64 protein-coding genes and 2 tRNA genes are annotated in these 56,178 nt (G+C 41.3%); 37 read left to right on the top strand and 29 right to left on the bottom strand.

What is annotated here, in order from left to right; translation table 11 throughout:
* Positions 1-12 precede the first annotated feature (12 nt).
* The 3 genes from mce to EOD41_RS11185 are packed head-to-tail and all read left to right on the top strand — an operon-like array spanning position 13 to position 1,472.
* Positions 13-429 (top strand): methylmalonyl-CoA epimerase, encoded by a 417-nt coding sequence (mce, locus tag EOD41_RS11195; RefSeq protein WP_127704904.1) that lies wholly within the window; start codon positions 13-15, stop codon positions 427-429.
* Positions 419-1,183 carry a DUF72 domain-containing protein gene (locus EOD41_RS11190; protein ID WP_127704903.1) on the top strand — a complete coding sequence of 255 codons (765 nt, stop codon included), beginning with the start codon at positions 419-421 and terminating at the stop codon, positions 1,181-1,183. Before mce ends, EOD41_RS11190 begins: the two co-directional genes overlap by 11 nt.
* 19 nt (positions 1,184-1,202) lie before the next feature.
* Entirely contained in the window at positions 1,203-1,472 is a 270-nt protein-coding gene (locus EOD41_RS11185; protein ID WP_127704902.1) for a barstar family protein, read from the top strand.
* 431 nt (positions 1,473-1,903) lie between these two features.
* Here the strand turns inward: EOD41_RS11185 and EOD41_RS11180 are convergent, their stop codons facing one another.
* Together EOD41_RS11180 and EOD41_RS11175 are read right to left on the bottom strand one after the other, a co-directional pair.
* Positions 1,904-2,641, bottom strand: coding sequence for a metallophosphoesterase family protein (locus tag EOD41_RS11180; protein ID WP_127704901.1), 738 nt, complete (start codon positions 2,639-2,641; stop codon positions 1,904-1,906).
* Positions 2,641-3,399, bottom strand: a complete 759-nt coding sequence (locus EOD41_RS11175) for a nucleotidyltransferase (protein ID WP_127704900.1) — start codon at positions 3,397-3,399, stop codon at positions 2,641-2,643. The genes EOD41_RS11180 and EOD41_RS11175 overlap by 1 nt, the downstream gene beginning before the upstream one ends.
* A 217-nt stretch (positions 3,400-3,616) precedes the next feature.
* Here EOD41_RS11175 and EOD41_RS11170 point away from each other — a divergent pair, with 217 nt between their 5' ends.
* The 7 genes from EOD41_RS11170 to EOD41_RS11140 all read left to right on the top strand — a co-directional run bounded on the left by EOD41_RS11170 (position 3,617) and on the right by EOD41_RS11140 (position 9,003).
* Positions 3,617-3,865 (top strand): type B 50S ribosomal protein L31, encoded by a 249-nt coding sequence (locus EOD41_RS11170; protein WP_022834046.1) that lies wholly within the window; start codon positions 3,617-3,619, stop codon positions 3,863-3,865.
* Between the two features lie 66 nt (positions 3,866-3,931).
* Positions 3,932-5,116 carry a GlmU family protein gene (locus EOD41_RS11165; RefSeq protein WP_127704899.1) on the top strand — a complete coding sequence of 395 codons (1,185 nt, stop codon included), beginning with the start codon at positions 3,932-3,934 and terminating at the stop codon, positions 5,114-5,116.
* 54 nt (positions 5,117-5,170) lie between these two features.
* Positions 5,171-5,932: a triose-phosphate isomerase gene (gene tpiA / locus EOD41_RS11160; RefSeq protein WP_127704898.1), complete on the top strand. Its 762-nt coding sequence runs from the start codon at positions 5,171-5,173 to the stop codon at positions 5,930-5,932.
* A gap of 87 nt (positions 5,933-6,019) precedes the next feature.
* Positions 6,020-6,310 carry a hypothetical protein gene (locus EOD41_RS11155; protein WP_127704897.1) on the top strand — a complete coding sequence of 97 codons (291 nt, stop codon included), beginning with the start codon at positions 6,020-6,022 and terminating at the stop codon, positions 6,308-6,310.
* 16 nt (positions 6,311-6,326) lie between these two features.
* Positions 6,327-7,169 carry a 50S ribosomal protein L11 methyltransferase gene (gene prmA / locus EOD41_RS11150; RefSeq protein WP_127704896.1) on the top strand — a complete coding sequence of 281 codons (843 nt, stop codon included), beginning with the start codon at positions 6,327-6,329 and terminating at the stop codon, positions 7,167-7,169.
* Between the two features lie 56 nt (positions 7,170-7,225).
* Entirely contained in the window at positions 7,226-8,584 is a 1,359-nt protein-coding gene (locus tag EOD41_RS11145) for a UDP-N-acetylmuramate--L-alanine ligase (protein WP_127704895.1), read from the top strand.
* 77 nt (positions 8,585-8,661) lie between these two features.
* Positions 8,662-9,003, top strand: coding sequence for a helix-turn-helix domain-containing protein (locus EOD41_RS11140; protein ID WP_127704894.1), 342 nt, complete (start codon positions 8,662-8,664; stop codon positions 9,001-9,003).
* Positions 9,004-9,010: 7 nt separating this feature from the next.
* On the opposite strand, the gene EOD41_RS11135 is transcribed toward EOD41_RS11140, so the two are convergent.
* The 3 genes from EOD41_RS11135 to scpB form a co-directional block, all read right to left on the bottom strand.
* Positions 9,011-10,144 (bottom strand): GNAT family N-acetyltransferase, encoded by a 1,134-nt coding sequence (locus tag EOD41_RS11135; protein WP_127704893.1) that lies wholly within the window; start codon positions 10,142-10,144, stop codon positions 9,011-9,013.
* A 58-nt stretch (positions 10,145-10,202) separates the two neighbouring features.
* A complete protein-coding gene (locus tag EOD41_RS11130; RefSeq protein ID WP_127704892.1) occupies positions 10,203-10,403 on the bottom strand; it encodes a hypothetical protein in 201 nt (66 codons plus the stop codon).
* A 116-nt stretch (positions 10,404-10,519) separates the two neighbouring features.
* Positions 10,520-11,080, bottom strand: coding sequence for an SMC-Scp complex subunit ScpB (gene scpB / locus EOD41_RS11125; protein WP_127704891.1), 561 nt, complete (start codon positions 11,078-11,080; stop codon positions 10,520-10,522).
* A gap of 121 nt (positions 11,081-11,201) precedes the next feature.
* Here scpB and EOD41_RS11120 point away from each other — a divergent pair, with 121 nt between their 5' ends.
* Together EOD41_RS11120 and EOD41_RS11115 are read left to right on the top strand one after the other, a co-directional pair.
* On the top strand, positions 11,202-11,903 hold the full coding sequence (locus EOD41_RS11120; protein ID WP_127704890.1) for a ferritin-like domain-containing protein: 702 nt from the start codon (positions 11,202-11,204) through the stop codon (positions 11,901-11,903).
* A gap of 18 nt (positions 11,904-11,921) precedes the next feature.
* Positions 11,922-12,809 carry a ferritin-like domain-containing protein gene (locus tag EOD41_RS11115; protein WP_127704889.1) on the top strand — a complete coding sequence of 296 codons (888 nt, stop codon included), beginning with the start codon at positions 11,922-11,924 and terminating at the stop codon, positions 12,807-12,809.
* 46 nt (positions 12,810-12,855) lie between these two features.
* Here the strand turns inward: EOD41_RS11115 and mqnC are convergent, their stop codons facing one another.
* Entirely contained in the window at positions 12,856-13,980 is a 1,125-nt protein-coding gene (mqnC, locus tag EOD41_RS11110; RefSeq protein WP_127704888.1) for a cyclic dehypoxanthinyl futalosine synthase, read from the bottom strand.
* 144 nt (positions 13,981-14,124) lie between these two features.
* On the opposite strand from mqnC, the gene EOD41_RS11105 reads away from it, so the two are divergent.
* Positions 14,125-14,616, top strand: coding sequence for a hypothetical protein (locus EOD41_RS11105; protein ID WP_127704887.1), 492 nt, complete (start codon positions 14,125-14,127; stop codon positions 14,614-14,616).
* Between the two features lie 5 nt (positions 14,617-14,621).
* Here the strand turns inward: EOD41_RS11105 and EOD41_RS11100 are convergent, their stop codons facing one another.
* The gene (locus EOD41_RS11100) at positions 14,622-16,127 is read right to left on the bottom strand and encodes an ATP-binding cassette domain-containing protein (RefSeq protein WP_127704886.1); all 1,506 of its coding nucleotides are present in this window, start codon (positions 16,125-16,127) and stop codon (positions 14,622-14,624) included.
* Positions 16,128-16,213: 86 nt separating this feature from the next.
* On the opposite strand from EOD41_RS11100, the gene EOD41_RS11095 reads away from it, so the two are divergent.
* Positions 16,214-16,375, top strand: a complete 162-nt coding sequence (locus tag EOD41_RS11095; RefSeq protein ID WP_127704885.1) for a phosphatidate cytidylyltransferase — start codon at positions 16,214-16,216, stop codon at positions 16,373-16,375.
* A 72-nt stretch (positions 16,376-16,447) separates the two neighbouring features.
* On the opposite strand, the gene EOD41_RS11090 is transcribed toward EOD41_RS11095, so the two are convergent.
* Both EOD41_RS11090 and EOD41_RS11085 read right to left on the bottom strand, forming a co-directional pair.
* A complete protein-coding gene (locus EOD41_RS11090; RefSeq protein WP_127704884.1) occupies positions 16,448-16,645 on the bottom strand; it encodes a hypothetical protein in 198 nt (65 codons plus the stop codon).
* 120 nt (positions 16,646-16,765) lie between these two features.
* Complete coding sequence (locus EOD41_RS11085; protein WP_127704883.1) at positions 16,766-16,987, bottom strand: hypothetical protein; 222 nt, start codon at positions 16,985-16,987, stop codon at positions 16,766-16,768.
* Positions 16,988-17,227: 240 nt separating this feature from the next.
* On the opposite strand from EOD41_RS11085, the gene EOD41_RS11080 reads away from it, so the two are divergent.
* The 3 genes from EOD41_RS11080 (at position 17,228) to EOD41_RS11070 (ending at position 19,682) form a co-directional block, all read left to right on the top strand.
* Entirely contained in the window at positions 17,228-17,803 is a 576-nt protein-coding gene (locus EOD41_RS11080) for an RNA polymerase sigma factor (RefSeq protein WP_127704882.1), read from the top strand.
* A gap of 7 nt (positions 17,804-17,810) precedes the next feature.
* Complete coding sequence (locus tag EOD41_RS11075) at positions 17,811-18,923, top strand: S1C family serine protease (RefSeq protein WP_127704881.1); 1,113 nt, start codon at positions 17,811-17,813, stop codon at positions 18,921-18,923.
* A 102-nt stretch (positions 18,924-19,025) separates the two neighbouring features.
* Complete coding sequence (locus EOD41_RS11070) at positions 19,026-19,682, top strand: YceH family protein (protein ID WP_127704880.1); 657 nt, start codon at positions 19,026-19,028, stop codon at positions 19,680-19,682.
* Here the strand turns inward: EOD41_RS11070 and EOD41_RS11065 are convergent.
* From EOD41_RS11065 to EOD41_RS11055, 3 genes are all read right to left on the bottom strand, one after another.
* Positions 19,679-19,903 carry a hypothetical protein gene (locus tag EOD41_RS11065; RefSeq protein WP_127704879.1) on the bottom strand — a complete coding sequence of 75 codons (225 nt, stop codon included), beginning with the start codon at positions 19,901-19,903 and terminating at the stop codon, positions 19,679-19,681. The genes EOD41_RS11070 and EOD41_RS11065 overlap by 4 nt on opposite strands.
* A 9-nt stretch (positions 19,904-19,912) precedes the next feature.
* Positions 19,913-21,055, bottom strand: a complete 1,143-nt coding sequence (locus EOD41_RS11060; RefSeq protein ID WP_127704878.1) for a putative sensor domain DACNV-containing protein — start codon at positions 21,053-21,055, stop codon at positions 19,913-19,915.
* Positions 21,056-21,151: 96 nt separating this feature from the next.
* Entirely contained in the window at positions 21,152-21,787 is a 636-nt protein-coding gene (locus EOD41_RS11055) for an MgtC/SapB family protein (protein WP_127704877.1), read from the bottom strand.
* Positions 21,788-21,980: 193 nt separating this feature from the next.
* Between EOD41_RS11055 and EOD41_RS11050 the strand changes: the two genes are divergently transcribed.
* From EOD41_RS11050 to EOD41_RS11015, 8 genes are all read left to right on the top strand, one after another.
* Positions 21,981-22,826 (top strand): aldo/keto reductase, encoded by an 846-nt coding sequence (locus tag EOD41_RS11050; protein WP_127704876.1) that lies wholly within the window; start codon positions 21,981-21,983, stop codon positions 22,824-22,826.
* Positions 22,827-22,895: 69 nt separating this feature from the next.
* Positions 22,896-23,642 (top strand): DUF481 domain-containing protein, encoded by a 747-nt coding sequence (locus tag EOD41_RS11045; protein WP_240663357.1) that lies wholly within the window; start codon positions 22,896-22,898, stop codon positions 23,640-23,642.
* Between the two features lie 279 nt (positions 23,643-23,921).
* Positions 23,922-25,283, top strand: a complete 1,362-nt coding sequence (locus EOD41_RS11040) for an acetylxylan esterase (protein ID WP_127704874.1) — start codon at positions 23,922-23,924, stop codon at positions 25,281-25,283.
* Between the two features lie 11 nt (positions 25,284-25,294).
* Positions 25,295-26,146 carry a hypothetical protein gene (locus EOD41_RS11035; RefSeq protein ID WP_127704873.1) on the top strand — a complete coding sequence of 284 codons (852 nt, stop codon included), beginning with the start codon at positions 25,295-25,297 and terminating at the stop codon, positions 26,144-26,146.
* A gap of 15 nt (positions 26,147-26,161) precedes the next feature.
* On the top strand, positions 26,162-26,989 hold the full coding sequence (locus EOD41_RS11030; RefSeq protein ID WP_127704872.1) for a hypothetical protein: 828 nt from the start codon (positions 26,162-26,164) through the stop codon (positions 26,987-26,989).
* 23 nt (positions 26,990-27,012) lie between these two features.
* Positions 27,013-28,338 (top strand): acetylxylan esterase, encoded by a 1,326-nt coding sequence (locus EOD41_RS11025; RefSeq protein WP_127704871.1) that lies wholly within the window; start codon positions 27,013-27,015, stop codon positions 28,336-28,338.
* A gap of 32 nt (positions 28,339-28,370) precedes the next feature.
* Positions 28,371-30,701: a tetratricopeptide repeat protein gene (locus EOD41_RS11020; protein WP_164849925.1), complete on the top strand. Its 2,331-nt coding sequence runs from the start codon at positions 28,371-28,373 to the stop codon at positions 30,699-30,701.
* Positions 30,702-31,020: 319 nt separating this feature from the next.
* Positions 31,021-32,127 carry a glycoside hydrolase family 26 protein gene (locus tag EOD41_RS11015; RefSeq protein WP_164849924.1) on the top strand — a complete coding sequence of 369 codons (1,107 nt, stop codon included), beginning with the start codon at positions 31,021-31,023 and terminating at the stop codon, positions 32,125-32,127.
* A gap of 67 nt (positions 32,128-32,194) precedes the next feature.
* On the opposite strand, the gene EOD41_RS11010 is transcribed toward EOD41_RS11015, so the two are convergent.
* The 7 genes from EOD41_RS11010 to EOD41_RS10985 all read right to left on the bottom strand — a co-directional run bounded on the left by EOD41_RS11010 (position 32,195) and on the right by EOD41_RS10985 (position 35,842).
* A complete protein-coding gene (locus tag EOD41_RS11010) occupies positions 32,195-32,698 on the bottom strand; it encodes a hypothetical protein (RefSeq protein ID WP_127704868.1) in 504 nt (167 codons plus the stop codon).
* A 304-nt stretch (positions 32,699-33,002) separates the two neighbouring features.
* Positions 33,003-33,581: a hypothetical protein gene (locus EOD41_RS11005; protein ID WP_127704867.1), complete on the bottom strand. Its 579-nt coding sequence runs from the start codon at positions 33,579-33,581 to the stop codon at positions 33,003-33,005.
* Between the two features lie 89 nt (positions 33,582-33,670).
* On the bottom strand, positions 33,671-34,105 hold the full coding sequence (locus tag EOD41_RS11000) for a VOC family protein (protein WP_127704866.1): 435 nt from the start codon (positions 34,103-34,105) through the stop codon (positions 33,671-33,673).
* A 35-nt stretch (positions 34,106-34,140) separates the two neighbouring features.
* A complete protein-coding gene (locus EOD41_RS10995; protein WP_127704865.1) occupies positions 34,141-34,641 on the bottom strand; it encodes an SRPBCC family protein in 501 nt (166 codons plus the stop codon).
* The gene (locus EOD41_RS10990; protein WP_127704864.1) at positions 34,641-34,958 is read right to left on the bottom strand and encodes an ArsR/SmtB family transcription factor; all 318 of its coding nucleotides are present in this window, start codon (positions 34,956-34,958) and stop codon (positions 34,641-34,643) included. Before EOD41_RS10990 ends, EOD41_RS10995 begins: the two co-directional genes overlap by 1 nt.
* A 229-nt stretch (positions 34,959-35,187) precedes the next feature.
* A tRNA-Ser gene (locus tag EOD41_RS20740) sits at positions 35,188-35,274 on the bottom strand.
* A 439-nt stretch (positions 35,275-35,713) separates the two neighbouring features.
* Positions 35,714-35,842 (bottom strand): chloride channel protein, encoded by a 129-nt coding sequence (locus EOD41_RS10985; RefSeq protein ID WP_240663374.1) that lies wholly within the window; start codon positions 35,840-35,842, stop codon positions 35,714-35,716.
* On the opposite strand from EOD41_RS10985, the gene EOD41_RS20735 reads away from it, so the two are divergent.
* Positions 35,818-36,039, top strand: a complete 222-nt coding sequence (locus EOD41_RS20735) for a hypothetical protein (RefSeq protein ID WP_164849922.1) — start codon at positions 35,818-35,820, stop codon at positions 36,037-36,039. The genes EOD41_RS10985 and EOD41_RS20735 overlap by 25 nt on opposite strands.
* A gap of 90 nt (positions 36,040-36,129) precedes the next feature.
* On the opposite strand, the gene EOD41_RS10980 is transcribed toward EOD41_RS20735, so the two are convergent.
* The gene (locus EOD41_RS10980) at positions 36,130-36,723 is read right to left on the bottom strand and encodes a dihydrofolate reductase family protein (RefSeq protein WP_127704863.1); all 594 of its coding nucleotides are present in this window, start codon (positions 36,721-36,723) and stop codon (positions 36,130-36,132) included.
* 256 nt (positions 36,724-36,979) lie between these two features.
* On the opposite strand from EOD41_RS10980, the gene EOD41_RS10975 reads away from it, so the two are divergent.
* Both EOD41_RS10975 and EOD41_RS10970 read left to right on the top strand, forming a co-directional pair.
* Positions 36,980-38,086: an acyltransferase family protein gene (locus tag EOD41_RS10975; protein WP_127704862.1), complete on the top strand. Its 1,107-nt coding sequence runs from the start codon at positions 36,980-36,982 to the stop codon at positions 38,084-38,086.
* 155 nt (positions 38,087-38,241) lie between these two features.
* Complete coding sequence (locus tag EOD41_RS10970; protein WP_164849923.1) at positions 38,242-38,889, top strand: SMI1/KNR4 family protein; 648 nt, start codon at positions 38,242-38,244, stop codon at positions 38,887-38,889.
* Between the two features lie 32 nt (positions 38,890-38,921).
* On the opposite strand, the gene EOD41_RS10965 is transcribed toward EOD41_RS10970, so the two are convergent.
* The 6 genes from EOD41_RS10965 to EOD41_RS10940 form a co-directional block, all read right to left on the bottom strand.
* Positions 38,922-39,009: transfer RNA gene (locus tag EOD41_RS10965), tRNA-Ser, on the bottom strand.
* Positions 39,010-39,207: 198 nt separating this feature from the next.
* Positions 39,208-40,203 (bottom strand): YihY/virulence factor BrkB family protein, encoded by a 996-nt coding sequence (locus tag EOD41_RS10960; protein WP_127704860.1) that lies wholly within the window; start codon positions 40,201-40,203, stop codon positions 39,208-39,210.
* An 11-nt stretch (positions 40,204-40,214) separates the two neighbouring features.
* Positions 40,215-40,622, bottom strand: coding sequence for an acyl-CoA thioesterase (locus EOD41_RS10955; RefSeq protein ID WP_127704859.1), 408 nt, complete (start codon positions 40,620-40,622; stop codon positions 40,215-40,217).
* The gene (mltG, locus tag EOD41_RS10950) at positions 40,622-41,677 is read right to left on the bottom strand and encodes an endolytic transglycosylase MltG (protein ID WP_127704858.1); all 1,056 of its coding nucleotides are present in this window, start codon (positions 41,675-41,677) and stop codon (positions 40,622-40,624) included. The genes EOD41_RS10955 and mltG overlap by 1 nt, the downstream gene beginning before the upstream one ends.
* 7 nt (positions 41,678-41,684) lie before the next feature.
* On the bottom strand, positions 41,685-41,996 hold the full coding sequence (locus EOD41_RS10945) for a rhodanese-like domain-containing protein (RefSeq protein WP_127704857.1): 312 nt from the start codon (positions 41,994-41,996) through the stop codon (positions 41,685-41,687).
* Positions 41,983-42,792, bottom strand: coding sequence for a PASTA domain-containing protein (locus EOD41_RS10940; RefSeq protein ID WP_127704856.1), 810 nt, complete (start codon positions 42,790-42,792; stop codon positions 41,983-41,985). The genes EOD41_RS10945 and EOD41_RS10940 overlap by 14 nt, the downstream gene beginning before the upstream one ends.
* A gap of 238 nt (positions 42,793-43,030) precedes the next feature.
* Between EOD41_RS10940 and EOD41_RS10935 the strand changes: the two genes are divergently transcribed.
* Complete coding sequence (locus EOD41_RS10935) at positions 43,031-44,008, top strand: D-alanine--D-alanine ligase (RefSeq protein ID WP_127704855.1); 978 nt, start codon at positions 43,031-43,033, stop codon at positions 44,006-44,008.
* Positions 44,005-44,262, top strand: coding sequence for a CPCC family cysteine-rich protein (locus EOD41_RS10930; RefSeq protein ID WP_127704854.1), 258 nt, complete (start codon positions 44,005-44,007; stop codon positions 44,260-44,262). The genes EOD41_RS10935 and EOD41_RS10930 overlap by 4 nt, the downstream gene beginning before the upstream one ends.
* A gap of 198 nt (positions 44,263-44,460) precedes the next feature.
* Here the strand turns inward: EOD41_RS10930 and EOD41_RS10925 are convergent, their stop codons facing one another.
* Positions 44,461-45,531 carry a fatty acid desaturase family protein gene (locus EOD41_RS10925; RefSeq protein WP_127704853.1) on the bottom strand — a complete coding sequence of 357 codons (1,071 nt, stop codon included), beginning with the start codon at positions 45,529-45,531 and terminating at the stop codon, positions 44,461-44,463.
* A gap of 115 nt (positions 45,532-45,646) precedes the next feature.
* Positions 45,647-46,069: an acyl-CoA thioesterase gene (locus EOD41_RS10920; RefSeq protein WP_127704852.1), complete on the bottom strand. Its 423-nt coding sequence runs from the start codon at positions 46,067-46,069 to the stop codon at positions 45,647-45,649.
* A 683-nt stretch (positions 46,070-46,752) separates the two neighbouring features.
* Here EOD41_RS10920 and rpsO point away from each other — a divergent pair.
* The 3 genes from rpsO (at position 46,753) to EOD41_RS10905 (ending at position 49,740) form a co-directional block, all read left to right on the top strand.
* Positions 46,753-47,031, top strand: a complete 279-nt coding sequence (gene rpsO / locus EOD41_RS10915; RefSeq protein ID WP_127704851.1) for a 30S ribosomal protein S15 — start codon at positions 46,753-46,755, stop codon at positions 47,029-47,031.
* Positions 47,032-47,160: 129 nt separating this feature from the next.
* Positions 47,161-49,299 (top strand): polyribonucleotide nucleotidyltransferase, encoded by a 2,139-nt coding sequence (gene pnp / locus EOD41_RS10910; RefSeq protein WP_127704850.1) that lies wholly within the window; start codon positions 47,161-47,163, stop codon positions 49,297-49,299.
* A gap of 171 nt (positions 49,300-49,470) precedes the next feature.
* On the top strand, positions 49,471-49,740 hold the full coding sequence (locus EOD41_RS10905) for a hypothetical protein (RefSeq protein WP_127704849.1): 270 nt from the start codon (positions 49,471-49,473) through the stop codon (positions 49,738-49,740).
* A gap of 74 nt (positions 49,741-49,814) precedes the next feature.
* Here EOD41_RS10905 and EOD41_RS10900 read toward each other — a convergent pair whose 3' ends face one another.
* Complete coding sequence (locus tag EOD41_RS10900; protein ID WP_127704848.1) at positions 49,815-52,238, bottom strand: TonB-dependent receptor; 2,424 nt, start codon at positions 52,236-52,238, stop codon at positions 49,815-49,817.
* Between the two features lie 207 nt (positions 52,239-52,445).
* On the opposite strand from EOD41_RS10900, the gene rpe reads away from it, so the two are divergent.
* From rpe to EOD41_RS10880, 4 genes are all read left to right on the top strand, one after another.
* Positions 52,446-53,114, top strand: coding sequence for a ribulose-phosphate 3-epimerase (gene rpe, locus EOD41_RS10895; protein ID WP_127704847.1), 669 nt, complete (start codon positions 52,446-52,448; stop codon positions 53,112-53,114).
* A 156-nt stretch (positions 53,115-53,270) separates the two neighbouring features.
* Complete coding sequence (serC, locus tag EOD41_RS10890; RefSeq protein WP_127704846.1) at positions 53,271-54,338, top strand: 3-phosphoserine/phosphohydroxythreonine transaminase; 1,068 nt, start codon at positions 53,271-53,273, stop codon at positions 54,336-54,338.
* Between the two features lie 88 nt (positions 54,339-54,426).
* Positions 54,427-55,377, top strand: coding sequence for a D-2-hydroxyacid dehydrogenase (locus EOD41_RS10885; RefSeq protein ID WP_205780545.1), 951 nt, complete (start codon positions 54,427-54,429; stop codon positions 55,375-55,377).
* Between the two features lie 614 nt (positions 55,378-55,991).
* The coding region (locus tag EOD41_RS10880) for a hypothetical protein (protein ID WP_164849921.1) at positions 55,992-56,178 on the top strand (187 nt) is incomplete at its 3' end.

The raw sequence follows: 56,178 nt of genomic DNA, 5'->3' as shown, positions 1-56,178 counted from the left end.
ATAAAAACAACCATGAACAAAATAGAACATATCGGCATTGCCGTAAGTAACCTTGAAGCAGCAAGCAGCATATACCAAAAGCTGCTTAATACTAACGTTTATAAGGTGGAACAGGTTGCCTCTGAGTTTGTAAAAACTGCTTTTTTACAGTCGGGGCCGAACAAGGTAGAACTGCTTGAGGGCACATCGCCTGATAGTGCCATAAGCAAGTTTATTGATAAGAAAGGAGAGGGAGTACATCACATAGCCTTTGAGGTAGATGACATTAAAGCCGAAATGGAACGGTTAAAAGGCGAGGGGTTTATCTTGCTGAACGATAAACCTAAGCCGGGTGCTGATAACAAACTGGTTTGTTTTTTGCATCCTAAAACCGCTAATGGTGTGCTGATAGAGTTATGCCAGGAGAGAGACAATAATTATGACCAATGACAATCCTTCATTTTACAGCGGCACAAGCGGACTGGCTTTGCCTGTGCCCAATAAACAATTCTATCCACCTCAATTTAAAGACAAAAGCAGGCTTGAGTACTACGCGTACTTGTTTAACAGTATAGAAATAAACAGTTCATTTTACAAAGTTCCGCAGGCGGCGACCATCAGAAAGTGGGCGGAAAGCGTATCTTCTAATTTCAAATTCACCTTCAAGCTGTGGAAAGAGATCACCCATGTCAAAGAACTAAACTTTCGCACAGAGGATATAGATCGGTTTATGCAGGTACTTGATGCAGCCGGCGATAAAAAGGGCTGTCTACTGATCCAATTCCCGCCAAAATTAGCTTATGATAGGCGGTTAAACGTGGAGACGCTTATACAAGCAGTGCACGAGGTTGATCCTGGAAATTCATGGAAAATAGCGGTTGAATTCAGGCACCGCAGCTGGTACAGGGATGAGACATACGAAATGCTGGAAAATTATAACTGCAGTATGGTACTGCATGATCTGCCTGCATCTGCCGCGCCAATGGTAGTAACTTCAAGCGATGTTATTTACCTGCGTTTCCATGGTCCTCAGGGTGGTTACAGGGGCAGCTATGCAGATGATTTCTTGGCAGAGTATGCAAGTTATATAACCGACTGGCTGGCCGAAGGTAAAACCGTTTATGCATATTTTAACAATACCATGGGCGATGCTGTGCACAATTTAGCTGCACTTAATAATTTCGTATTAAGTAATTTGGCGTAATCTTATATTTATCAGGGATATGGAAATATCAATTGACGGGAATAGTATTGCTAATGAAGCTGAATTTCACAAAATTTTAAAGCAAGAGTTGGAACTCCCGCATTATTATGGTGAAAATTTAGATGCGCTTTGGGATTGTTTAACAGGTTGGGTTGATTTGCCCTTAAAAGTTATTTGGCTTAATTATAAGATTGATCAAAAAAAGCTTGGAGACTTTTCAGTGAGAATTGAGAGCTTTTTTAATGATGTATGCATTAATATTAATGAATTCGAGATAGAATACAGATAAATTAAATTATGCAAAAAATACTGTTATTTATTTATTTATTTATTTATTTATTTATGTAGTATTATTAATCGCCTGTAATAATAACTCAAAACCAAAACAACAGATCACAATTAAACAATCAAAAAGAGACGTTGAATTAGCTTCGGTACACACCAACAAGCAATTAAATGCTAATGCCGAAATAAGTAAGAACCTGATAGGTATTTGGGCTGACGGTCCCGATCAAAATTCAGTATTTAAAATTGATGAGAATACATTTTACTATACTGATCATTTCACTAATTATCCTTACAAAGTAACCGGCGATTCTGTAAAGATCACTTATGAAGATACTGAAGACTCTTATCAAATAAGATTTAAAGGTCGCGATACGCTTATCATGAGTAGTAACCAATACGGTGAGACCACTTTTTTCAGGATGAAAAACTGATCTACACCTCCACCTCAAATAAAAAGAACGGCAGATCATATCCTACCTGCTTTAATATAGGCTTGGCTACATTATAAACCTTTATACCGTGTGTTTCGCCTTCAAGGGTGCCAATATGTGCGTGACCGTGAAATGCGGCCTTAACATTACGGCGTATCAGCGGCTCAGCCAGACGCGACGAGCCCAGAAATGGAAATATCTCCAAAGGTTCGCCAACAACGGTAGCCTTTAACGGTGAATAGTGCAAAACGGCAATTTTGGGAATGTCGCCATGCTCCTGGTCAATGCGGGCAAGGGCTCTGTCAAGATTAAGGGCTTCGTTAACCGCTTCTTGTACAAAGGCTTTCATGGCTTCCTCTCCAAACATGGATAGCAGGTGATTGTCAAAGCCGCCGCCAAAACCTTTCACCCCGGCAAAGCCGATACCATCAATCACTATGGCTTCACCATCAAGCATGTGCACACCGGCCTGCTGCATAACCTGGCGGATCAGTTTATGGCGGCCTTTTTCATAGTCGTGGTTACCTAATACGGCAACAACCGGTATCGAACAGGCTTTCAATTCATCAGCCAGAATATGTGCTTCGCTTTCATCGCCGGTATCGGTAAGGTCGCCGGTAATGATCAGTATATCCGCTTTACGGGAGAGTTCTTTAAAGCAGTCTACCCATTTACCTTTATCCGTATCTCGTATGTGTATGTCTCCAACAGCGGCTATAATTTTCTTAGATTCCATCATCAAACGGTTTTTATGGTTGAAACCTTATAGTTCCATTCTTTAATGTCAATACTATACTGTGTTTGGTCAATAACCGGGCCACGGCTTACTTTTTCAACAGCAGGCGGCAGGTCATATTGTTCATTCGCGCGGCGCATCAGCTCGTCAAAAAGCCATTTTGGTATAATGTCGTGGTAATCGGCCGGGTAAACAAACTGGAAGATAATCAGTTGCGCCAGCAGCAGGTGCCAGTGCTGGTCGAGCCGGTACAGTATGCGTTCCCAATTCAGGTTTTTGCCTTGTTTCAGTATAATATGATTCACATCGGCGCCATCAAAGCGTTCGCGGTTCTGTACATAAATTTTACACCATATCAATTCTTCGGCCGGCAGAAATTTCACATTAGCGCCTGCAAACTCCCCTTCGGTAGCATGTTCATACCACGAGTCGTCAACCGTGCAAATGTTGTTTACGGTATCAAAAATTATGTCGATAAAATAATCTCCTTTAAAGGCCTTTGCCAGCCAGCGCACGTCGGTAAGTTCAATGCGGTAGCCTTTTTCGGCGAAGCATTTTAATATTTTCGGATACTCGCTTGCCTTGCAAAAAACATCAAGGTCTTTGGTGTCACGGTAAATCCCGGTGTACTTAAACATGGCAAAGGCGCCGCCCAGCATAAAGCGGGTGTTAGTGGCATTTAATGTATCTAATGCCTCTTTGTAAAACGCGTAGGCTTCTTCCCGTTGTTCTTTTATATTTTCAGTGGTAGTATTGCTCATATGAAGATGTTGCGGTATAATATGTATGGGGCCGCAAGGGATATTAACTAACGGTTTATAATTTCTGTTTTTAAGGAAGTGATATTCCTTAACATTAAATTTGCTTTGGCTTTAATTTTCAGTGAAATAGTGTGGTAAACTTTTTTGCATTGCTGTTTTTACTTTCTAAAATAAACACTATATTTGCGCCTCTTTTATAAAGAAAGAAGCTAAAGCAATGAAAAAAGATCTGCATCCGTCAAATTATAGGTTAGTGGTTTTCAAGGATATGTCAAACGATTATTCTTTCATCACTAAATCATGCATCGATACCCGTGAAACTGTAAAATGGGAAGATGGTAACGAGTATCCACTGGTTAAATTAGAGATTTCGCATACTTCACACCCGTTTTATACCGGTAAGATGAAATTGGTTGATACCGCTGGTCGTATCGACAAATTCCGTAGCCGTTACGCTAAAAAGTAATTGCTTCAATCATAAAATATTTACAGGTCCCGGCTTTCCAGTCGGGACTTTTTTTATTTTTGCGCCATGGCGATCATACTGTTCGACGACAATGCCCGGCAAACCCTCTTGCCGCTTACTTACACCCGCCCGGTTGCCGATTTGCGCATAGGTATATTAACAATTGCCGAAAAATGGGCCAAATATTTAAACACTGATTTTTCATATCATACCAGCGAATACCTCCAGGCCAAGTTTCCTTTTATAGCTTCTGAAGAAAACCTGTTTATTAATGGATCAGTTTGCCCGGATGATGGTTTACATGAAGCTGTTGACAAACTGCAAACCGGCGAAGCTTTAAAGGCAGGCGACTTGCTGATTGCTATTAAAGTGAACAGAAGCGATATTGAAAGTTTCAGCGCTGATGCATCATTCAGCAGAGTGATTGATTATACCGACACGTTTGTTTCTGTTCATTATCCTGAGGATATATTCAAACTGAATGCTGTTGAGCTGAAAAAGGATTTTGCCTTACTTACCAAAGGCCGCACAAGTGCGTCAGTAAGCAATACCAATGTTATTATTGGTGAGGATTTTTTTGCTGAGGAAGGCGCTGTTGCCGAATGCTCAACATTTAATACTAAAAACGGCCCTATCTATCTTGCCGCTAATACCGAGGTTTGGGAAGGTACACACATCCGCGGCGGATTTGCCTTGTGTAATGATTCGCAGGTAAAAATGGGCGCTAAAATATATGGCGCTACCACCATAGGGCCGTTCAGCCGGGTAGGGGGCGAGATCAATAACGCGGTTATTTGGGGATATTCGTCAAAAGGCCACGAAGGTTACCTGGGTAACTCGGTACTGGGTGAGTGGTGCAATATAGGCGCCGATTCAAATAATTCGAACCTTAAAAATAATTATGCCGAAGTACGCCTGTGGGATTATCCTACACAGCGTTTCCGTAAAACAGGCTTACAGTTTTGCGGACTAATTATGGCCGATCATGCAAAGTGTGGCATTAATACCATGTTTAACACAGGTACCGTTGTTGGTGTAAGCGCTAATGTGTTTGGTTCAGGATATCCGCGTAACTTTATACCGGATTTTGCCTGGGGCGGCGCACATGGCTTTGAAACCTACGGATTAAAAAAAGTATTTGAAACCACCGAAAGGGTTTTTGAAAGACGCGAGCACCGTAGCTTTGGCAAGGCTGAACAAGACATACTCGAAAAAGTATTTGAACTTACAAAACCATACAGGAATTTTTAACTGCGGCTTAAGCTGCTCATCAATTAATATAAGTAAATCACAAACAATAGTATCATGAGAAAAAAAATTGTTGCCGGTAACTGGAAAATGAACCTTGACTATAACGAAGGCCTGAGCCTGTTTTCGGAAGTAATTAACATTATAAATGATGAAGTAACAGGCCAGCAGGAAGTTATTGTGTGCAGCCCATTTATCCATTTGCATAGCCTTACGCAATTGGCAAAAGGTTATAAAGTTGCGGTAGGCGCTCAAAACGCTCACCAGGCCGAAAGCGGTGCTTATACCGGTGAAATTTCGGCAAAACAGATCAAGTCAACAGGTGCCCAATATGTAATCCTTGGCCACTCAGAGCGTCGTCAGTACTTTGGCGAAACCAACGAGTTGTTAGCTAAAAAAGCTGACACCGTTTTGGCTAATGGCTTAACCCCTATATTTTGTATTGGTGAAACCCTGCAGGAGCGTGAAGCAGGTTCGCATTTCGGCATCATCAAATCACAGCTTGAAGAGGGCTTGTATCATTTAGATGAGGCTGCATTCAGCAAAATAGTTATTGCTTATGAGCCTGTTTGGGCTATTGGTACCGGTGTTACCGCTACATCAGAGCAGGCGCAGGAAATACACGCTTTCATACGTAGTGAAATTGCCGAAAAATACAGCCAGCAAGTTGCTGATAGCATCACCATCCTTTATGGGGGTAGCTGTAATCCTAAAAACGCGCCTGAGTTGTTTGCGCAAGCTGATATTGACGGCGGACTGATTGGCGGTGCATCGCTTAAATCAAGAGATTTTGCTGACATTGTAAAAGTTTTTAACTAAAGGCAACTTTTTTCATTGACGCTTCGTTTATATTGCATTAATATTTCGGTAACCTGCCGATTATAAACCAAGAAGAACTAAGCGTTAGTGAAGAATACTTTTTTATTATGGCTGCTGTTAACAGGAGGCTGTTTTCTGCTGGTCAATATTTTTTTTGATGATCTGTCTGATTTCGGGCAGGATATAGGTGTTGTGCTGATATGGCTGTTGCTGATGATAATGCTGATAGCATTTTTAGGTTACAGTCTTGTTAAAAAAGGTTATGGTAATTATTCCATTATCTGCATAATATTTCTATGTTTTTCATTTTATCATCTGAGTTTTAGCGACCTTGAAAACTTTTATGTCGTATTGATTGACGACCTGTTCTCAGTATAAGAAAACCAATTAAATAATGGATTATTACGAACTTCACTTCCGCTTACCGGATGCAGAAGATTACCAGCAAGACCTGCTTATAGATGAGCTGGCGGCTATTGGTTTTGATACCTTTGAAGAAAAAGCCGACGGCTTTACTGCATATATTCCCGTAAATCAGTTTAATAAAGTGCTGCTTGACGAGCAATTGCTACCCTATGCAGATATGTTTGCTTTTAACTACGACGTAAATATTATTCCGCAAAAAAACTGGAACCAGGAGTGGGAAAGCAATTTTGAGCCGATACAAATAAGCAACCAGATATATGTGCGTGCCACATTTCATCCGTCGCGTCCGGGCTTTCCGTATGAGATCATTATCGACCCTAAAATGGCATTTGGCACAGGGCATCATCAAACCACATCGATGATGCTTGAACTTATGCTTGAGAATGATTTTGAAGGGAAAAGTGTACTCGATATGGGCTGCGGTACCGGCATTTTAGCGATTATGGCAGCAAAGTTGGGCGCTCAAAAAGTTACGGCTATTGATTATGATGAGGTATGTTATGACAGCACTATAGAAAATGCTGCTTTAAACCGTGTTGCCAACATATTGCCTTTGTGTGGGTCGAAAGAAGTGATACCTGATACGCTTTTTGATATTATTTTGGCAAATATCAACCGTAATATACTTATCGATCAGATGGAGCGCTATGCGGAAGTTTTGAAGCAAGGTGGCGAAATATACTTCAGCGGCTTTTATGCTGAGCCTGATTTGGATATCATAAAAACTGAAGCGGCAAAATATGGGCTGAATTACAGCAATCATAAAACCAAACAGGATTGGGTTGCTGCTAAGTTTATAAAGGCTAATTAATTTAAACGGATATTTTTTACTTAATTTGTAAAGACAATCCCGGCAAGCACAAATACATGAGGGTTCATTTTATAGCTATAGGTGGCAGTGCTATGCACAATCTGGCCATCGCTTTACATAAAAAGGGGTTTAACGTTACCGGGTCAGACGATCATATCTTTGAACCGTCGGCGTCACGTTTAGCGAAATACGGCTTGCTACCACAGCAGGAAGGCTGGTATCCGGAAAAGATCACAGCCGATCTTGACGCGGTAATATTAGGCATGCACGCCCGTATTGATAATCCTGAACTTTTAAAAGCGCAGGATCTGGGTGTGAAAATATATTCATATCCCGATTATATATATGAGCAATCAAGAAATAAGCTGCGTGTAGTAATTGGGGGCAGCCATGGCAAAACCAGTATTACCTCAATGATACTGCATGTGCTGCAGCATAAAGGTAAGCAGTTTGATTATTTGGTAGGGGCACAGCTTGAAGGTTTTGAAACTATGGTGCAGCTTACCGATGCGCCGGTTATTGTAATTGAGGGTGATGAATATCTGGCTTCGCCGATAGATCTTCGACCCAAATTTCATATTTATAAAGCTGATATCGGCGTTATAAGTGGTATAGCGTGGGATCATATTAATGTTTTTCCAACGTTTGAAAGCTACGTTGAGCAGTTCAGGATATTTATAGAAACCATACAGCCTGGAGGTAAGCTTATTTATTGCAGTGCCGATGAGGAACTAAACAAGCTGGTTGCAGCTACAGAAACCAGTGTTGATAAGCTGCCATATTTATTGCCGCAATATGCAGTTGAGAACGGTATTACAAATATTATTTTTGATGATAATATTTATAAACTTAACGTTTTTGGCCAGCATAACCTGATGAATATTGAGGCAGCAAGGCTTGTTTGCGAACAGTTGGGTATTACAACCACTGATTTTTATAACGCGATCACATCTTTTAAAGGCGCCGCCCGCCGGCTTGAGTTGCTTGGTAAAAATGATACAGCAAGCATCTATAAAGATTTTGCGCATTCACCCTCAAAACTTAAAGCAACCATTGAGGCGGTGAAAAAACAATTTCCTGAAAGACAGTTGATTGGTTGTATAGAATTGCATACATTTAGCAGCCTGAACAAAGACTTTCTAAGTGAATACGCAGGTAGCATGCAACTGGCTGATGTGCCTGTAGTTTTTATTGACAAGAAAACTTTTGAGCAAAAAAGGCTGGAGCCTTACAGTGCCGAAGATGTGAAAGCTGCGTTTGCTGATAACAGGCTGATATTTTTTAGCGATCCGGCGGAACTGCTTAGATATCTCGAAAGCATTAAACTGGAAAACAGCAACTTGCTGATGATGAGCTCGGGTAACTTTGGTGGAATAGATTTAAACATGTTGAAAAATAAATTACTCTTTTTGTAAATAATATTTAGTACTTATAAAAGTAAAGTTGTAACTTTATTAACTATTGAGAAACCTACGTCCTTAATTAAATTAAAATGAAAACACTGGGAAAAAAAATCAGGTTGTTACGCCATCAAAAAGGCTGGAGCCAGGAAGATGTTGCAAAAAAGTTAGACATATCTATTCCCGCTTTTTCAAAGATCGAGACAGGTATTACAGATATTAACCTATCACGCCTTGAACAGATAGCTACTTTGTTTGAAATGTCGGTAGTGCAGCTGCTTACGTTCAACGATACTGAAGAAGAGCAAAAATTTGCTAACGAGCTTGAAACCATTCATAAAAGGTTAACCGAGCGCGAAACGGAAGTTATCGATCTGCAGAAAAAAGTTATCGAGCTTTTTGAAGAACTAAGGGTAAAAAAAGTTACCGCGTAATATCCGCTTAACTTCCTGATTTATCAAAAATATACCGCATAGTTAGGTGCCGCTTTCCAAAAGTGGCACCTACTGCTTGATGGATAGCCATCATTTTTTCGTTAAAGTCGCCTACCCATGATAGTTCAAGCTCTTCATATTGTTTTAGCGACAAAACGTATTCTTTCAATTTAATAATTATACCAGATTCAAGTCCGCGGTTTTGGAAGCGCTTTTTTGTGCCCATTACAATGGCCCGCATCCGGTTTACGCCTTTCCACTTGCGATACAAAAATGTTAGTTTCTCAATTATCCCCAACTTTCCGTTAAAGCCCTTTATAAGTTGGTTAGCATCAGGTACGATCACCATAAATGCGGCCGGTTCACCATTTACGTAAGCAAACCACACCAGCTTTTCATCCATAATAAGCTTCATTTTATTAAAGCTTTCCAGTACAGTTGAGTAGGTGAGCGGAGTAAAGTTTTCAAAATCTTGCCATGCGTCGTTATATATTTCAATAAAGTCGGCTGCAAACTGCTTAATTTGTGATGCGCGCAAGTGCCTGAACTCATTTGCCGGAGCGTTTATAACCCGTTGGGCAATCTTTGTAAATCTATCGGGGAAAGGCTTATTGGCATCTAAGTGATTAGTGATCTGCTCATACAATGTAGTAAAGCCATATCTCTCAAAAAAGCGCTTATAATACGGCGGATTATAATTCATACCATATGATGGCGGTGTAAATCCTTCAACCAGCAGCCCCCAAAAGCTGTCGTTTTCGCCAAAGTTTATAGGGCCATCCATAGCCTCCATGCCTTCGGCCTTCAGCCAGTTTTTTGCGGTATCAAACAACGTAAAGGCATACTCCTGGTTATCGATACACTCAAAAAAACCTACACCACCTGTATTCTGTTCGTAATTGTAAGCTTTTTGATAGTTTATAAAGGCGGCGATACGACCGGCGGGTTTTCCGTCATCATCAATAAGTATCCAGCGGATACATTTGCCATGTGTATGAAAGTTGTTTTTTTGCGGATCAAATACCGCTTCAATATCCTGGTTAAGTGGTGCTATCCAGTTATCATCATTTTGATAAACGCGGTGTGCAACCTTTAAAAATGCTTCGCGGGTAGCTTTGCTGTCAACTTGTTTAGTAGTCATTGTACAAAGCCAAATATAAAAAAAGCATCGGTTGGGTACCGATGCCTGTATGGCTTAATTAATATTTGTAATCGTCATCATCGTCGTCATAATCATCAAACGACTCATATCCATCCAAATCATCCAGTTGTTCTTCAAAGTCATCATCATCTTCAATGACCTTTTTTTGAGGTTTCGGACTATCGGCTAATCCCGGCTTCTTCGGGCCGGCGTTTTTTGGGTCGATCTTTTTGTTAGCTGGTTTTTTTGGCGCTCCCATATACTGCTATTATGGTAATACTGTTTATCAACTGTTTATTTGAATGTGTGCTGAAGGTCAGCTTCTGTTCAGTAAAAATAATTAAAATCCGTTTTTCTGTAAAGAAAACTAAAAATTTATTCGGCTATATTTCCTATGCTTGATGTGTCTGCCGCAAAATCTTTAATGTGAGGAAGTTCGGTAATAGAATTTATGCCGAAATAGTCCATAAACATAGGGCTGGTGCTGTATAAAATGGGTTTGCCAACTGCTTCAGACTTACCCGAAATAACAATCAGGTCTTTTTCTAAAAGCTTTTGAATCGAGTAATCGCAGTTAACGCCGCGTATCTGCTCAACATCGGTTTTTGTAACAGGCTGTTTATAGGCAATAATGGCCAGTGTTTCCATGGCAGCCTGGCTAAGCTTCTTTTTGGATCGTTGCGCCTGTAATAAGCTGATTACCGGATGAAAATCTTTTTTAGTTAGAAACTGGTAGCCGTTATTAACCCTTACCAGTTCGATGGCAAAATTATCACTGCTGTATTTTTCCTGGATGTTGGCAAGGTTTTTAGCCACTTCGTTTAACAGAAAGTCGCGCTCAAAAACGCTTTGAAGGCAGTAGGCTATTTCTTCCAACCGTATACTTTGTTCAGACGAAAATATCAGAGCCTCAATAAATAATTCCGCTTTATCCATTTAAAATCGCACTTTTTAGACTTTCAACCCCCAATAGTTGTAAGAAGTTTATGATAAAACAAAAACTGTATGGGTAAAAATACGGTATCTACCATTAAATAATAAACAATTATCAACAATCATGAAAACAGAAACACAAAACTTACAGCATGATGCAAAAATGGCAAGGCGGGCCTTTTTGCGTTATGCCGGCGCAGGTGTTGCGGTGGCAGGGCTTGCCACGGTACAATCCTGTAGTTCAAGAACCGAGTATGATAATGAAGATATGTCTGGCGGCGGCAGTTCAGACAAAACAGACGTAGGATCAGGCGATGTGGGCATATTGAATTTTGCTTATGCACTTGAACAGCTTGAAGCGGCTTTCTATGTGAAAGTTGCCGATTCGTGGTATAGCGGCATTACCGATATGGAAAAAATGTACCTGAGCGACATACGCGACCATGAGGTATCGCACCGCGAATTCTTTAAAAAAGCATTGGCAGGAAATGCCATAAAAGGATTAACTCCAAATTTCAGTAGTATAGATTTTAGCAGCCGTGCAAGTGTACTGGCTACAGCGAAGGCTTTTGAAGACCTTGGCGTAACCGCATATGATGGTGCGGGTTACATGCTGAAAAGCGCCGATTACCTCACAGTAGCCGGAAAGATCGCTTCGGTAGAAGCAAGGCATGCGGCAGTAATTGCCGAACTGCTTGAACCGGGCAGCTTTGTAACTAACGCACAGGTAAACGCAAGCGGATTGAACATTGTGCGTACGCCAAAAGAGGTGGTTAGCATCGCTAATGCGTTTTTAACAACCAAGATATCTGCTAAAAATTTGTAACCATTAATTTTTACTGAAATGAATTTATTCAACATAATTGAAGAAATAGAAAAGGTTGACCCGGAAATTGCTGACCGGATGAACCCACGCCGCTCGGCTATAAAAAACATAACCAGCTTTGGTTCAAAAGTAGCAGCAGCGGCATTACCTTTTGCCTTGGGCACCATGTTTAAAAAGGCCTACGCACAAACAGGCGGAACCGCTGCCGATGTGGCAAATGTTTTGAATTTTGCTCTTACGCTTGAATACCTGGAATCGTCTTTTTACAATATCGGGCTTGATAAAGGTGGTTTGATACCTACTGCCGATCGTAATAATTACATCAGCAAAATAAGCCGTGACGAAGATGCACACGTGTTGTTTTTGAAAAGTGTTATTAAGGATAGTTTGAAGCAACAGCCTGTCGACCGTGCGTCGCTGCAGTTTGATTTTACAGGTGGCAATGGCAGTAACGATGGTCCGTTTGCTACGGTGTTCAGCGATTATGCCACTTTTTTAAAGGTTGCAACTGCGTTTGAAGATACCGGTGTGCGTGCCTATAAAGGCCAGGCGCCGGCTTTGCTGGGTAATCAGGTTGTGCTAACTGCCGCGTTATCAATACATGCGGTTGAGGCACGTCACGCGGCAGCTTTACGTCATTTACTACATACTAAATTTAGCGCAGCGTTAAAGCCGTGGATTGAAAGCACCGCTACAGCGGGTAATGATACAGGTATTAGTCAGGTGAATGGTAACTACGATAAAGAGCAGAACGTTACCCATTTAGGTGTTGACGTTACTACCTTACCCGAAACAGGTAACAGTGCCGACGTTCGTTCGGCAACAGCAGCTTTCGATGAGCCGCTAACCCGTACTGAAGTAGAAGACCTGCTTATAGGATCATTTATTGTATCTAACGCTGATTAAGCAATAGCGTTACAATAGAAAGGCCCGGTGACGGGCCTTTTGTATTTTAATAGTTAATTACTTGCTCTTCTATTTGTGACGGCATTTCGCGCCACTCGTATTTCTGGTTACGCAACTGTGGTTCAAAACCCGCTTCCCGTATCGACTGCTGTATACCTGCCGCTGTAAACCTGTGAGGTGCACCCGCTGCCGACACCACGTTTTCTTCAATCATTATCGAGCCAAAATCATTTGCGCCTGCGTGCAAGCACAGCTGTGCTACCTGTTTACCAACCGTTAACCATGAGGCTTGTATATTTTTAATGTTTGGAAGCATTATGCGGCTAAGCGCTATCATACGCAAGTATTCATCGCCGGTAACATTGTTGGTAATGCCACGTACTTTGCGTAGTAATGTGCCATCGTCCTGAAAAGGCCACGGAATAAATGCGGTAAAACCATAAGCTCCTTCAGGCTTTTCGCTTTGCACTTCGCGGATCCATACCAAATGCTCAAAGCGCTCTTCAATGGTTTCCACATGGCCAAACATCATGGTAGCCGATGTTGGCAGGTTAAGCTTATGTGCCGCGCGCATAACATCCAGCCACTCTTTGCCACCGCATTTTCCTTTTGATATCAGTCGGCGTACACGGTCGTTTAGTATTTCAGCACCTGCTCCCGGTAGTGAATCAAGGCCGGCAGCTTGCAGCTCTTTCAGCACATCGTAATGACTCATGCTTTCCAGTTTGGCTACGTGCGCAATTTCCGGCGGACCTAATGAATGCAGTTTAAGCGTTGGGTAAAGTTCTTTTAGCTGACGGAACAGGTCGGCATAAAACTGAAGACCAAGATCGGGGTGGTGGCCGCCTTGTAATAAAAGCTGATCGCCACCATAACGAAAGGTTTCCTCAATTTTGCGTTTATAGGTTTCAATATCAGTAATGTAGCTATCCTCGTGCCCCGGGCGACGGAAAAAGTTACAGAACTTGCAGTTGGCTATGCAAACGTTGGTAGTGTTTACATTACGGTCTATCTGCCAGGTAACTTTACCATGTGGAACCTGTATTTTACGCAACTGGTTAGCCACATGCATAAGCGCCGCGGTAGGGGCGTTGTGATACAGGTGAACCCCTTCTTCCAAACTCAAAAAATCAAATTGCAGGGCGCGCTGCAGCAGGTCGGCCGTATTCATACAACAAATATAGTGGTTGTTGAAGTTATATTATATAATGGTTGTAAAGGGCGTGTAAATTTGGTGGATTGAAGTTCGCACATAAATAGTTATTTATATGATTTAATTATATTAAGCAGATATCTTACCTTATTTAATATAACAATGAAATATCTTAATCAACTTATTATATCATTAAGCTTTTGTATTGGTTGCTCATGTGGTGGCGAACAATATTCGGATGGTTACGAACGCAATTTTGAAACTTATGAACAGTTGTATGATACCACCAAAAATAATTTACGGATAACAGGAGCATTTCCTAAGGAGATAATTTCTACTGACGCTTACAATTTGCGCAATATATCATATATTAAATATTATGCTTCCGTAGGTACATTTAATTATTCCGAAAATAAATTTTATGACTCGGTATTTGCAAACACTGAAATACAAATTAAATTTTCTTTGTTTGAACGTAAAGCAAAGGAAAATAGAAATTTATTACCTAATTGGTTCTTGAACATGGATAGTTTGAATAAAAACAATTTCACTGCTATTAGAATTGGCAGTTTGTATGCAGCAAGAAATTTAAAAGAGAAAAAAATTTATTATGTAAGATCTTATATTGATGCCAGTACGAATAATACTTATTAAATCATTCAAACCACTTTTCCCTTTTCCAACCTCAAAACCTTATCCACACTATCCGGTATCTCATGCTGATAATGTGTTACGTATATCAGTGTTACATTACTTATGCGGCAAATGGTGTCAACCACCTGTTTAAAGTGTTCCTGCTGATGGCTGTCGAGGCCCTGGCAGGGTTCGTCAAATATCAATAACGGTGGATTTTTTACCAGCGCGCGTGCCAACAGGCAAAGGCGCTGCACTGCGGCAGGGATGTTGCGCAGGGGTACACGTGCATACTTCCCAATCTCTAAAACTTTCATCCATTGCAAGGCCTTGTCGGAAAGTGTTTTGTTGCTTTGCCTGAACAGGCCGATGGTATCATAGTAACCCGATTCTATCACCTGCAGGCAGCTGTTATCTGCCGGAAAATATTGGTACAGTTCAGGTGAAACAAAACCTATCTTCTTTTTAATATCCCAAATGCTTTCACCACTGCCACGGCGTTTATCAAAAAGTACAATGTGGTTAGCATAGGCCTGTGGGTTATCACCATTCACTAAACTTAGCAGCGTTGATTTACCTGCCCCGTTGGCACCCAATAACGCCCAGCGTTCGCCGGGTTTAACTTCCCAGTTTACATTTTGCAGAACAATGTTGTCGCCATAACGGATATTTACATTCTGCATGTTGATGATGTGGTTAAAATCTACATTTGCTTGTTCACCTATCAAGGCTTTTACTTCATCAGCATTGGCAAACAGTTCTTCATGCTGAATGTCGAAATGATAATCAGCTCGCGTAAATGTTTCTTTTATTGTGCCCTGATCAAGCACCGCAACATGCGTTACAGCCAAAGGTACTTCCGCTGGTGATGAAGTAAGCACAACGGTTATGCCCGACGCGATTATCTTTTCAATAATCACATTGAATTCGGCGCGGCTTTGTACATCAAGTCCAGCCAGCGGATTATCAAGCAATAACAACAAAGGGTTTTTCAGCAAAGCTGATGCAAGCCTTAACCGCTTAGTTTCGCCATTTGAAAGCTTTATTAGTTGTTTATCGCGCAGCGGAGCAAGATTTAAAAGTTCGGTTACCTTTTCCAGTGTCCAGTAATCATTACCGATAACTGGTTTAATATCCCATAAATATTCACTTACTGTTAACGCGTCTTCCGAGTCGGATGAGTTATACCGCTGCTGATAATAAAATTCAGTAGTGTTCGATAGATTTTTAAAGTGATGCTTCGGCTCAACCAATACTACTAACTGGTGAAAGGTGAAGTTTTCAGGCAGATGAGGATGACGAGTGCAATATTCAGTATAAAAATCAAGGGTTACTTCGCCATGGATGATATTCAATTTACCCGCTATGGCCTGCAGCAGCACACTCTTGCCCGATCCGCTTGGGCCGGTTAATGCCCAGTGCTGACCTTTGGCTATATTAAAAGTAAGTTTATCAAAAAGAATCTTATCAAACAAACGTATGGTAACATCTTTCAGCGAAAGAAAATTAGGAGCGAGGGTATCTGTATTCACCCGGCTAAAATAAACAACTTGTTTAAAATAGGCTTTATCAAAAACATACCTATTGCTATCCTGTTATTCAGATAAACATCACCCTTATGAAAAGAATAAACATATTTTTAATAGCGATGGCTATGGTTGGCCTGAGCAGTTGTTCGGTAGTTGGCGATATATTTAAAGCCGGATATTACGTAGGTATAATAGTAGTGCTGATTGTGATTGGCCTTATATGGTGGCTGGTATCTATGTTTAGAAAATAATACTGCACCACTAAAATAAAAAAAGCTGCTCTGATATTCAGAGCAGCTTTTTTTATCTTACTTGCTGTAAAATTACATAGCTGAATCAGCAGCAGCAGTATCAGCAGCAGCAGTATCAGTAGCAGCTGGAGAATCAACAACTGTAGTGTCAGTAGTTACTGTAGTGTCAGTAGCAGTTGAATCTTCTGAAGCTGAACCTGAACCTTTACAAGCAGCAACTGAAAGAGAGATAGCAAGGGCTAAAAAGCCTAATTTGAATGCGTTTTTCATTTTAATTTTTTTTTATTAGTGATTAATAGTTTAACCTTAATACCCGAAATAATAAAAGGTAACCCATTAATTTGAAAAAAAATTAATGGATTACCTTTTCTATTGAAAAATATCTCAGTGTTAGTGAGTTTCAGTTTCTTTTTTCTCAGTTTCAGTAGTAACAGTTGTGTCTTTACCGGCTGAATCAGTAGTAACATTAGTGTCAACTGCAGTAGTATCAGTAACAATTGTTGAAGAATCGGTTACAGTAGTATCAGAACCTTTATCACCTTTACCTTCGCAGGCAACAACAGCAGCTGAAATAACAAGAGCAAAAAAACCTAATTTAAATGCATTTTTCATATTGTATAATTTTTAAGTGTTACGGTCTTTTATACTGGAAACGCTAAAAGGTAACCCATCCGTGTTGTGAAAATTTAAAATGTTCTGTTTGCCGTAAGTTATTTTAATGTCGTTATCAGAGCTTTGTTAAACTAAGGGTTACTTTTACTACCGCTCCTGTATTAAGGTGTGTGTAACTTTCATCACATTAATTTTTTTTTATGGATAATGGGTTACATTTTCGCATAAATTGTATTAATAGTGAATAGCAAGTCAAATAGCTCAGTACCAACCGACAGCGAAGTAATTTTAGGAATACTCAATAACTCGGAAGTGGTTTTAAAGCGTTTATACGTGGCTTATTTCCCGATGGTGCTGCAACTGATTATAAATAATAATGGTAGCAGTGATGATGCCAAGGATATATATCAGGAAGCTATTATAGTTCTTTATAACAAAGTTAAGTCGGGTGATTTTGAATTAAGCAGTAAGCTAAAAACCTACCTGTATTCGGTTAGCCGCAGGCTTTGGCTTAAACGGCTGGCGCAGTTAAACAGGTATAGCGGCGATATCAAGGACTTTGAAGAGCATTCGCCGGCTGATGAGGATGAGGCTGAAAAACATACCGACCGTGACATACAGTTTGGCCGTATGGAAAACGCGCTTAAATTGCTTGGCGAACCTTGTAAAACCATTATGGAAGATTTTTACATCCATAACCGGTCGATGCAAGATATATGTGAGCGTTTTGGTTATACCAATGCCGATAACGCCAAAACACAAAAATATAAATGCCTGCAAAGGCTAAAAAAGCTGTTCTTTCAGCAAGGTAATTAGTAGGGATATGAGTGACAGAAATTTAACAGAAGCGATTGACCGTTATCTTAACGGCGAAATGCAAGGCGAAGAGCTTTTGCGTTTCGAGGATTTGCGCCGCAATAATCCGGATATTGACAGGCAGATTGCCGAGCATAAAAGCTTTTTGGCTGCTTTAAAGCATTATGGAGAGCGTTTGCAACTGGAAGAACGGCTGAACGCTATTCATGAAGAAATAGATGTACATACGCTTAAAGAAGAGTTGCAGATAAAACCAAACTGGATCATACAGCTTTGGCGTCATCATCACTCAAAAATATCTGTAGCAGCATCAATAGCTATTTTCGCCGTTCTTATTACTTTGTTCTTTACCGGAAATTTAAAACGCAATGATCCTGCTTACATGCAGTTAAGGCAGGAAATAGCGCAGGTAAAACAATCTACAGCCATACTTGGCAGGCAAAACCGTAATCTCGACAATAAGGTTAACGCTGTAAAAGCCGCTATAAAAAATACCAACCCGGGAAGCTTTGCCGGTACCGGTTTCGCGCTTACTTCAAACGGTTATCTGGTAACCAATTATCACGTTGTAAAAGGCGCTGATTCAGTTTATGTACAAAATGCGGATGGCGAATCGTTCCACGCAAAAATCATTTACACCGAACCTCAAAATGATATCGCGTTCCTGCAAATCAACGATGAATCATTTAAACCGTTGGGTTCTGTTCCGTATAATATCCGCAAAGGTAAAAGTGATTTAGGTGAGGATGTGTTTACAGTAGGCTATCCGTCTGACGCTATCCGGTTTAGCCCGGGATATTTAACCTCACCTTCGGGTTTTGATGGCGATTCAACAGCGTATGAGGTATCGATTGCTGCCCGCCCGGGTAACAGCGGTGGTCCGTTGCTTGATACCCGTGGTAACCTTATTGGTATTATCAGCGGAAAACAATCAAAGTACGAAACCTCATCGTTCGCGAAAAAATCAAGCTACCTGATGGAGGCTATTCAAAACATTCCGGCTGATTCGCTTAGCAAACCATTAACGCTTAACAGTCGTAACGGGCTTGCCGGCCTTAGCCGTACGCAACAGATAAAAAAGCTGCAGAACTTTATTTTCATGGTGAAAGTTTATAACTAAATATAATCAACACCCTAACAACCATATTACATTGCCCGGTTGCACGTCTGCTGCCGGGCTTTTTATTGTTGCCATTGTTATGCCGATGTTTATTTTTGCCGTATGGAGCAAACACCTGCATTACCTGTACTTACCGATACTGAACTGCGTGTACTTGGCAGTTTGATGGAAAAATCCCGCACAACGCCCGAATACTATCCGCTTACACTTAACAGCTTAACTACGGCGTGTAATCAAAAAACCGCACGCAAGCCGGTGGTTGATTATGATGACGAGACGGTTATTTCAGCACTTGATACCTTAAAGAAGAAAGGGCTGATATCAACAGTAACCGGTGGGGGGAGCCGTGTAATAAAATATAAGCACAACTTCGCTATTGTTTATCCTATTGTACCTGCCGAGGTTGCAGTAATATGCCTGCTGATATTGCGTGGGCCTCAAACGCCGGGCGAGATCAATACCAATTCGGGCAGAATGTATGAGTTTGAATCGCTTGATGAGGTGCAGGAGATACTGGACAAATTATCATCAGGCGAAACTATTTATTTACAGCAGTTGCCGAAGCGCCCCGGACAAAAAGAAGTTCGTTATGCTCATTTACTTGGCGGAACTATTGATTATACTGAAGACGATGTGGAAACCAGTGCAAGCAGCCGTGTAAGCAATAGCCAATTAGAAAACCGTATTGCAGCTTTGGAGGCTGAGGTAACCGAGCTAAAGGAATCGCTTAATAAACTGATGAAAGAACTTGGCGTTTAATTGAACGACTGCTTGAACGCCACAAGTACTTCAAGAAATAAATCTCTATCTAAGGCGACTGATGCAGGCTGTTCAGGTTTCAACGGCTTACCATTTTTATAACGTACAGGGAAGAGATTCACAAAGTCCTGCATGGATATTTCATATTTTATCCAGGGATGTTTGCGGTAAATATCCTGTAAACGCATTTCAAATAGGGAAGCACTAAGCGGGTCGGTCATTGCGCAAAGTTACAATAAAAGGATATCTATGCGGTGGGCATGCACTATTTGCAGTTTTTCCGACCATGAAAAAATGGTAAAATGCCCGTCTTGTGATGCTACCAAAGCTATAGAGTCATGCTGATCATGTACAAATTGCGCTGCGGCCAGGTGCCGGGTGCCACCGTTTTGAGAAGGATGTATGCGCTCGGCTTTTCCTTCAACAACTGGTTCTGTTATTATTAGCTGTTCAACAGGTACGCTGTTTTCTGATCGTGCTATTTTGGCACCAAAGGCAAGCAGTTCATGGTTACGAGTAAGCACTGTAGCGCCGTCAACAGCTGTAAATCCTCCAATAATTTTTATTGATTCAAGCAAAGCTTCCTGCCATTCTAAAGTATCGCCGTCTTCAGCTTCACGTCTCAGTAAGTCGGTTATAGCAGTGTAAGGCGGGTGAACCGGGTAACTTATGGGTTGCACTATAGAATCTCTCCACCTTTCACTATGTGGCGGTACAACAACCACAAGTCCGCCACGCCCGTGCAAGCGCATTGATGCCGCAAGTTGTACCAGCACATTCACATTGCTTTCAGTTTTATAAGGCAACGGCAACCCAAGCAGCGAGGTAAGCAATTCGGGGCAATCACCAAGACCTGAAGTCCGCTCGTCTACAATTTTAACATCGTCACCTTTTAGTATGGCCACATTCACAAATTTGCCGAAGCCATCGGTACGTTTATGTTTAATTACCAGCAGGCCGGGTTCGGCTACTTCAAGTACAAAGCAAATTCCGGGTATGGTATGTGTGGTACCCCAAATGTACAGTCCGTCGTTTTCGCGCCACACGCCAAGATGAATGCCCGGTTGCTCAACTGCTGGTGCCAGCTTAATAAGATTTTTGGGTGTAAGCCTGATCTTCCTTCCGAAAGCAAGGGGCTGTTCGCATTGCGAAGGTTGCAGCAATGCCAGCGATACCCTTGGCGGCCGACCTTCCTCGCGGCGCAAACTTGCCCAAAAAGCAACATCAATAGCCGCTTCAATTATTTCAGCGCCGGGGTTATCAGCCAGGTCAACCTCGCCCTGCAGGCGTGCCGCTTCAATATGTTTTTCAAAATGCTCTTCAATGGTAGAGGCTACCATACGGGCTGCAAGGTATGTCGGTTCAGACAGCATAAGTTTCGGGCTGGTATCGGCACAAATTTACTATATAAATCGTAATTAAAATTACGGTGATAACCTCGCCTCAAATTATTGCGCTTTAGCTACAAATTAATGAAACTCGCTTATTTCCTTCATTTGTACCATGTGCTCAACCAATTTGTCGGCATTTCTTTGAGTGCCCGAAACCATCAGTACCGCACACAACCCATTGTTCTCTTTGTATATCTGTACGCGTTTACTTTTCATTTTAAATTGCTTAATGGCTTCCTCAAGTTTGGTAAGCTGAGTGATATCATAACCCGCAAAACTGATCTTCAATACTTTACTTTTTTGAAGTGATACAATGGTTTCTTCTGCTTTATTAACCAGGATAAGAACGAACAACGTAATCACAGTGAACACAACAGCCAGCGAATAATAACCAATCCCCGCTGTCATGCCAATACCTGCTGATGTCCATATCACGGCGGCGGTTGTAAGGCCAAGTACATTTAGTTTATCTTTAAAGATTACGCCCGCACCTATAAAGCCTATACCGGTAATAATATTAGCAGATATACGGTCGTCAGTACCGGCGCCAAAACGTGACACGATAGTGAAAATGGTCGATCCGAGTGTTATGAGTATAATAGTACGGAAGCCGGTAGATTTGTTTTTGAACTCCCGCTCGAAACCGATAGCACCCCCACAAATTACCGACACAATAATGCTGATAATATCCCTGAATTCGATAGAAAAGTCCATATTAGTTTTTATGACAAAAACACATAAACAAAAAAGTTGTGTTAGTTTAATGTTAATTGAATGTTTTCTATGCCAAATAATATTTGTTGTTAAATAGCTTTTGTCAAGCCAAACTCAAATAAAACACTATGTCTGACAAACCAGGTGCATTGGTATAGTTAATGTGAAACTGATAGAATAAATTCATAATAACATGACAAGTGTAAAAGAACAACTGACTTTTAAACTTAACGGTGAACTTGAAATAAACCGTTTAGGATATGGCGCCATGCAGCTTACCGGCCATGGTGTATTTGGTGATGTAGCCGACCGTGAAAATGCTAAAACCGTACTGCAAACTGCCGTTTCGGCAGGGGTTAACTTTATTGATACTGCCGATGCTTATGGGCCTCATACTAATGAGGTGCTTATAGCTGAAGCTTTGCATCCTTATCAAAACGGGTTGGTAATAGCTACTAAGGGCGGTTTTGAGCGCCCCGGGCCGAACAACTGGGTGCCAAACGGTAATCCCGGTTTTATCGCGAAAAACATTGAAGGCAGCCTTGAACGATTAAAAGTTGATACAATCGATCTTTGGCAATTGCACCGTATCGACCCAAAAGTTCCGGTTGAAGAAACCCTTGCACCAGTTGTTGATGCCGTTAATGCAGGTAAAATAAAATATGTAGGTCTTTCGGAAGTAGGAGTAGAAGATATTGAGCGCGTACGTAAGATATTACCTATTGTATCAGTACAAAACCTGTACAATCTTGGTGAACGCAAATGGGAGGATGTGCTTGATTATACTATTGAAAATGATCTGGCCTTTATACCATGGTACCCGCTGGCATCAGGCCCGCAATCATTAGAGAGCAAAATAAAAAGCATAGCGGCTAAGCACAATGCTACCACTGCGCAAATTGCTTTGGCATGGCTGCTTAAACGTGCTGATAATATTTTACTAATCCCGGGCACAAAATCAGTTAGCCACTTACATGAAAACCTGAAGGCAGCAGAAATTGAACTTTCTGATGAGGATTTTGAAGCTTTATCTGCTTAATAATTTGATGCAGTAAAGGTACGAAGGCGGCAAAGGAAAACTTTGCCGCCTTCGTGTTGTTAAAAAAGTGTGCGTTCGGCAATAACACTCAAACATATTGTTCTGCTTCTGATGATTTCGGGTATGTGGCTTCATGGCTTTTCACAATTTACTGATTCAACCCACTACCGTGCGACTTATCAGTCGTCAGGCTCGATAAACCGCACACGCGACGGTAATACTTATTTGCTAAACAATGCTTTCAGGTTCGGCGTGAAAAAGAAGGATATGCTGCTGAACTTCAACAACAGCTGGATATACGGCCGTCAGCAGGATGCACTTACCAATAATGATTTTTCTACCTCGCTTGATTTTAACCTGTATCAAACACCCAAATTTTATTATTGGGGACTGGCAAACTACAATACCAGCTATTCGTTGAAAGTGAACAACCAATTACTGGCAGGGGTTGGATTAGCATATAACATACTGGATAAAGAAAATGCTTATCTTAATGTCAGTGATGGTGTGCTTTACGACAAAAGCGATCTGTTTTTAAATGATACCACACGTGATGTTTACCATACTTACCGCAACTCGGCCAGACTGGCATTCAGGTTTACTATTTATAAAGTGATCACAATTGAAAGCAGTACATTCCTTCAAAATTCATTCGATTACGGTTACGATTATATAATCCGCTCAACCAACAGTCTTTCATTTAAACTGAACCCCTGGCTTAGCCTTACCACAGCTCTTGCATATAACCGGCAGAACCGCACGAACAGCGAAAACCTGTTGTTCACATATGGGCTTACTTTGGAAAAATATTTCTGACTCAACCATTGCTTTGTGGAATACTAAGAGTTTGTGAATAACAATCAATGCTCTCTTTTTGCTTTTAAACTAATAAGGAATAACTTTTGCATAACATGTGATGTGAAACTTCACACATAAGGAATTCAATATAGTTTTTGATTAAATAAGTTAAAATCCGTGAAAAAATAATCGGGTTACAACTTTTTAAAAGCTATAATGAAGAAAATTTTCCTCAAAGTGTGGAACTTCCTGATTTGTGTCCCGTATTAGTTATTGCATCAACTACTGATTTTAAACTTGAAAACTAAATTACTTGTTGCCATTGCATTGCTGCTATCATTTGAGCGGGCCAACTGTTTGGCAAACGCCTTATTTTATCAGCAGCAGGAAGAAACTCACCAGGAAGGTGAAGAGGAAGAAGGTGAAATTCTCCTTAAAATAAAGCCTTCGGTAAAAACTGCAGTTTTTAATGACAATGACATTGTTTACAATGTAAATATCAAAAGCACCTATAAAATAAAGCAAGACGGTAAGGTGTCTTACTTATTGCGTGACGCTTTTGGCAAAACCATGCATACTGCTGCCAAGGAAGTAAAAATTGGTCCGCATGGCGGCACAAGTCTGTCATTTAAGCTGCCTCCTCAGGCGGCCGGGTTTTATGATCTTAGCTTCAGGTTTAACCTGGATGCTTATGATGATACCGTGCGTAATGTGTTCGGTGTAAAGCCTGAACAGATTATCCCTAAACTAAGTAAGCCTGCGGATTTTAACGATTTCTGGAAACGCACTAAAGATTCGCTTAAAAAGATAGCGCCGAATTTTACCGTAGTTGAGCAGCCAAGCCTGTCAACCAAAGACATTAAGGTTTACCTGGTGCAAATGCGTTCGTGGGGAAATGTAACTATTAAAGGCTGGCTTACTATTCCAAATAAACGGCCTAAAAAGCTGCCTATACGTTACCGTGTGCCGGGTTATCTGGTTACCATGGAACCCAGTATGATGGAAGATGATTTTGCCGTACTGCAATTGAATGTACGTGGTAATGGCAATGCCAAAGATGCTATAAACACACACGGCATACAGTATAACTTATACAACATTAATGATAAGGACAGGTATGTATATCGTGCAGTGTATATGGATTGCATCCGGGGGCTCGACTTTTTGTACTCGCATGCAAACCTTGGCCTTGATACCTCACGTATTTCAATTGATGGCGGAAGCCAGGGCGGTGCGCTTGCCATAGTTGTTGCCGCGTTGGATAAACGCATAAAACTTGTTACTACCGAGGTGCCGCTATATGCGGATATGCATAACGCATATGCCATTACCAAAGAGATGTTCCCGGGTAAGCTAACACCGGTGGGTTATATGGTTAATTATGTTAAACAAAACCGGGGCTTTACCGATCAAAGGCTGTTCAGAACATGGGATTACTTTGACCCGCTGAACTTTGCGCCGCTGGTTAAATGCCCGGTGCTGATGGGTATAGGTTTGCTTGATGAGCTTTGTCCTCCGCAATGCAGTTACGGATTGTTTAATAAACTTTCAACAGCTAAAAAAGAAATTTGGGTAACACCTGATAAGGGCCACGAAGTTGATGGGAATTATTACCGTTACCAGGCACAATGGCTGCGCGAATACTTTTTACTGCCATAAGATATAACAGCATGAAGAAACACTTATTTAAATACTTAGTACTGTTTTATATGCTGATACCGGCTACTTTGCTGGCCGGCTGGCCTGTTGGTAAAAGGCATTATGTTATATCAGCATCTTACTCGTTGTTTGCAGCCAACAAAAGCTGGGACAGTGTTGGTACCCTGCGCGGCGACAGAGGTAAATTTATGGCGCATTCATTTAGTGTAAGCGGCATTTACGGGCTTGGCCGTAACGTCGACCTGTCGGTAAACCTGCCATTTTCATTCTTAACATCAACTTCGGCTAACGGTTACAGTGCCAACACTTCAGGGCCGGGCGATTTGCAGGTAGGGTTGAATTTCGCGCTGAAAAATTTTAATTATTCGAATTACATATCGCTATATGTAGGTGGGATATTGCCACTATACAAAAATACCGCTGTAAGGTCACTTGGCCTTGGTAACTCAGGCGCAACTGTAAAATTGATGAACACCGGCGGCCTGGGTAAAAAAGCTTATTACGATATCCAGTTAGGAGTAAATAAATACTTCGGTTTAAACGCGCCGGTACAAGGCACCGGAGACTTTACTTTAGGTTTTAAACTTAGCCGCTGGGATCAGCTTACCTTTAATGTTGGTGGTGTCTATTCATACAGCGAAGACAAATCATTCAGCTTAAATACATTTTCGGTGCGCGACTTTGCTTATGCAAAAGGGGCCATTGGTTATGGCCACTCATTCAGCAAGCGCTTTACGCTGTTTGCAAGCGGTTTCTATACTTTTATCGGTCGTAATTCGGGGCAGGGCTATGGTGGTGCTTTAACCTGTATGATGAAACTGCCTTACTATGACCGTAACAAACACGAACAATATTTGAAATAAACGATATCAGGTAAGATGAAGAAAAATATACTAACCAAGCTCTTATTATCCGTTTTGCTTTTGGCAAGTGCACTAACCAATGCATTAGCGGGCGGCATGCCGGTAAAAAAAGGCAAATATATACTGTCGGGTTCAATAAGCTATTTCAGATCGAATGACCTGTGGGGTGGCAGCGGAAAGGTTGTTAAATATCCTTCAAACGGGTACTTCTCATCAACTTCAGTTTCGCTTTATGGCGAGTATGGTATATCGCGCAGGTTTACAGCGGTTGTTACGCTGCCTTACCTGGTAAATGATTTCATTTTGGAAGATGGCATAAACTCGGTTAGCGGTTTAGGTGATGCAGAGGTTGGCTTACGGTATTACTTAGGTAATATCGGATTCAAGCATTACTTCGGGTTACAGGCTTCGGCTGTGTTACCGCTTTATAGCAATGCTACGCTGGGTTTTTCAAAACCTGCTGTTGACGCAAAGATATCCTATTCAGGTTCAGGTAAGCTTGGCTCAAAATCTATAAGTCTTGGCGGCGATATCGGCGTAAGGCAGTACTTTGAAAGTGAAGGCCCGTTTCAGTTCAAATATTCAGGTAATTTCAGCTATTACATCGGTAAAAAGGACCAGATAGGCGTAGGTGTTTCGGGTGCTATATCAACAAGTATAAATAAAACAGTTAATCCCAATATACTTATCAATAAAGATTACTCGTTTACAATGGCATCACTAAACTACGGTCACAATTTCACGCCAAAGCTATCCTTGTTTGCTGGTGCTAACCACATTTTAGTTGGCCGCTCAACAGGTCGTGGAAACAGTTTCCTGCTTTCGGTGATCACTAAATTTTAAAAACATCAGGCTACTATTAAAGCATGTTTAAATTAAAATATATACTGGCATTATTTTTTTGCTGCCTTGTTGTTAAAGGTTACGCGCAGCATGAGGAAGAGGAGGAAGCTGCTGAAACAAATCAACCTGAATTCATCTTTGAAGCATCACCCTTAAAAAAAGAAGCCATATATAAATCAGGCGATAAAATCGGTTACGACATAAAGGTGGTTAACACCTATGATGTAGTGCAGGAAGGTACGCTGAGCTTTCTGGTTACTACCATGAAAAATCAGCAGGTGTCGCAAAACTCAATGAAGGTAAACATCGGTAAAAAAAGCACCGCAAAGTTTTCCATTAAAGTTCCGAATAACAACACGGCCGGTTTTTACAAGATACAGATCATGCTTAACGTAACCGAGTATGATGATACGCTAAGGAAAGTATTCGGTATAAACACTAATGAACTGAAGTCGAACACCCCCGCACCGCCTGATTTTAATGACTTTTGGGCTAACGCACGCGCCGAATTACAAAATATAAAGCCAAATTTTAAAATGACTGAGCAGCCCGATCTGGAACAGAATGGGATAAGCGTTTATTTGATTGAAACAAAGTCGTTGAACAATCTTACAGTAAGGGGATGGCTCACATTACCTAAAAAACGCAAACCTAACAAAAAACTGCCTGTGTGGCTGGTGTTGCCGGGCTACGGCGGAACAGGAGTGAAGCCTATTTTTGGTTCGGACGATTTGGCGGTACTCGCCTTTAACGTACGCGGACAAGGTAACAGCCGTGATGTGGTTCATCCAACACGTGAAGGATATCTAACTACTGATATTGAAAACAAGAACCGGTATATATTGCGCGGCGCAATAATGGATTGTATCCGTTCGGTTGATTTTATATGCTCACGGCCCGAACTTGATTCAACGAACATTATTTGCTCCGGTGGAAGTATGGGCGGTTATTTCAGTATTGTTACCTGCAGCCTTGATAGCCGGATAAAATTGTGTTCGGCAAATAACCCGGTATTTTGTGATTACAGGGCGCTTGAAGGTAGCGCCGATTGGCCAATGAGCAGTTTTGCCAGGTACAGCAAGGAAAGGTTTGTACCGCTGAAAAAGATTTTTGACAACCTGGATTATTACGACCTGAAGAATTTTGCGGTAAACCTGAGAACACGTGCACTGCTGGCTGTCAGCTTGCTTGATAACCTGGCACCACCAACCAATGAGTTTGTTATGCTTAACAGCATTAAGCAGGCCGAATATAAGCTGTTTGTGTACCCTGATCTGGCGCATGAGGTTCCGCCGCCATTATTTGCCTATTTAAGTAACTGGATGATGGACGAATTTGGAATATTTTAATGGCTAAACCTTTATCAATAGTAGTGCTAAACATGAAGAAACTTTTATTTCTGTTCTTATTTATCCCTGTACTTGCATATGCTCAAACTGCCGATGTGCTTACCCAGCGCGGCAATACCAAGGCTAATGCAAAAAACTACAGCGAGGCTATTGAAGACTTTACCAAAGCCATTGAGCTCGACCCGGTAAATGCTGATATATACTTTTATCGTGCCAACGCTTACTCAAATAGCGGTAATTATAACGAAGCTATAAAAGATTATACACAGGTAATATCAATAAAGGCGTCGTACCCCAACGCTTATTTATACCGTGCAAATGCGTATGCCAGCCTGAAATCATATAAAGATGCAATCGCGGATTTTGACCTGGCGCAAAAAGTGAATCCACGCAGTGCTGATGTATATCATTATCGCGCCAATGCCAAAAGCAACATAGGTGACTATACAGGCGCTGTTGCTGATTTTACAAAAGCTATTGAATTTGCACCTAAACGCTATGAACTTTATGAGTACCGCGGTGTAGCTAAGGCTAATCTGAATAACAATGCCGGCGCTGTTGAAGATTATACCACAGCATTAAAATACAGCCCGAAGAACGCAGATATTTATTATTACCGTGCAAACTCACGTGCTAATATGGCCGATTTCAGGGGCGCGATTTTAGATTTTGATAAAGCCATTGCGCTGAACCCCAAAAATGCCGAAGCGTTCTACTATCGCGGTAACGCAAAATCAAACCTGAACGATAATAAAGGTGCCATAGATGATTATAACATGGCTATAAAGCTTAATCCTAAGCTTACTGATCTGTATCACTATCTGGGTAATGCAAAATCAAATACATCAGACAATAAGGGCGCGGTTGAGGATTACACAAAAGCAATAGAACTTAATCCGGTTAATGCCGAACTGTTTTTGTACCGTGGTTTAGCTTACTATAATCTGGGTAATAAAGATTTGGCCATGGCGGATATTAATAAGTCGTTACAACTGAATCCAAAGTATGTTGATGCTTATTCAAACCGTGCCAACCTTAATCTTGAGATGCAAAACTTTGAGCAGGCCGTGTTTGATGCCGATACGGCTTTGCAGTATAGCCCTAATAATGCTTCGCTGTATGTACTGCGCGGACGTGGTAAGTTTTACCTTATTGATACTGCCGGCGCTATGGAAGATTTGAACATGGCTATTAAGGCAAATCCTAAAAGTGAAGAAGGTTACGCGGCCCGTGGTGAGCTGAAAGTTTTTCAGGAAAACTATAAAGAGGCTTTAGCTGATTTGGACAAGGCGCTTGAAATTAATCCATCACGTTGGGATGCCTTGTTACGGCGCGGTATCGCAAAAAGTAAAATGGGTGATAATAACGGCGCAATGAAAGACTTTGAAAAGGTGATGGCTAATAGTCCTAATTACGTTGATACCTACCTCAACTTGGGTCAACTACGCTTTAAACTAAAAGATTATAACGGTGCGCTGCAGTTATACAATAAAGCGATTGAACTAAGCCCTGAAAATTTAACGCTTTATATCAGGAGAGGCGTTACCCGCAGTGCCATTGAGGATATTGACGGCGCTATGGCCGATTTTGAAACCGCGTTAGCTATCGATTCAAATTCGTATGAAGCTTATTCAAACCGTGGCACTGTACATATGAAGCTTAAAGAGTTTGAAGAAGCTGAAAAAGATATCAATAAGGCAATGACATTGAACCCCAATGGCGAAACCTGCATTATAATGGGCAACTTGAAAATGGAGCAGCGTGATTATCAGTCGGCGCTTGATTATTATAGCCTTGCCCTTGAACGTGCGCCTAAAAACATTGATGGATATTTGCGCAGAGGAGTAGTACGAAGCTTGTTGAAAGATACGCTGGGTATGCGTGACGATTATAACGTCGCGCTGAAACTGCAACCGCAAAACGAAGAGATATATCTGAGCCGTTCGGGTGCAAGGTTGAACCTTAAAGATACCGTTGGGGCAATATTTGACTGTTCAAAAGCAATTGAACTCAATTCAAAAAATCCTGACGCATACTTAACCCGCGGCTATACAAAATTTATGTTTAAAGATGCGCGAGGGGCCATACTTGATTACAACATGGCATTGCAGCTTCAGGAAAACTACAACCTTGCATTTACCCGCAGGGGCGAGGCGCGGGCTATGATCAAGGATTTTTCAAACGCTGTAGCTGATTACAACTCAGCAATTGAACTGAATAATAAAGACAGAAGAGCGTACTATTTGCGCGGACTTGCCAAAATAGGTATGCGCGATAAGAACGGAGGCTGTTTGGATTTAAGTAAGGCCGGAGAGTTGGGGTATAAAGAGGCGTATAACGCTATTCAGAAAAACTGTAACTGATAAAGGGAAAAGTAACTGCTGAAGATTGACAGGAAATTTATAAAGAATCTTTTCTTCTCTTGCGAGGATCTTGTTTAGGGAAAAACTGATCGTAAAGCAAAGCGAATAAAACGATTATTACTGCGGGTAAAAATAATACCGATTGTATTTCGGGATGGTCTTGGTTTAAAACATTAAAGTAAAACACTATTAGCACTATAAGAACGATGTACAAGCCTATTCGCCAGATCAAATTTTTGTTCATTCCATAAAAATATTAATAAATCAAAACAAAAACAAATATATTACGGTACGCATGATTAAAAACGGTTACCACGTTATGAAAGCTGGGATTTTTGCTTCTTCTATACTCATTATCAGTTTAATACCGGCGTGCAGCCGCTCGCAGGTAATGCCTTCTGATAAGAATGCCACCGCCGAAACGGTAATGCTTTATCAAAACCTTGCAAGGTTAACCGATAAAGGTATTATGTTCGGTCACCAGGATGACCTGGCTTACGGTGTAGGATGGAAAAATATACCAGGAAAATCAGATGTAAAGGAAGTAACCGGTGAATATCCTGCAGTATACGGATGGGATTTAGGGAGTTTGGAACGCGATAGTTTGGACAATTTTGATGGTGTAAACTTTCAGCAAATGACAGCGTTTATACAGGAAACGTATAAACGCGGAGGCATAAACACTATCAGCTGGCACCTGAACGATCCTGTAACCGGAAAAACCGCTTGGAGTACTCCTTTGGGTTCGGTAAACGCTATACTAAACGATGCAAAGTATAAGTCTGTTTATGTAAGCTGGCTTGATAAGTTTGCATTCTTTATTTTAAAAGCGCAGGGAAACGATAAGGGCGTGCCGATTATTTACCGTCCTTTTCACGAGCATACGGGTAACTGGTTCTGGTGGGGAAAGTCGTCATGCACTCCGGGTGAGTTTAAAGCTTTGTGGAAGTTTACGGTTGATTACCTGCGCAATGAGAAACACCTGCATAACCTGTTGTTTGCTTATTCGGCAGGACCATATACTACAGAAAACGAATTAATGGACAGGTACCCGGGTGATGATTACGTTGACGTTATCGGTACCGATATTTACTGTGATTCAAACGTAAACTACTTTGTGCAGGATATAAAAAAACGACTGGAAATTTTAAATACCGTCGCAAAAAAACATAACAAGATACCGGCCCTTACAGAAGTTGGATATGAAAATGTACCTCAGGCCGACTGGTGGACAAAGGTGTTACTGCCCGAACTATTGCCTTATAAATTATCGTACATGCTGGTTTGGCGTAACTGGAAAACCGAACACTTTTTTGTGCCTTATAAAGGGCAAATAAGCGAGGAAGATTTTAAACAGCTATACCGGCATCCGCGAACACTTTTTCAGAAGGATGTAAGCAAAAAGATATATAGAAAAAAGCTTTAATGTTGAGTTATTAAAATAAGAGAGCCACCGGAAAAGGTGGCTCTCTTATTTTATGCGAGTAAAAAAATTACTTTCTTTTAAAGGTAATATAGAAGTATCCTGCATGCGATGGCTTAGCAGCAGAACTGCCGGGTACATTATACTGCGGATTTGAAACTTCAACATTCCAAAGCATGGTGTTATTATCTGCAAATTTAACTTTATAGGGGCCGTCGCTGCCATTTTTGCCCGCAAAGTAGTTGGTGAACAGATCTCTCACGGTTGTTTCATAATAGTATATTTCGGCATCTCTGTCATAACGTGTAGCGGCCACGTAAGTATAAGTTTTAGCAACGCCGTTTGTGTCAGTTATAGCTACTGAATTATCACCTGAAAAAGTAACACTGCTGTTTGGTGTAAATTCGTCGCTGTATAATGATTCTTCGTTATCATCAGCATAGTAATAACTTACTTTGGTAATGGCCCAGTTTCCGCTTGCCTTAGTCTGGAAGTCTTCCGGCGGGTTAGTTTCGTCCTTTTTACAACCGACGAAAGCAATCACAAGTAATAAAATAATGTAGCGTAGTTTCATATGTATATTTTTAAAGTGAGTAAACCACCGGCGCAACAGTTAGTTTTAACCGGTTTGGCAAATATTAAAAAATAAACGATCAAACATCCGGTAACGTATAAAAAGAACCAACAATATCAAATAACAAAAAGAAAGTGTTCACCTACCCAGGTTTATCTGCCAGGAGGATGTGCGCTATAGTTGGATAAACAACAGTTTTACCTGTCGCTTTCTACATAACATGCTGTAATAAGTATTATAGGTAAGTTTTTTATCGGAAAAGGGCCATTTACTTAGGGGATCCTCCTGAACGAAGTTAATAATATCAATTGTTAAGCACATGTGTTATAATTCTAGATTGATGATCTTCCTGTTTAATTTTTTCAATTACTATTTTCTCATTTTTTCTGTTTCTTCCCCAAGACGCTACAGACGCTCTTTTTTGAGGATCACAGATGCTATTTATCAAAACACAATTATTATAGAACAATATTGTTATTTGTTCTCCCCAACTTCCGGAAAAAAAACTTGGATTTGTCTGACCCACGTATGCATAATTTGTTGAGGATATAAGTATCCACTCATGTTCTTTAGCAGTTTGTTTAAGAATCTCTTTTAGTTGGATATGACTTAAATTTGTTTGAACTAACCGAAAGTTTAACCGTCGTTTTTGAATTATATAAGCTATTATAGCCAAAATCAAAGGAATTATTATCATCCCTAAATCCCTTTCCTGGAATATAAAAGGACTGTTCTGAAAATAACCTATCAGATTAGAAAGCAATGCTGCCGCAGGTATGAATAATAGATAGGCTACAAGTCCGAAATGTGAAAAATTTGGCCAAAAGCCAACTAATTGCAGTTGGCCTGTTTTTACCGACTCGTTATAAACGTCTTTATTCATTAAGTCCGAATAAACTACACAAGTATATTAAAAAGCCCGCAATTAGTGATAGCGGGCTTTGAAGCGTTTTTAGATTTTCAAGAGAAGGATTAACTGTTATAATTTGGGCCAAATTCCACAATCCATTCAATGCCATACTTGTCTCTGAACATTCCGGCGTATGTACCCCATGGACTGTCGCCTATAGGCCCTTCAACATCTCCACCTGCCGACAGGCCGTTAAATATTTTGTCTGCTTCTTCGCGGCTCTCTGCGTTCACTACTATTTTAGATCTGTTTTCGTTCTCGTTTACACGGCCCATAAATTCAGGAACATCATTGGCCAGTAATACATTGTGCTTGCCAAGTGGCAAGGCAATGGTCATAATTTTATCAGCTTCATTTTCCGGTACCTGAAATTCGTCGCTTGCAAGGTCTTTAAAACGCACCACCTTGGTAAACTCGCCGCCAAAAACTGATTTGTAAAAAGTGAATGCTTCTTCAGCATTTCCGTTGAAATTTATCCACGGGTTAATTGTTCTCATGATTATTGTTTTTAAATGTGATTGTAAATTTCCTTTTATTGTTTTTCTGATAAAGTTGATAAGAGGTTTTCCAAGTTGGTTAATGTCATGGTAAAGCCTATCTTAAAGCCCTCTAATAATTTCTCCAACCGCTCAAAAGATTCGTTATAAATAGTAATGTCTATTTTGGTAATACCATTTTTTTCGCTGAAATTGTAGTCCCATTCAGAGCCAGGCAGTTCACGGTTTTCGTCTTTATCGGCAAACGCGTTGTACATTTTAAAATTGGTTTTCGGGGTGATGGAAGTATATTCCTGCACCGCCCAGCGCTCTTGTCCGTCGGGGCTTATCATCGCATAAAACCTTCGTCCGCCAACTTTAAAATCCATATACTTGGTTTTGGCGCGCATAGGGGCGGGCGCTCCCCATTGGTCAAGTAGTTCGGCTTTAGTAAAAGCATCCCATACCAATGACTGTCCTGCATTAAATTCCCTGGTGATGTAAACCGTTTTGGCCGTTTTATCAACGTTAAAATCAAATAGCAAATCGTTGTTCATTATTTCTGTTCTTTAATTGTTGTCAATAGTTGGTCGAGTTGATTAAATTGAGTTTCCCAGCTTTGCCTGAATTGGGCTAACCAATGATCGAACTCCTGCATTTTTTTTGCATTAAAGTGATAATAAATCTCCCTGCCACTATGCTCAGGTTTAATTAGTTCGCATTCGTGCAATACTTTAATATGTTTTGATACAGCCTGCCGGGTCATATCAAATTTTTGGGCCATAGCATTCGGCGTCAGCGCCTGGATGGCAAGCAGCGTTAAAATAGCCCTGCGTGTGGGGTCGGCTATGGCTTGAAATATATCTTGTTTCATGTTAATAGATAATAAGCAACTCTCGGGTTGCAAATATATGTGCAACTTTTGAGTTGCGCAATTTATTTTTTTATTTCTATAATAGAGGATTAGAAAGTAGGTGTATTAATTATAACTATTAACTAAGCCATATTTCCATTGACTTAAAAAGAGAGCTCATTGTGAAAGCACGTAAGCAAAAAAATAGCCTGCTAAATCAACGTTTGGCAGGCTGTTTTCATTGGTAAGGCGGAGAGAGAGGGATTCAAACCCCCGGTACCTGTTACAGTACACCTGATTTCGAATCAGGCACATTCGATCACTCTGACATCTCTCCTGATAAAATCTTTACAAATTTTGGGGCTCAAATATAAGCATGCGTTATATATTATACAAGCACATGCATATTACAGCTGTCCCGCGAACTTTTATGGCTTGCCGAGTGTAAACCATCCATCTTGGAATGCGAAAAGGGCCATTATACCGTTGTTCGGTATTTTGCTGTTACTGTAAAATTTTGTTATATCCCTGGTTGTAACTTTTCCTTTTTCTGCTGATTTTCATCTGCAACAAGGAGTGTATCGGTGTTAAGTGTGCCCATTAGTTGCAGGCAAACATCCAAGATTTCATTTTTATTAACAGCAGGGTGTTTTTCTGTTACTTCGCGGGTTGTACAAGATTTTTAACACGTGCATACATCAGAGGGTCAGTATGGTATCAGCCGGGCGTACTAACGCCGCGCCGACATATTTTTTCTGTTATAATGCTGCCTTCCATTAAAAGAACGACACAAAATATGCGGCTATACATGCGCATAACAAGGGTAGCAAACCATTGGGCTGGCCGGTAGTTTCAAGTGTGAATATAATTGAAGTAAGCAATGCTCTGGAAGCGCCTGCAAACATTGCTGCCATATCCACCAGTGCTGCGGTGGCAAACGCTTATAACGCTTCAGGAGACATTCGGTATTGACGACAACTATTTTCTTAAAGTTGCTCTTTCCAAACAGGATGTTGCATCATATGCAGGTACTACCTACGAGATAGTGTTTAAGATTTTTTGCAGAATGGACAGAAGCAGGCATTATAGCCACCGAAGATAAACGTTTGCAGCTTAAATTGACTTACCGTTTGCAGTCTATCGTATACAAAACCTGAATCTTTATACATTATATGCCAAATGCAAATCACGCTTAAGGGCCAACAGTGCCTGTTTTTACTTGCCCGTATTTTTTATAATTAACTATAATAACACCGGTTGCGGTAACTGTGCTTTCGGCAAGTTTAAACGCCGCAGGCATTGCACCGTTGTCAAATAGTCTTTTTCCTTTTCCAAGAATCACCGGATGGATGTTAAGCCAGAATTCGTCCACCAGATCATGTTTCAGCAGTAACTGAACAAGCTTGCTGCTGCCCCAGATCTTAATGTCATGTCCCTCTGATTTTTTTAGCTTTTCAATATCTTCTATATTTTTAACAAACACAGAGTTTTCCCATTCTGAGCTTTCCATTGTGTTAGATAGCACATATTTTGTCACTTCATTAATGCCCGGCCAATAATCCGCATGTTCAGGCCAGTAAGATGCAAATATTTCAAACGTTCTTCTGCCTAAAAGAAGATCTGCAGGTTCTAACTGTTTTTTCATAGCCTCGCCTGAAGTTTCGTCATTATAAGGTGCAGTCCATCCACCATATGTAAAACCATCTGATAAATCTTCTTCTGGTCCGCCCGGTGCCTGCATTACACCGTCTAAGGTAAGAAACGATAAAACGATTATTTTTCTCATATAACAATAGGTTGGTCATCACATATAAATCTCGTCAAAATTATCTTATCTGAGCGGTGTATATGCGGCAAAAGTGAGGGTTAAAAGTGACAGATTGTCCCGGGTTAACTATCTGTTCAGTACAGGCTTTTATTGTTGGCAGTTACAGTAGGGATTATTACCGTAATTTGTAAAAGAAGAAAATAACCTATGATTTAAGCCATCTTTTATAATTTGCGAAAGATTTCTTTGACACACATCTATTCAATTTTTATAAATGAGCAACAACGGATTGGTTACAAAACCACATTATCCAATATTAGATGGCCTTCGCGGTGTAGCAGCAATTATAGTTGTAACTTTTCATTTGGCAGAACCATTAGCTAAGGGGCATTTAGATATTATTGTTAATCACGGTTACCTGGCCGTCGACTTTTTCTTCTTATTATCAGGCTTTGTTATCGGTTATGCTTATGATGACCGCTGGCACAATATGACAGCAGGCAGTTTTTTTAAACGTCGTATAGAGCGCCTTCAGCCAATGGTGATTTTAGGAATGACCCTTGGCGCTATAGGGTTCTATTTTACTGATTCTACGCTATGGCCGCTTATTCATACCGTTCCGGTTTGGAAAATGCTGCTGGTAATGCTTATTGGTTACACCATTCTGCCCGTGCCCTTATCGCTTGATATACGTGGCTGGCAAGAGATGCACCCTTTGAACAGCGTGGGGTGGTCATTATTTTTTGAATACATTGCCAATATACTTTACGCTATATGGATCAGGAAGTTCTCAAAAACAGCATTAAGCATTTTAGTGGTTGTTTCTGCTATTGCACTGGCGCATCTCGCCATCACAAACGGCGATGTTAGCGGCGGCTGGACACTGAATGCTAAGCAGATGCGTATTGGCATAACCCGTACCATGTACCCCTTTTTTGCCGGCCTGTTACTTTCACGTATAGCTAAACCAACCCGTATTAAAAACGTCTTTTTATGGTGCAGCCTTTTGGTAGCCCTGGTATTATATATGCCACGCATTGGTGGTGCCGGGCATCTTTGGATGAACGGGGTATATGAAGCTGTTTGCATTATTGTTGTTTTCCCGCTTATCGTTTACCTTGGCGCCAGCGGCTTAATACAAACACAACGGGAAAAAAGGATATGTAAATTTTTAGGGAATATTTCTTATCCGCTATACCTGGTGCATTATCCCCTTGTGTATTTTTATGTTGCATGGGTTAGTAACCATAAAGGCGTAACTATTTTGCAAGCATGGCCATACGCATTGCTGATATTAACAGGAAGCACTATTTTAGCTTATACCGCATTAAAATTGTATGATGAGCCGGTTCGTAAATGGCTGAGGAAAAAACTTAAGTAAGCATGAGCCGGAAAGCCTAATATCAATTTGAATCAACTAAAACAAAAAAGGCTCGCAAGTTGCGAGCCTTTTTTGTTTTGGAGGGAAACGGGTGTTTATTAAAACATTTGGATGGATTTTTAAGGCTATTAAATTTTAATGAGCGATATTTAGTTATGTCATTTTTTAAAAAGAAAGATAAAATAGACTTTATTACACTCCCTGCGCCAGATAATACAACTTTATATTTTCAGCAAATTAAGATTTTAAGCGAACAGTACTGGTCGGTAAATCAGCCTAATGAAAATATATATGGTTTCCAAATACAACAAAATACAATATGGAAACCCGGGTTATCCGACGCTGATCTTCTACGATTTCAGAACATCATTGGATTTGTATTCCCTGAGCCTTTAAAAAACTTTTATAAAGTAATGAACGGGCTTAGCAAGCCAGGAATAAATCTATACGGTAATGACGGCACGACACCGACTTTTAGTCCAGTGTTTTATTCTTATCCGCAAGATATAAACAGTATAAAAGAACTGATTAAGTGGTTTTTAGAAGCGAATTTAATATCAAAAAATGAAATGTTGCAATTAAAAGTAAGTCGTATTTTTCCTATATGCTGGCATCGTTTTTTATTAATTGATATCCCGGGTAACCCAATACTTTCAATGTTTGGAGATGATGTAATTTACTGTGCAGATAATTTAAGCAAGTTGTTGGCAAATGAACTATTCGAGAATATCTACAATGTTCATGATTTTGAAAATCTAAAGGATCTTAAACCGGATATAAAATTTTGGCTGGACCAGAGATAAAAAAGGCTCGCAATTTTGCGAGCCTTTTGTTTTGGCGGAGAGAGAGGGATTCGAACCCCCGGACCTTTAACAGTCAACGGTTTTCAAGACCGCCGCAATCGACCACTCTGCCATCTCTCCGGGGGCAAAAGTACAAAACCGAGCCGAATTGCCAAATTTCAATGTTAAATATTTTTAAAAATTTATAAAATATTGATTAACACAGCGTTGCATTATTCTCCTTTTGCATTTCTTAGTGAAATTTGGATTTCTGTAGATTCAATGATGTTAATTTGACACCGGAAAAGCTGATATGCAGAAGGGCTTTTTTGCTAAAACTTAATGCTTATCCTTGATGTGATTCTCTTTTTCTTCAGGCTTTCGTTTAAAAGTATTGAACACCGGCTTAACAATTTTGATGTTTTGTTTGGATAACTCAACACTTGCATTTAGTTCAAAACCGATTAGAATCACCAGCGAGTTCAGGTGCATCCAAACCATTATGACGATAAGTGTACCAATTGAGCCGTACACCTTATTATAAGCCGAAAAATTGTTGATATAATAAGCAAAACCTATGGAGGTAAGCAATCCTAAAAAAGTAGCCAGTACCGAACCGGGTGTTATAAACTTCCACCTGCGCTTGTGTGCAGGGCCGTAACGGTATAAAATGGAAAGAGTACTAAAGAATACAATCACAACAATGATCCAGCGGGTAAGCGTAATTACATAGGCCCAAAATGCGCTTTGCGAATAGAAATGCTCTTTAAAGAAGCCAATAATCACATCCCCAATAATAAGTATCCCAATTGCCAATATAAGTGAAAAGCAAAGCACGAGCGTAAGCACCAGAGCTATCCAGCGGCGGCGCAGCCAGCTACGGGTTTCCAATTGCAGTGATGACTTGTTAAACGCCCGCATTAGGTTGCTCATGCCATTGGTAGCGAAGTATAAGGCTGATAAGAAACCGAATGATAGTAATTTAAGATTTTGGTTGCTTACAATATCATGTATAGTGGTTTGGAAGGCCTGGTATGCCTTAATGGGTAATATTAGCTGTATAAGTGCCAAAAACTGGTTTTGGAAGTCGTGAAACGGAATGTAGGGTATCAGGGTAAATAAAAAGATAATGGTAGGGAATACAGCCAGCATAAAGCTAAATGCCAGCGATGATGCCCTGTTGCCCAGCGAACCTTGTTTCAGCTCAAGAATAAAAAAGGCTACAACCGTATATAAAGGCAGCGGACGGAAACCCGGTAGCACCACGGTCTTCGTCCACTCGATGAAATACCGGTATAGTTTAAAGCGGAGTAAAAAGTAGTGCAGCCCAATCATTCATATCAAATTTATACAAAATATGGTTTCATCTTTTGCAGAAATTCATCGGGCGCAAGGCATGGACGGCCTGTCTTCATGTTAACAAACGCAAGCAGTGTTTCGCCGATGTTGATCAGTTCCTGCTTTTCATTATACAACTCATACTTGAAATGGATTTTAACGCCGGGCATTTTTTCCATAATTGTTTTTATGGTGATCTCCTCATCGTACAGGGCTGGTTTAAGATATTTGCATTTCAGCTCCATTACAGGCATCATAATTCCCGACTCCTCCATGCCACGATAGGTCATGCCGAGGCTGCGCAGCATTTCTACACGGGCAACCTCATAAAACTCGGCGTAATTGCCATAGTATACGTAACCCATCTGGTCGGTTTCGCCGTAACGTGTCCGTATTTTGGTGGTATGCTCAAACATTATTTTTTAATGTTTCGTTCGTTAAGCGCCTGCTGAAACTTACGGGCGTTAATCCTGTGTTCAGCCTCGTTATCGGCAAAATTATGATATCCTGAAAAATCTTCTTTAGCGCACATGTACAAGTAATTACTTTTTTGCGGACTAAGCACCGCCTTAACCGCGTTTTCGCTCGGCATCATAATAGGGCCGGGAGGAAGGCCTGTATGCAAATAAGTGTTGTACGGCGAATTGGTTATTAAATGCCTGTTCAATACCCTTCTGATAGTGAAATCACCGGTAGAAAATATCACAGTTGGATCGGCCTGCAGCTTCATGCCCTTTTTAAGCCGATTAAGATATAACCCGGCTATCGATGGCATCTCATCGTCATGCAGTGCTTCCCAGTCAACAATTGAGGCCAGTATAGACACTTCTGTTTGGGACAAACCCAGATCAGCTGCTTGCTTTTGCCGCTCAGGTGTCCAGAACTTCTCATAATAATCGTGCATTTTATTGAAGAACTGCTCGGCAGAGGTGTTCCAGTAAAACTCGTATGAGTTGGGCAGAAACATGGTGTACACGGTTTCGGGGGTAAAGTTGTATTTCTTTACAAATTCAGCAGAATCCATCAGTTTTAAAAGTGATACGGAATCGGCCTCAAGCTGTTGAGAAATAGCGGCTGCGAACTGATTTTTCAGTCGGTAAGTTTTAAAGGTAACCTTAACAGGCTCCTGGTTGCCGGCTGCCAGCATATTGATGAAACGGCGGTTGCTCATGCCCTTTTCCAGGCGGTATTTACCCGGCTTTACCCGGCCGGGGTATTTCATGTTAATAGCCGCCCAGCGGAAGGTAGTAGTATCTTTAACTATGCCTTGCTCGCGGATGGTAGTGTATACATCCTGAAATTCAGAACCGGTTTTTATATACAGGTACTCTTGGTTATCGGTTACATTAGGACCAAAATAACGCAGGTAATAAAATAACCCTGTGCCGCCAAGCGCCAGGATGATTATGATTATAAACGCTATAATAAACTTTTTGAACCTGCCCGAAGCAGGCTTTTCTTCGCGGGCCATTTATATTTTATTTAATAGATTGATGTAATTTTTGAATAGCGGTTAAACCGCCGGTTAAGTTTTTAACGTTGCCGAAACCGTGTTGCTGTAAAATTTGCTGCGCAGTACGACTGCGGATACCGGCCTTGCACACAACAACTATTTCGGCTGATTTGTTGTCGTCAAGCTGTTCCAGTTCCTCTGCCAGCACCGAAAGCGGAATATTGATACCACCGATGTTGTAGGTATAATACTCTATCTTTTCCCGCACATCAAGCAATAGGGGAGCGTCGCCATTGTTAAGGCGTTCAGTAAGTTCGGCTGCACTAATTTTGCTCATCGTTTGGTTGCGGCTCCTCCTGAGGCAGTGCCGTCCCTTGGGAAACGGTTACATTGATACGTGTGCCAATACTGGTTTTGCTGGTTGAATCTGTCCGCATAGGCATTTGAGACACCACAATAACGTTTGATGAATCGGTTATAGTACCCTCGTAGGTTATAGTACCCAGCGCAAGTCCGGCGCCTTTAATGGCAAAACGTGCAGCATCAAGGTCCTGATTTATCAGGTCGGGTATTTCTACCTCGCTGGCACCCGCGCCGTCACCTAAGATGAGGTCGAGGTATGAGCCTTTGGGTATCTTGGTGCCCGGCGAAATGATACGTCCACCTATACGAACTTCAAGTACCCGGTCGCGGGCAATATCGCTGCGGTAGCTGGTATCGCCTAATTTCAAACCATAGTTTGCAAGGGTAGCAATTGCCTCTCGGAAGTTATTCTGCGACAGATCAGGCATGGCTACCATTGGCGCCTGTGTGGTAACAATGGTAAGGTATATTACACGGCCTTCTTTAACATTGGTGCCGGCGTCGGGGTCCTGTTCAATTACGGTGCCCGGCGGCTGGTCGGTTATGTATGTCGAATCTACTTGGTATTCAAAGCCTTGTTCTTCAAGCGTTTTTATGGCCTGATCGATATTAGTGCCTTTTAAAGCTGGTACCGGTATGCCTGTTCCGTGCCGGGTGTAGTAGCTCAGGCTGAAAAAGGCTATTAAAACCACTACAGTAACAGTTACTATAGCCAAGAACAGGGTATTACGAAATGACGATGTTTTTAAATACGACCAGAACTTACTCATCTTATATCAGCAGGGGTAAATCAGCTATCAAACATAGCGCAAAATTTTTAATTTAAGAAGGGAAGTCGGAAAGTCGATAAGTCCGGGAGTCGGAAAGAAGAAGCCAGTTTTAAGAATTTTTTCAAAACCGTTTTAACTTTTTCCAGCTTTCGGACTTACCGACTTCCGGACTAAAGTTTTCCGGACTTTCCGTCTTCCGGACTTTCCGACTTTCCAACTATAAACATATATTTGACGCATGCCAACAAAAAATATTGCCCTGCTTGCCGGCGGTTATACCGGAGAATATGAGGTATCAATAAACAGCGCCAAAAATATTGCCGCCAATTTAGATGCCTCAAAATATAAAGTTTACACCATATTGGTTGATAAAAACCGTTGGCTGCACGAAACAAATAACGGCACCGTGGATGTTGATAAGAACGATTTCAGCCTCACCCTTGACGGGCAAAAGATAAGTTTCGATTTCGCGTTCATTACCATACACGGCACCCCCGGTGAAGATGGTAAACTGCAAGGCTACTTTGATATGATAGGCATACCTTATAATACCTGTGATGCGACAACATCTGCTATATCAATGAATAAAGCTTACACTAAAGCCATAGTACACGGTATCCACGGACTCAACACAGCGAAATCAGCAAAACTGTTTAAAACTGATGAGCATGATATGGCTACCATAGCGTCGATGCTGAAGTTTCCGCTGTTTGTAAAACCAAATAATGGCGGCAGCAGTGTGGGCATGAGCAAGGTGTACAACGTGGCCGCTTTACCCGAAGCACTTGAAAAGGCGTTTCATGAAGATGAACAGGTGCTTGTTGAGGAATTTATACAGGGCCGAGAATTTAGCCAGGGCATTGCCAGGCTGCATGGAAAAATAACCGTTCTCCCTGCAACCGAAATAAAAAGCTCAAAAGATTTTTTTGATTACGAAGCAAAGTACACTCCGGGTGTATCTGAAGAAATTACTCCAGCCGACCTGCCTGAAACAAAGTCTAATGAAATAGCCGCTATTCTAACCGAAGTGTACACCCGCCTTAACTGTAAAGGCATGGTACGTATCGACTTTATTTTGCAGGAAGGTACCAATGACTTTTATTTTATCGAAGTTAATACCACTCCGGGGCAGTCGGCAAACAGCCTGATACCGCAACAGGTGCGTGCCGCTGGAATGAATGTCGGTGAGTTTTATGGGATGTTGATAGAAGGATGAAAGAGTTCAACGGGTATTATTATCAATGTTACTGCTGCGGTCACTTTACACTGTCTGAAGCACGCGATAATTCTTTCGACATATGCCCGGTTTGTTTTTGGGAAGACGATGGCGTGCAGTCAGATAACCCGCATTATGAAGGCGGTGCAAATGTGGTGAGCCTGAATGTAGCCAGAAAAAACTACAAAAAGTTTGGAGCGTCAGAGTTTGGTTTTCTCGATAATATACGAAAGCCAAATTCTGAAGAAATGTGATTATGAAGTATTGAGAGCGACTCCCCTCTTGAGAGGGGTAGGGGTGTGTTAATGAACCATTCTTATCGGATATGCACCCCGTAAATGTTGGGGGCATTTCGCTCTTTCAACCATCCTTCAAGACGAGACTTTCTCAAGGTGGAACTAAGCGTGTAAAAGAAACTCATAATCCTTAAATCCAAAAAATCAAGATCAAGATTAAACTGTACGGCCAAGTTTTTTAATATAAACCAGGTGCGAGAAAAATGCATGTACCATGGTGCGGTGCTCAAAATAGGCAACATTAAATTCGTGGCAGGTTTCCTTAACCAATTTATTTATTTTAGGATAGTGTACATGGCTAATGCCAGGAAATAAATGGTGTTCAACCTGAAAATTTAAGCCGCCTAAAAGCCACGAAATAAGTTTATTGCGTGTGGCAAAATTTGCTGTGGTGCTTATTTGATGTATAGCCCATTCTTCTTCAATTTTATTAGTTTCAACATTAGGCACCGGGAAATTGGTTTCTTCAACAGCATGAGCCAGTTGAAAAACTACACTGATGCAAAAGCCGCACACTACTGCTGCAATTACAAAACCAAGAATAGCATCGGCCCAGCCAACCATTGTTACCGGTAAAATAATGTAAAAGGAAATATAGCAAGTTTTAGTTGCCCAGAAAATCAAATGTTCCTTTGTACTTAACTTCATAGCCTTCGAGCCTTTACCCATCCTGCCCGAAAAATATTTTTCAAAGTCTTGGTACAGTATCCAGGCAATGTATGATACTCCGTAAAGCAGCACCCAATAAAACTGCTGAAATTTATGATACCAATATTTAGGCTGTTCTTTTGACATGCGCATAAATTTTACAGCAATGTCATGGTCCATGCCTTCGATATTGGTATAAGTATGGTGATCGATATTATGTTTTTGTTTCCAGAAATGAATAGTGCCACCCAGGCAGTTTAATGAGTAGGCCGAGATTTCATTTACCCATTTGTGTTTTGAGAAACTTTGGTGACCACCTTCATGCATAATGTTAAAGCCTATAGCTGCCAGAGATGCCCCAAACAAACAGCATAATATGATGGCCGGCAGAGTAGAAGGAGTGAAAAATACCAACGTAATGTATAATCCTAATGTAACCCCACATATAAAAACACCTTTCCAAAAAAGACGTGAGCCCCCAGTCCGCGAAAGCTGATTTTCTGTGAAATAATTATTTATCTTTCCTTTTAGTGCTTTAAAAAAAGGACTGCCTGTATTATTAAAACTGATTTTTGACATGAAATGAAGAAGAGAAGCTGTAATGAAAAGTAAATTAGCCGAGTAGCTATTAGTCGCTAATATTATAATTATAACGGGTAATAAAATATAATGTTGCTGTAAGCCTTAATTAATTTTATGCCCCTTCAGTAAATTGCGTATAGTGTTTAATAATGTCTTCAGGTATGGTTACCCCTTTGCCAGTTTTCATATCTATCAGCACAAAATCAAACCAGCCGTCGGCGCTTACTTTGCCTGATGATTTTATAATGATGCTGAATTTTACCCTGCAGCTTTTTTTGCTGATGTCTTCAACACTGGTACGTACAATAAAGTAATCACCCATTAACAGCGGACGTTTATACACTATATGCACGGCACGCACCAGCCAACCAAAACCACGCGACAGAAAAACTTCCATGCTCATGCCGTAGTTTACGTCCATCTGCTCATAACGTGCGGCCTGTACATAATCAAAGTATTTGCTGTTATGCACATGCTGGTACATGTCAATATCGTCAGGACGTACGCGCAGTTCGGTTTCGAAGGTTTTGTACATAAGTGGATGGTTTGCTTTATAAACAGATTGCGTTGAATATGTTTTTAAAATATGAACTAACGCAACCAACATAAATCTGATAGCAGCGGATACCGGCTGTGCCTACGGCCTGAAGGCGTATAAGCGGATAGCAGGAGCGGAGTAGCGAGAACAACAGGCTTACCTTTACTATTTCGCCTTTGCCCATCAACGTTTTTGCAACGCAATCACTACAAACACTTTCTACTCTGCACTTTGTTGCGTTGTTACCTGCCAACTTCAGTTCTCCGTTAGGAATGGGATGTGCTTTGCTGAGCCGTTTGTGGATGCTACTTTTTCTTTTGCCGGAAAAGAAAAGGTAGCCAAAAAGAAACCTCGGCTGCACCCTGGCCTTTTGAAGTTTCTGCTGTGGCTTTGCCTGTGCTACCGGCCATGCTGATGCCGGAATTGTTAGGTTATGTACGGTTAGGCTCTGTAAGCTTATCGTGTACTGCGGAGTTTACCGAACCATAGCTGACAAATCTCTGTCTCCATGCTTCGATGTACGTATGACATCCATTTTAGTACAATCTCAACAACTAAGCACAACCATTCACATAATCAACTCAATCAACCGCTAACCAGCCCCTTGCACATCACAATTATTAAATTTATCTTTGCGCCACAATTAACAAAAAGTTACACGCTTTAATATTATTCAAGTAATGTATTTAAGTACTGAAGCGAAAAAAGAAATTTTCGCAAAACACGGCAAGGGCGCCACAGATACCGGTTCGGCTGAAGGACAGGTTGCATTATTTACAACCCGTATTGCTCACTTAACCGAGCACCTTAAAAAGAACAAAAAAGATTTTTCAACTCAGCTATCGCTACAAAAATTGGTAGGTAAACGCCGTGCGCTGCTTGCATACCTTTATAATAAAGATATTGAGAGATACCGTGCTATCATCAAAGCTTTACAGCTAAGGGATATCATTAAGTAAATTGTAAAAGGTTTTTTAAGAAAGCCGTTCGCAAATGCGGATGGCTTTTTTAATTTTGAAAGCAAAGTTTTAAACAAATATACACCGGTGCGCTCCTGAAGATGAAAAGCGCATCACAACAACACACAAATGAGTTATAATGCAATTAAAAAGGTTATCGATTTAGGTGACGGCCGCACCATTGAGATTGAAACCGGTAAACTGGCCAAACAAGCCGATGGCTCGGTAGTAGTAAAGCAAGGTGATACCATGCTACTGGCTACTGTAGTGTCATCACCCGAAGCAAAAGAAGGGGTTGACTTTTTACCCCTGTCTGTAGATTACCAGGAGAAATACGCCGCTACCGGCCGTATTCCGGGTGGTTTTTTACGCCGCGAGGCACGTTTAAGCGATTACGAGGTATTGATATCACGTATTGTTGACCGCGCTTTGCGTCCATTATTCCCTGAAGATTACCATGCTGATACGCAGGTAATGATAAGCCTTATATCAGCCGATAAAAATATTATGCCTGACGCGCTTGCTGGTCTTGCAGCGTCAGCGGCATTAGCAGTATCGGATATTCCTTTTAATGGCCCGATATCTGAAGTTCGTGTAGCTAAAATTGATGGACAGTTGGTGATCAACCCAACACTTAGCGACCTTGAGCGCGCTACTTTAGAGTTTATTGTTGCCGGCTCTGAGAATGACATCAACATGGTTGAGGGTGAATCGAAAGAGATACAGGAAGACGAGTTGGTTGAGGCCATCAAGTTTGCACATGAAGCCATCAAGAAACATGTAGCCGTTCAAAAAGAACTTACACTGGCTGTTGGTAAAACCGAAAAACGTATCTACAACCACGAGCATAGTAACGAGGAGCTAAAAAAACAAGTTTATGCTGCCACTTATGATAAAGTTTACGAAGTAGCAAAATCAGGTTCAAGCAAGCACGAGCGTCATGACAAGCTGCGTGAGATACGCGATGTATTTATCGCCACAAGCGGTTTAGAAATTGATGCAGTTACTGAAAGCCTGATCAAAAAATATTTCCATGATGTGGAATATGACGCGGTACGTAACCTGATATTGGATGAAGATTTGCGTTTAGATGGTCGTAATTCAAAACAAATACGCCCGATATGGAGCGAAGTAGGCTACCTGCCTGCAGCGCATGGTTCGGCAGTGTTTACCCGTGGCGAAACCCAATCGTTAACTACAGTTACCTTAGGTGCTAAGGATGACGAGCAAATGATTGACGGTGCGTTCATCAATGGTTACAATAAATTCTTGTTACACTACAATTTCCCTGGTTTCTCAACCGGTGAGGTTCGCCCTAACAGGGGTGCAGGCCGCCGCGAAATTGGTCACGGTAACTTGGCTATGCGCTCGTTGAAACAAGTATTACCTGCCGACGACGAGAATCCATACACTATTCGTGTGGTATCAGATATCCTTGAATCAAACGGTTCATCATCAATGGCTACCGTTTGCGCGGGTACACTTGCGCTGATGGATGCCGGTATTAAAATTACTGCTCCTGTATCAGGTATCGCGATGGGTTTGATCACTAATCCGGAAGGCACTAAATATGCTGTATTGTCAGACATTTTAGGTGATGAAGACCACCTGGGTGATATGGACTTCAAGGTAACAGGTACCGAAAAAGGTATTGTTGCTGTACAAATGGACCTTAAAATAAACGGTCTATCGTACGAAGTGTTAAGCAAAGCCTTACACCAGGCAAAAGAAGGTCGTTTACACATTTTAGGTGAAATGGCGAAAACCATCACCGAACCTCGTGAAGATTACAAACCGCATGCGCCACGTATCATCACCATTAAGATTGATAAAGAATTTATTGGTGCGGTTATAGGCCCGGGTGGTAAAATTATACAGGAAATGCAGCGTGAAACAGGCGCTACCATTTCAATTGAAGAAGTTGGCAACCAGGGTATCGTACAGATATTTGCTGATAACAAAGAGTCGATTGACAAAGCGGTATCACGCATCAGGGCAATTGCTGCCAAACCTGAGGTAGGCGAAATATACGAAGGTAAAGTAAAATCGATTATGCCGTTTGGCGCCTTTGTTGAAATTATGCCGGGTAAAGACGGTTTGCTGCATATCTCAGAGATAGATCACAAACGCTTTGAAACCATGGACGGTATATTCCAGATAGGCGACGAAGTGCGTGTGAAACTATTGGATATCGACAAACAAGGTAAACTAAAGCTATCTCGCAAAGCGTTATTGCCAAAGCCTGAAAAGCCGGAAGCCGCTAAATAATTATTTTTATTATACTTGCAAACGAAAACCCTCCCTTAAAAAGAGGGTTTTTGATTTGTATATACATTTTGTAACTTTTTTAAAACAAAATGTTTCTAATAAAACTTTAATAAACGTTGAGTTGTATAATTTAGTTAATGATGAATAGTGTCCGGTCCGTATAGAATGATAATGCCCACGCCCTCTGATCCCCTTGGTTTTTTAAGCAGCAGCCCTCACGGCTTGAAGTCCGACGCGCAGACGGACCTGGTGCAGGTATTGCTGTACGAGATTATGCGGGTAAAGGACATTATTAAGTATTACGATTCGATACCAAACGGCGGCGGTCAGCTTGGCGCATCAATACTAAATGAACTGGTTACCGAGGCATACAATTCACTAGTAAACTACGATATTGTTTTAATGAAGAAATATTACGACCTGCTGTTGAATTGTGATTAGCGATTTAAGGTAGGCCAATAAATGCAGAAAGCCCCGGATTTCCGGGGCTTTCTGCATTATATAGAATGGTGATATTAGAAGCGGTAAGTAACGCTTAGGCGGTAATTACGTGGCGCTTCCGCTTGGTAGCTGTATGCTTCCCATTTAAGAGCGGTAGTACCATCAGGCAAATAATTGTAGGCACGATAGTATGAACCTGAATACAAGTATTTATTAAATATGTTAAATACGTTGGCTGTAATACGCAGCTTGCTGTTTTCCCAGAAAGCGCCTGCGTCAACTTTATAGTAAGCCGGCAGCCTGTCCACCATGTCCGACCAGTAATCGGTTTCACGGTTAAATAAGCCTGTAAAACCTGCTGAAACACCAACGCCTTTTAGGGCGCCGCCTTGCAGTTTGTAGTTTAGCCAGGCATTGGTTACATGTTTTGCATAACCTGGAACTATATCGCCTACATTAATGCCTTGAGTACCGGCAAATTCGCCAACTTTAGTTACACGCGAGTCGGTAAGGGCATAGTTTGCAGTTAAGGTTAAGCCTGGTGCAAGCTGACCGCGTAAGTCAAACTCGATACCTTTCGCTTTGCGCTGGCCAAGTAAAAAGCTGATAGGGTTTTGCGGAGTGCTGGTAACATCAGCAGTGGCCTCGTTATTACGTATGTTTTGGTAAACGGCCAATGTTGTGTTCCATTTACCATCAGCCCAATCTTTTTTCAAACCAAATTCAAGATTGCTGCCGGTAATAGGTTTTACACTTCCACCGTCAAGTAAACGGCCTGCCGCCTGTGGCATAAATGCCTGGTCGTACAAACCATATGCGGCAAAATCAGATAGTATGCTGTAGCTTACGCCAAAACGGGGAGTGAATTTTTTGCCGGTAATAGGCGCGCCACCCCAGTCGGCTTGTTTTATATAAGTATAACGTCCTGCCAGTGTTACGCGTAGTTTATTATCTAATAAACCAAGCTCATCCTGTACATACAAACCGGTGTATTCCTGGTTAATTGTACCTCCTGCACCAACTGCACGTGCCTCAAGATTAAGGGTACGGTCAAAATTAGGGTAGCCATTGCTTGGATAACCATAGCTTGGTTTAAACGGATCAAACATGCCGGTAGGGGTATCCAAAATATGTGTGGTCGACCAATCTGCGGCGTAGTCTTTTGATCCGGCATCAATACCACCCAAAATACGGTGATGTATGCTGCCCGTTTGTATATCACCATTAACAAATGCCTGCATCATGGTCATTTCGCTTTTGGCGTCCCAAATACCGGCACCGCGGGCTACCTGGCCGTTAGTGGCAACGCTATCCGGCCATAATGATGTACCCGATTGCATGTAATTAAAGTACGATGCTTGTGCTGTAAGTTTCCAGTTATCGTTAAAACGATGGTTTAACAGCAGGTATAAGCTATGATCGTTAATATTGGTAGGTGCAAGGCCGGGCTGCATCATGGTGAAATCCCGATCATAAGCAGCATAACCATCAGGGCTGAAAACATAAAATGAACCCACGTCGCTCATTTTCGCTTTTTGGTAATTGTACTCAAAAGTAAGTTTGGTATCGTCGCTTACCTGGTAGGATAATACCGGTGCAATGGTATAACGGTCGTTGTACTCATATGCGCGGAAAGAGTTTTTATTTTGTGCAGCTAAGTTTAAGCGGTACAAAAATTTTCCATCACCGGTTAATTTACCGTCAAGATCTAATGATGCACGATAAAGACCAAAGCTTCCAGTAGTAAGGCTAAACTCACCTTTATTTTGACCTGTAGGCTTTTTGGTTACTACGTTATATAAACCTGCACCGTCACCGTTACCAATCATGAAACCGGCCGGGCCCTTAACAAATTCTATATGGTCAACCAGGCTCATGTCTTCGGTAAGCGGGCCCCAAAATGATGATACAACATTAAAACCATTACGAAATGCCTGGATTTGTGAACCACGCATTGAAATATTGGTGTAAAGATCGCCCCAGTGTTCCTGGCGTACCGCGCCGCTCACATTGCGTATAACACCATCGCTCATACTGATGATTTGCTGTTGCGCCAGCGCTACTGATGATACAGTTTGTACGTTTTGTGGAAGTTCAATTAAAGGTGTTTCTACCCGTAATGAAGGTGAAGGCTTATCAATTTTCAAATTGTTGGCTTTACCTTTTACCACAACTTCCTGTAGCTGGGCATTGTTAACATCAAGCACGAAATTTATCACGGTGCTGCTTCCTGCAACTACAGTAACCTCTTTATTTTGAGTGGTTAAACCAACTGCGCTTACGGTAAGCGTGTAGGTTCCGGCCTTTATTTTACCTATGCGGTAATTACCGTTTTCATTGGTCATGGTGCCATGTGTAGTGCCCTGTAAGGCTACAGACACCATTGCGGCAGGTGTACCTTCGCTGGTAGTTACGTTACCACTAACGCTACCGTTTTGTTGTGCAAAGGCTGCCGCAGATACAAATAGAAAAGTAATTAAGGAGTAAATCTGCTTCATTTTATTAAGATTGATTCTAAACGGCGCAATATTACGCATAAAACGACTTAGCTTGCAAATTATTTAGAAATAATCTAAATAAAATATAATGAATTTAATTGATTGTTGCAAAATTTCACATCAAAGAAAACCTGTGTTAATAATCAATGGGGATAACTAATTAACGTAACATCTTTCAAAGCATTAACTTATCCTTATCTTTGCGGTATGGATCATCTGATTGCACCTTCTATACTGTCAGCCGACTTTGGTAATTTGCAGCGCGACCTGGAAATGGTTAACCACAGCGAAGCCGACTGGGTGCATGTTGATGTGATGGATGGTGTATTTGTTTCGAACATTACTTTTGGCTTCCCGGTAATTAAAGCTGTACAGAAGCATGCACTGAAACCGCTTGATGTGCATTTAATGATTGTTGACCCTGATCGTTACCTGAAAGATTTTGCACAGGTAGGTGCGGCCAATATTACTGTACATTACGAAGCCTGTACGCATTTACACCGTACACTGCATACGATAAAGGATTTGGGTTGCAAGGCAGGGGTGGCGCTTAATCCACATACGCCGGTTGCTTTACTTGAAGATATTGTTGCCGATATTGATATGGTGATCATCATGAGTGTGAACCCTGGCTTTGGAGGGCAAAAATTTATCCATAATACCTACAAAAAAATTAAAGAGTTACGCCAGTTGGCAGAATACACTAATCCAAATTTGTTAATTGAAATTGATGGTGGTGTTGACGAAAGTAATGCCGCTAAATTAGTTGAAACAGGCGCCAATGTATTGGTAGCAGGCAACTCCGTATTCTCGTCGGCCGACCCTCTGGCGGCCATTCAATCTTTAAAACACTCGCGTAGCCTGCATCAGGCATAATAAAGGAAATCAAAAGCAAAATTCCTTAATTGTTAACCGCATGTCGGTTTTTCAAAAAAAAGCAAATAAAGTCTATATACTTTGTCAAAATAACTAACTTCGGCGCGTCTAAATAAGCAATTAGCAAAGTTTAGCGCACATAACACAATAATTATCATGAAACATAATTTTGGTGCCGGTCCGGGCATTTTACCCCAGGAGGTGTTAAAACAATCAGCAGAAGCTGTAATCAATTTCAACAGTACAGGCCTTTCAATTCTGGAGATTTCTCACAGGTCAAAAGAATTTGAGGCGGTTTTGGAGGAAGCTATCAGCCTGGTAAAAGAGTTGTTTGAATTACCTGAAGGCTATTCGGTTTTGTTTTTGCAAGGTGGTGCAAGTACACAGTTTGCAATGGTTCCGTACAACCTGCTGCCCGAAGGTGGCAAGGCTGCATATGTTGAATCGGGCGTGTGGGCTAATAAAGCTTTAAAAGAAGCTAAATACTTCGGCGAGGTAGCAGTTATCGCGTCTTCAAAAGAGGCTAACTTTACTTATATTCCAAAAGATTTTGAAGTGCCTGCCGATGCAACGTATCTGCACCTAACTTCTAACAATACCATTTATGGTACGCAGTTGCAGGAGTTTCCGAAATCACCGATTCCGGTTGTTTGTGATATGTCGTCAGATATTTTCAGCCGTAAAATAAACGCTGCTGATTTCAGCCTGATATACGCCGGTGCACAAAAAAATATGGGCCCTGCAGGCGTTACTTTGGTTATTGTAAAAGATGAGTTATTGGGTAAAACCGGCCGCCAGATACCTGCTATGTTTAATTACCAGGTACAAATTGACGGTAACTCATTATATAATACGCCGCCCGTATTCGCCATATATGTTTCTATGCTAACCCTTAACTGGATAAAGGCTAAAGGCGGTGTGGAAGCTATTGAGAAGGAGAATATCGCGAAAGCAAAAGCTTTATATACAGAAATTGACCGCAACCCGTTGTTTAAAGGAGTTTGCGCTGTTGAGGACCGTTCGAACATGAATGTTTGCTTTGTAGCCCAAAATCCTGAACACGAAAAACCTTTCCTGAAACTATGTGACGAAAAGGGCATAGTAGGCATTAAAGGTCACCGCAGTGTAGGTGGTTTCAGGGCGTCAATTTACAACGCATTGCCAATAACCAGCGTACACGTACTGATTGAGGCTATGCAGGAATTTGCTGAAAAGAATAAATAACAATCCCCCCAGCCCCCTAAAGGGAGCTTTTGAAGTAACTAACTTCGGTTTCCCCTTTAGGGGGTTAGGGGGCTCAACTTTACATATCATGATCAAAATATTAGCTAATGATGGTATCGATCCGGCAGGAAAACAGCTATTGGAAGAAGCCGGTTTTATTGTTGATACCAATAACATTCCGCAGGATGAACTGCCTGCACGTTTAAATGAATACGACGCGATTACCGTGCGAAGCGCAACCAAAGTGCGCAAAGCACTAATTGACGCCGCCCCAAACCTGAAACTGATCGGTCGCGGCGGGGTAGGTGTTGATAACATCGACGTTGATTACGCTAAAGAAAAAGGAATTGGCGTATATAATACTCCTGCTTCATCATCCCTATCAGTTGCTGAACTGGTTTTTGGTCACCTGTATGGCGGTGTGCGCTTTTTGTACGACAGTAATCGCAAAATGCCGGTTGAAGGCGCTACAAACTTTAACGGTTTGAAAAAGGCTTATGCTAAAGGTGTTGAGCTTCGCGGTAAAACTCTTGGCATTATGGGCTTTGGCCGTATCGGACGCGAAGTGGCAAAAATCGCTATCGGTGTAGGTATGGAAGTGCTTGCCTATGATTTATTTCCCTTCAACAGCGAACTGGAAATAGTTTTAGGCGGTGGTCATAAAGTGAAAGCGTCGGTTAAATCAGCATCGTTTGAAGAAGTGTTAAAGCAATCAGACTTTATATCGCTGCACACCCCGTTTGTTGACAAGCCTTTAATTGGTACAACAGAGCTTGAGCTGCTTAAAAAAGGTGTTGGACTGGTGAATTGCTCACGCGGTAACCTGATTGAAGAAGGCGCCTTGATTGAAGCCTTGAACAGCGGTAAAGTATCATTCGCGGCATTAGACGTGTTTGAGAACGAGCCAACCCCTCGTCAGGACATCCTGAACCATCCTAAAATCTCGTTAACGCCGCACATTGGTGCCGCTACCAATGAGGCGCAGGAGCGTATAGGTGTTGAACTTGCAAGCTTAATAATTGAGCACTTCAAAAAGTAAGAATACACAGATTTGAATGTATAAAAAGCACGGGTTTATTGATCCGTGCTTTTTTATTATACTCTGAATTTATTTTTGGGGCGTTCCCTTTGTACCAGGCTTTCCGCTCATATGCCTTCAGGCCTTAGGCACAGGGCCGGTCCAAAGGACTCCTATGGAGTATCCGCTGCTATCCTTAACGCAATATGTCTGAACCTGAATTTTAAGATTAGAGGATTGCATGATTTAGGCATCCCGCCATATTGTCTGAACCGCTGATTTTTTACCTACTACACGTCATCCGGACTTGTTTCGGGATCTCACAGGACAAGTTTACTTTGCAAGTGAGATGCTGAAACAAGTTCAGCATGACAAGCCAGACAACCCCTTAGTATAAGCTTAAAAAAGATGCGGCATCATAATGCCGGATCGGCACAGGCAGTGCTACGGCAGTAACATTAACCGGCAGTGCGCAGCCGGCCGGTTTCTTTTTGGTTATTTTTTCTTTTCCAGCAAAAGAGTTACATCCACTGGCTTAGATAAAGTGGAAAGCCAATTCCTAACGGAGCACTGAACATATTTGCCTCAATCGACAATGTTGCTGCAAAGCGCAGAGCCTGTACAAACCCTCTCCAATGGATAGGGTAACAATGGCAGTGAATAAATTACAAACATTAATAGGTGAAGCGGCTATTCACCGTGCTTCAGTGCAACTGAAGCACGGTGTTGACGGTGTTGACGGTGTTGACGGTGTTGACGGTGTTGACGGTGTTGACGGTGTTGACGGTGTTGACGGTGTTGACGGTGTTGACGGTGTTGACG

The organism is Mucilaginibacter limnophilus, from assembly GCF_004005815.1.
In the GTDB taxonomy this organism is placed as follows: Bacteria; Bacteroidota; Bacteroidia; order Sphingobacteriales; family Sphingobacteriaceae; genus Mucilaginibacter; species Mucilaginibacter limnophilus.
The sequence above is the reverse complement of the archived record's forward strand: the minus strand, read 5'-3'. Positions and strand labels throughout refer to the sequence as shown.

Bases quoted from the DNA above. Each gene is read 5' to 3' on its own strand.
- EOD41_RS10920 (WP_127704852.1), bottom strand. From the start codon at position 46,069: ATGTACAAAACCTTCGAAACCGAACTGCGCGTACGTCCTGACGATATT.
- EOD41_RS11115 (WP_127704889.1), top strand. From the start codon at position 11,922: ATGAATTTATTCAACATAATTGAAGAAATAGAAAAGGTTGACCCGGAA.
- serC (WP_127704846.1), top strand. From the start codon at position 53,271: ATGAAACATAATTTTGGTGCCGGTCCGGGCATTTTACCCCAGGAGGTG.
- EOD41_RS11185 (WP_127704902.1), top strand. From the start codon at position 1,203: ATGGAAATATCAATTGACGGGAATAGTATTGCTAATGAAGCTGAATTT.
- EOD41_RS10885 (WP_205780545.1), top strand. From the start codon at position 54,427: ATGATCAAAATATTAGCTAATGATGGTATCGATCCGGCAGGAAAACAG.
- EOD41_RS10990 (WP_127704864.1), bottom strand. From the start codon at position 34,958: ATGAAACAAGATATATTTCAAGCCATAGCCGACCCCACACGCAGGGCT.
- EOD41_RS10900 (WP_127704848.1), bottom strand. From the start codon at position 52,238: ATGAAGCAGATTTACTCCTTAATTACTTTTCTATTTGTATCTGCGGCA.
- prmA (WP_127704896.1), top strand. From the start codon at position 6,327: ATGGATTATTACGAACTTCACTTCCGCTTACCGGATGCAGAAGATTAC.
- EOD41_RS11130 (WP_127704892.1), bottom strand. From the start codon at position 10,403: ATGGGAGCGCCAAAAAAACCAGCTAACAAAAAGATCGACCCAAAAAAC.
- EOD41_RS10945 (WP_127704857.1), bottom strand. From the start codon at position 41,996: ATGAGCAAAATTAGTGCAGCCGAACTTACTGAACGCCTTAACAATGGC.
- EOD41_RS11025 (WP_127704871.1), top strand. From the start codon at position 27,013: ATGTTTAAATTAAAATATATACTGGCATTATTTTTTTGCTGCCTTGTT.
- EOD41_RS11065 (WP_127704879.1), bottom strand. From the start codon at position 19,903: ATGACCGACCCGCTTAGTGCTTCCCTATTTGAAATGCGTTTACAGGAT.
- EOD41_RS11090 (WP_127704884.1), bottom strand. From the start codon at position 16,645: ATGAAAAACGCATTCAAATTAGGCTTTTTAGCCCTTGCTATCTCTCTT.
- tpiA (WP_127704898.1), top strand. From the start codon at position 5,171: ATGAGAAAAAAAATTGTTGCCGGTAACTGGAAAATGAACCTTGACTAT.
- EOD41_RS11120 (WP_127704890.1), top strand. From the start codon at position 11,202: ATGAAAACAGAAACACAAAACTTACAGCATGATGCAAAAATGGCAAGG.
- EOD41_RS11070 (WP_127704880.1), top strand. From the start codon at position 19,026: ATGGAGCAAACACCTGCATTACCTGTACTTACCGATACTGAACTGCGT.
- EOD41_RS10960 (WP_127704860.1), bottom strand. From the start codon at position 40,203: ATGATTGGGCTGCACTACTTTTTACTCCGCTTTAAACTATACCGGTAT.
- mce (WP_127704904.1), top strand. From the start codon at position 13: ATGAACAAAATAGAACATATCGGCATTGCCGTAAGTAACCTTGAAGCA.
- scpB (WP_127704891.1), bottom strand. From the start codon at position 11,080: ATGGATAAAGCGGAATTATTTATTGAGGCTCTGATATTTTCGTCTGAA.
- EOD41_RS10955 (WP_127704859.1), bottom strand. From the start codon at position 40,622: ATGTTTGAGCATACCACCAAAATACGGACACGTTACGGCGAAACCGAC.
- EOD41_RS11105 (WP_127704887.1), top strand. From the start codon at position 14,125: ATGAAATATCTTAATCAACTTATTATATCATTAAGCTTTTGTATTGGT.
- EOD41_RS11020 (WP_164849925.1), top strand. From the start codon at position 28,371: ATGAAGAAACTTTTATTTCTGTTCTTATTTATCCCTGTACTTGCATAT.
- rpe (WP_127704847.1), top strand. From the start codon at position 52,446: ATGGATCATCTGATTGCACCTTCTATACTGTCAGCCGACTTTGGTAAT.
- EOD41_RS10930 (WP_127704854.1), top strand. From the start codon at position 44,005: ATGAAAGAGTTCAACGGGTATTATTATCAATGTTACTGCTGCGGTCAC.
- EOD41_RS10995 (WP_127704865.1), bottom strand. From the start codon at position 34,641: ATGAACAACGATTTGCTATTTGATTTTAACGTTGATAAAACGGCCAAA.
- mqnC (WP_127704888.1), bottom strand. From the start codon at position 13,980: ATGAATACGGCCGACCTGCTGCAGCGCGCCCTGCAATTTGATTTTTTG.
- EOD41_RS11000 (WP_127704866.1), bottom strand. From the start codon at position 34,105: ATGAGAACAATTAACCCGTGGATAAATTTCAACGGAAATGCTGAAGAA.
- EOD41_RS11075 (WP_127704881.1), top strand. From the start codon at position 17,811: ATGAGTGACAGAAATTTAACAGAAGCGATTGACCGTTATCTTAACGGC.
- EOD41_RS11145 (WP_127704895.1), top strand. From the start codon at position 7,226: ATGAGGGTTCATTTTATAGCTATAGGTGGCAGTGCTATGCACAATCTG.
- EOD41_RS11095 (WP_127704885.1), top strand. From the start codon at position 16,214: ATGAAAAGAATAAACATATTTTTAATAGCGATGGCTATGGTTGGCCTG.
- pnp (WP_127704850.1), top strand. From the start codon at position 47,161: ATGAGTTATAATGCAATTAAAAAGGTTATCGATTTAGGTGACGGCCGC.
- EOD41_RS20735 (WP_164849922.1), top strand. From the start codon at position 35,818: ATGCTCTGGAAGCGCCTGCAAACATTGCTGCCATATCCACCAGTGCTG.
- EOD41_RS11140 (WP_127704894.1), top strand. From the start codon at position 8,662: ATGAAAACACTGGGAAAAAAAATCAGGTTGTTACGCCATCAAAAAGGC.
- EOD41_RS11035 (WP_127704873.1), top strand. From the start codon at position 25,295: ATGAAGAAACACTTATTTAAATACTTAGTACTGTTTTATATGCTGATA.
- rpsO (WP_127704851.1), top strand. From the start codon at position 46,753: ATGTATTTAAGTACTGAAGCGAAAAAAGAAATTTTCGCAAAACACGGC.
- EOD41_RS10940 (WP_127704856.1), bottom strand. From the start codon at position 42,792: ATGAGTAAGTTCTGGTCGTATTTAAAAACATCGTCATTTCGTAATACC.
- mltG (WP_127704858.1), bottom strand. From the start codon at position 41,677: ATGGCCCGCGAAGAAAAGCCTGCTTCGGGCAGGTTCAAAAAGTTTATT.
- EOD41_RS11005 (WP_127704867.1), bottom strand. From the start codon at position 33,581: ATGAATAAAGACGTTTATAACGAGTCGGTAAAAACAGGCCAACTGCAA.
- EOD41_RS11165 (WP_127704899.1), top strand. From the start codon at position 3,932: ATGGCGATCATACTGTTCGACGACAATGCCCGGCAAACCCTCTTGCCG.
- EOD41_RS11085 (WP_127704883.1), bottom strand. From the start codon at position 16,987: ATGAAAAATGCATTTAAATTAGGTTTTTTTGCTCTTGTTATTTCAGCT.
- EOD41_RS11175 (WP_127704900.1), bottom strand. From the start codon at position 3,399: ATGAGCAATACTACCACTGAAAATATAAAAGAACAACGGGAAGAAGCC.
- EOD41_RS11050 (WP_127704876.1), top strand. From the start codon at position 21,981: ATGACAAGTGTAAAAGAACAACTGACTTTTAAACTTAACGGTGAACTT.
- EOD41_RS10935 (WP_127704855.1), top strand. From the start codon at position 43,031: ATGCCAACAAAAAATATTGCCCTGCTTGCCGGCGGTTATACCGGAGAA.
- EOD41_RS11030 (WP_127704872.1), top strand. From the start codon at position 26,162: ATGAAGAAAAATATACTAACCAAGCTCTTATTATCCGTTTTGCTTTTG.
- EOD41_RS11060 (WP_127704878.1), bottom strand. From the start codon at position 21,055: ATGCTGTCTGAACCGACATACCTTGCAGCCCGTATGGTAGCCTCTACC.
- EOD41_RS11010 (WP_127704868.1), bottom strand. From the start codon at position 32,698: ATGAAACTACGCTACATTATTTTATTACTTGTGATTGCTTTCGTCGGT.
- EOD41_RS11190 (WP_127704903.1), top strand. From the start codon at position 419: ATGACCAATGACAATCCTTCATTTTACAGCGGCACAAGCGGACTGGCT.
- EOD41_RS11135 (WP_127704893.1), bottom strand. From the start codon at position 10,144: ATGACTACTAAACAAGTTGACAGCAAAGCTACCCGCGAAGCATTTTTA.
- EOD41_RS11170 (WP_022834046.1), top strand. From the start codon at position 3,617: ATGAAAAAAGATCTGCATCCGTCAAATTATAGGTTAGTGGTTTTCAAG.
- EOD41_RS10985 (WP_240663374.1), bottom strand. From the start codon at position 35,842: ATGTTTGCAGGCGCTTCCAGAGCATTGCTTACTTCAATTATATTCACA.
- EOD41_RS11055 (WP_127704877.1), bottom strand. From the start codon at position 21,787: ATGGACTTTTCTATCGAATTCAGGGATATTATCAGCATTATTGTGTCG.
- EOD41_RS10925 (WP_127704853.1), bottom strand. From the start codon at position 45,531: ATGTCAAAAATCAGTTTTAATAATACAGGCAGTCCTTTTTTTAAAGCA.
- EOD41_RS10970 (WP_164849923.1), top strand. From the start codon at position 38,242: ATGTCATTTTTTAAAAAGAAAGATAAAATAGACTTTATTACACTCCCT.
- EOD41_RS10980 (WP_127704863.1), bottom strand. From the start codon at position 36,723: ATGAGAAAAATAATCGTTTTATCGTTTCTTACCTTAGACGGTGTAATG.
- EOD41_RS11180 (WP_127704901.1), bottom strand. From the start codon at position 2,641: ATGATGGAATCTAAGAAAATTATAGCCGCTGTTGGAGACATACACATA.
- EOD41_RS10975 (WP_127704862.1), top strand. From the start codon at position 36,980: ATGAGCAACAACGGATTGGTTACAAAACCACATTATCCAATATTAGAT.
- EOD41_RS11015 (WP_164849924.1), top strand. From the start codon at position 31,021: ATGAAAGCTGGGATTTTTGCTTCTTCTATACTCATTATCAGTTTAATA.
- EOD41_RS10905 (WP_127704849.1), top strand. From the start codon at position 49,471: ATGCCCACGCCCTCTGATCCCCTTGGTTTTTTAAGCAGCAGCCCTCAC.